Below are 57671 nucleotides of genomic sequence, written 5' to 3' on the forward strand. Positions count from 1 at the left end.
ACGCGGGGTGGAGCAGCCTGGTAGCTCGTCGGGCTCATAACCCGAAGGTCGTCAGTTCAAATCTGGCCCCCGCAACCAATCAAATTTGATAAAATATAAGCAGTACGGTGACGCGGGGTGGAGCAGCCTGGTAGCTCGTCGGGCTCATAACCCGAAGGTCGTCGGTTCAAATCCGGCCCCCGCAACCAACACATTAAACACCTTAACAGGTGTTTTTTTGTTTCTGTCGCCCATAAAAAAAGCGCTTTTCAGCGCTTTTTTGTTATCCCCTTCTCGCCAGCGTCGCCCCATCGGCAAAGTAGGCTTTAATCCCTGCCAGAATCGACTCTGCAACTTCCTGCTGGAAGGTCGCCGTTTTGAGTTTGCGCTCTTCCTCAACGTTACTGATAAATGCCGTTTCGACCAGAATAGACGGGATATCCGGCGCTTTTAGTACCGCAAACCCGGCCTGTTCAACCTGGTTCTTGTGCAGATTGTTGATTTTGCCAAGCTTGTTCAATACCGCTTTACCAAACTTCAGGCTGTCGGCGATGGTCAGCGACTGCACCATGTCGAACATGGTGTGGTCGACGTAGCGGTCACCGCTCTTACTGACGCCACCAATGAGATCCGAGGCGTTCTGGGTCTGCGCCAGATATTTCGCGGCGGTACTGGTCGCACCTTTGGTCGAGAGCGCAAACACCGACGAACCGCTGGGTTGTCGACTGGTAAAGGCATCAGCGTGAATAGAGACAAACAGGTCAGCACGCTGCTTCTGCGCTTTCGCCACGCGGACTTTAAGCGGAATGAAAATATCTTCATTTCGTGTCATAAAGACCTTCATGTTGCCCTCTTTCTCAATGAGGGCTCGCAGGCGGCGGGCAATCTGCAGCACCACATCCTTTTCACGCGTCTTGTATTTCCCCACCGCACCGGAGTCTTCTCCGCCGTGGCCTGGATCCAGCATAATGACAATGGGACGATCGCGCCCCGCTTTACCCGGCTGCGGGCCACTTTGTGCAGGTGGCACCTGTTTATCCAGATCGCCCTTGTTGTAATCTTCCAGCAATGCCAGCAGCGGATCCTGAACGTCCTGGGCATTCGCGGGATAGAGATCCATTACCAGACGTTCTTTAAAGCCTGCCACCGGAGCCAGCGCAAAAAGTTGCGGCTTCACATTCTGTTTCAGCTCGAACACCATCCGCACGGTCTTAGGATCAAACTGGCCAACGCGCGCCGACTTAATATACGGATCGTCAGGACGAATCTGCGTCCCAATGCCCTTGAGCACCGAGTTCAAATTAACGTCTTCAATATCCACAACCACACGCTCAGGATTACTCAGGGCAAACTGTTTGTATTTCAGCAGACGGTTAGATTCTACCGTGACGCGAGTGTAGCTGGACGCAGGCCAGATACGTACGGCAACGACCTGACTCACGGCCGCCAGACCCACCTGGCTGACGCTCAAAAGCCACATAGCACCCGCACCTTTCAATAAACGGCGGCGACTGATTGCTGAATTGGATCCCGACATGCTTCTCCCGAGCAAAGAAATCTTTTTTAGAGGTAATACGTAAAACGTCCGAATTGACCGGAAACTTTAGCGAATGACGCATAATCTGTCATCTATAAAAGGGTAAACATTCTTTTTATATTCACGGCATTACTGAGAAAAATCTTCGGCATGGGTAAAAATTACGCTTGCGCACAGCGCAAAAACAGAATAAAAATACACAAATTACGAATAATCATGCAATGAGGGTGTGCCGTGGTGAAGGAGCGTAGAACCGAACTGGTACAGGGATTCCGCCATTCTGTTCCCTATATCAATACCCATCGGGGAAAAACGTTTGTCATTATGCTGGGCGGCGAAGCCATCGAGCATGAAAACTTTTCCAGTATCGTCAATGACATTGGGCTTCTTCATAGCCTCGGCATCCGCCTGGTCGTGGTCTATGGCGCACGACCGCAGATTGATGCCAATCTTGCGGCACATCATCATGAACCGGTGTACCACAAAAATACGCGCGTCACCGACGCTAAAACGCTGGAGCTGGTCAAACAGGCTGCGGGTTTACTTCAGCTTGATATTACCGCCCGCTTGTCGATGAGCCTGAATAATACGCCATTGCAGGGTGCACACATCAATGTGGTCAGCGGCAATTTTATTATCTCCCAGCCGCTGGGCGTTGATGACGGCGTAGATTACTGCCATAGCGGGCGAATTCGTCGCATCGATGAAGATGCCATTCACCGCCAGTTAGATAGCGGCGCGATTGTGCTGATGGGCCCGGTCGCCGTTTCCGTCACCGGTGAGAGTTTTAACCTGACGTCAGAAGAGGTCGCCACGCAGTTGGCTATCAAACTGAAGGCCGAGAAAATGATCGGCTTTTGCTCGTCTCAGGGTGTCACCAACGATGATGGCGATATTATCTCCGAGCTGTTTCCTAACGAAGCCCAGGCTCGCGTTGAGTTGCAGGAAGAGAAAGGCGATTACAGCTCCGGCACGGTGCGCTTCCTGCGTGGGGCAGTGAAGGCCTGTCGCAGTGGCGTACGTCGCTGCCATCTGATCAGTTATCAGGAAGATGGTGCATTGCTGCAGGAACTGTTCTCCCGCGACGGGATCGGTACGCAGATCGTAATGGAAAGCGCCGAGCAGATCCGTCGCGCTACCATTAACGATATCGGCGGGATTCTGGAGCTTATCCGCCCGCTGGAGCAGCAAGGTATTCTGGTGCGCCGCTCGCGCGAGCAGTTGGAAATGGAGATCGACAAATTCACGATTATTCAGCGTGATAACCTGACCATCGCCTGTGCCGCTCTGTACCCTTTCCCGGAAGAGAGAATTGGCGAAATGGCGTGTGTAGCAGTGCATCCGGACTACCGTAGCTCGTCACGCGGGGAAGTGTTGCTGGAACGAATCGCCGCGCAGGCCCGGCAAATGGGGTTGAGCAAGCTGTTTGTGTTAACCACACGCAGCATCCACTGGTTCCAGGAGCGCGGCTTCACGCCGGTGGATATCGACCTGCTGCCGGAAAGCAAGAAAGAGATGTACAACTATCAGCGGCGGTCAAAAGTGCTGATGGCGGATTTGGCATAGGAGTGGTTGCCGGATGCGGCATAACTGCCTTATCCGGCCTACATCGCTGGCACATCTTTTTTAGGCCGGATGGCGCTGACGCTTATCCGGCCTACATCTACATCATGCCGTCATTAAATAATGCTGACAGTCCGCTGCGGCGTTCAGTGCGGGTGGCAATGGCGTGGCTCAATATCCGCTCATCGGCATACAGCGACAGGCGGCGACGCGCGCGGGTAACGGCGGTATAGACCAGCTCGCGGGTAACCACGGGTGAATGCTGGCTGGGTAAAATCAACGCCGCGTGATCAAACTCAGATCCCTGCGATTTGTGCACCGTCATTGCCCAGGTGGTTTCATGTTCAGGCAAGCGGCTGGGCTGCACCGATTTGATAGAACCATCCGGCAACGCAAACCACACCCTCAGGCCCTGTCCACGATCGAGGGCAATGCCGATATCACCGTTAAATAATCCCAGCGAACTGTCATTGCGCGCGATCATCACCGGCCTTCCCTCATACCAGCGGCTATGCGTCGAACGATGAATTTTACGTTTTTGCGCCATCACCTGCTCAATGCGTTCATTCAAACCACTAACGCCAAACGGACCTTCCCGCAGGGCGCATAGCAGTTGATACTCATTGAAGGCCTGAATGACAGCCCCCGGCTCCGCACCCTCGTGCAACAAATCCAGGTAGTGCCCATATCCCGCCAGCGCCTCATCCAGCATCGCGGCATAATCCTCGCTGCTGTGTAGCGTGCGTTTTTCGATGTCGCTAAATCCCTGCTGGAACACCGTTTTTATCGCAGTTTTGTCGCCGCGATTAATCGCCGCAGCCAACTGACCGATTCCGGAATCGCTGCCGAAACGGTAGCTTTTTTGCAGCAGGCACAGACTGTCGCGCAACGCTGCTGCCTGAATTCCCGACCCGGCAGGAATAGCGCTCCCGGTCAGGCGACTGAGCTGGCGGGCGCGTTCCGGGGTAAACCCGTCACCGACGAAAGCACAGATATCCCCCAGCACGGCCCCCGCTTCGACGGAAGCGAGCTGGTCGCGATCGCCCAGAAAAATCACCCGTCCGTGCGGCGGCAGCGCATCGATAAGTCGCGACATCATCGGTAAATCAATCATCGAGGCTTCATCCACCACCAGCACATCCAAATGCAGCGGGTTTCCCGCATGATGACGCAGGCGCTGACTGCCAGGCTGAGCGCCTAATAATCGATGCAGCGTACTGGCGTCATCGGGGATGCGTTTCTTTTGCTCATCGGTTAGCGGTAGCTCTCGTAGCGCCGCTCCCAGTGAGGCGGTCAGGCGCGCAGCCGCTTTTCCCGTTGGCGCCGCCAGTCGAATACGACAGCGCTCACCGTCGGCCATTTGAATCAACGCCGCCAGCAGCCTTGCGACCGTTGTCGTTTTTCCCGTCCCCGGTCCGCCTGAGATCACCGATATCCGGCGGGTGAGCGCAACAGCAGCGGCTACTTTTTGCCAGTTAACCCCCTCCGATGGCGGAAACAGCGCCGCCAGCGTGTGGGTCAGCCGTTGTTCATCCACTTCAATGGCGTGGTTCACTTCACTGAAAAAGCGAGCCACCGTACGTTCGTTGTGCCACATCCGGTTCAGATACAAGCGATCGCCGTACAGCACCAGCGGCGTGGGTTGCTCGCCACGGCTTACCGCACTGGAAGCCAGCAGACATTCCGCCCAGTCTTCTGGCTCGCCCGTTTCAGCGAGCCAGGCGCTTAACAGAGGATGCGCGTCCTCGCTCAGAGATAACCGTGAAAGCGGTAAGCAGACGTGCCCTTCTCCCGCTTCACGACTGAGCAACGCCGCAGCCAGCGCAACGGCAGGGTTGTCACTTCCGGCAACCGCCAGCGCGAACTGAGCATCCAGAGGCCGGAGCTGTTTTTGCTCAACAGCCTCCAGAAATCGTTTCTGGATTGTCATAGCATCGTCTCCTGCACCGCACCGGCAAACATCTCGTCCATCAACGCAATCAACTCTCCGTCAGGTCGGGTCGCGTAAATTCCCTGCTGCGGATTTTCACTGTCAACGCCGCGCAGGAAGAGATAGATAACGCCGCCAAAATGGCGTTCATAATCGTAATCAGCAATGCGATGGCGTAAGTAGCGATGCAGCGCGAGGGTATAAAGTTGGTATTGAAGGTCGTAGCGATGCGCCTGCATGGCAGAGGCCATTGCCTGCTGCGTATAGGCGGAGCTGTCTTCACCCAGCCAGTTCGATTTGTAATCGAGCAGGTAATAACGCCCCTGGTGGCGAAATACCAGGTCAATAAAGCCTTTCAGCATGCCGCGAACCTGCATAAAGTCCAACGCAGGGCACCCCGCCGAGAGCGGATCGTATTGGCGAATTAACGCATCAAGCTGGTTGGCCATCAACGGCTGCGAAATCGGCAGATAAAACTCCATCTCCACCTGTTTTTCACGCGCGGATAGCTGGCTCAAACTCACGCCAGTCTCGTTGAGAGGCGCCTGCAAAATGGCGTCCAGCCATTCGGTCAAAATCGGCGTCCAGTGTGCGTCATAACCGCCCAACGCCAGTTGCTCCTCGACCCAATGCGGATCCACCGGTTGCGTAAAATCGAGGTCTTCAAACAGGCTATGCAAGAACGTACCCGGCGAAGCGCCGCGCGGGAACTGATGCGGTGTAAGTCCTGACTCTTCAATAACCTCGCCGACGCCTGTGGCATCGATATCCAGTCGTGGGATCAGATCCTGCGCGATACCCTGTCCACGCTGTTGCAGACCGGAATAACTGGTCACGCGCCAGCTATCGCCGGGCTTACGCTGCAGTATTTTAGCACTCAGTTCGCTGCTAACGGCCTGCGCAACCTGCCAGGGTTCACCGTCAGGCTGCGCGGGAGTCTGGCAAGCAATATCGTTGCTACAAAGCGCTTCAATCGCGCTACGCAGACCCACGGCATCCATCGGCTCACCTTTTTGCAACAGGCGACCAAGTGCACTCTGATGCACATCGGTATCCCCTTTTTTATCGCCCCGACGTCGCACCAACGGCGCAACGCCAAGGCTGCAATGCCATACCGAACGGGTTAGCGCGACATACAGCAAACGCAGGTCTTCCGCCAGACGCTCTGCTTCGGCTAGCTCAACGCTCTCCTCAGCATCGCTGAGATCCAGCACGGCTTCAAAAGAGCTACGATCGTGGTAGAAAGCCTGATCCTGAACGCGGAAATTGGTAATAAACGGCAGCCAGACCAGCGGATACTCCAGCCCTTTCGATTTATGGATGGTGACGATTTTGACCAGATGCTTGTCGCTTTCCAGCCTGAGCTGCTGGCTGGACGCGTTGCTGTCGGGTTCAAGAATATGCTGGGACAACCAGCGCACCAGCGCATGCTCGCTTTCCAGCTGCGAGCCCGCTTCCTGCAACAGTTCGCTGATATGTAAAATGTCGGTCAGTCGACGTTCGCCTCCCGCCGTCGCCAGCAGGTTCTCTGCAATCTGTCGAGCCGTCATCAGCGCACGTAGCATCGGCATCACGCCGCGTTTATGCCAGATCTGACGATAGCCGTCGAATTCTTCGACCACCGCATCCCAGGCATTCTCGTCGGTATTTAACGCTTCAATATCCTGCGCATTCAGCCCCATCATTGAGGTCGCCAGCGCGCTACGCAACGTGTTCTCACGTTCCGGCGTCATCACCGCCTGCAGCACCCATAGCAACTCCTGCGCTTCCAGTGTTTCAAATACGCTGTCACGGTTGGAGAGGTAGACAGAGGGAATGGCCAGTTGCGTCAGCGCATCACGGACCAGCGCCGCCTCCTGGCGGCTACGCACCAGTACGCTGATGTCCGACGCGCGTACCGGGCTGGATACTTTGCCACTGACCAGTTGCGCAGCGCCAGAATGCCCAGCCTTAAGCCAGTCGCGAATTTGTGTGGCGCACACCTGGGCCATGTAGCTCTGATAATCGCCTACGCCGCAACTTTCTCCTTCCATCAGCCACATACTCATAGCTGGCTGCGTTTCGCCGTGCAAAACAAACCGTAACGCCTGGTTTTTTTCTGCGGATTTTACCGGGCTGAAAGGGATTTCGCGGAACATAAAGGCGTCGTCCATTTGGCTGAAAAGCGTATTCACGCTATTGACCATGCCGGGGGCCGAACGCCAGTTGGTATCAAGCGTATAGTGTGCGCTGACTTCGCTGCGCGCCTTCATATAGGTGAAGATATCCGCGCCGCGAAACGCGTAAATTGCCTGTTTCGGATCACCAATTAGCAGCAGTGCGGTATCCGGCTGATGCTGCCAGATCCGACGAAAAATACGGTACTGCTGCGGATCGGTATCCTGGAATTCATCGATCATGGCGACCGGGAAACGAGTACGAATAGCCGTCGCCAGCGCATCGCCGCTTTCACTGCGCAACGCCGCATCCAGACGGCTGAGCATATCGTCAAAACCCAGCTCGCCGCGGCGACGTTTTTCCTCGGCAACTGCCGAGCGGATCTCCGCCAGCGCCCGGGTGATCACCAGATCGCGGAGAGTTAACGGTTCGCTAAGCAGTTCATCAATAGCGACAAACAGCGGGTGCTGAGGGGTTATCCCGCCCGCTTTGGTTCGCTCTTCCAAAAAACGCTGTGAGAATTTCTCCAGCGCGTCAGGAAGCTGGTAACTTTGTGTTTCTTCCTGCGCCCACGCGCTGATCTTTTCGATCCACTTGCCCTGATTACCGCGATTAAATTTTCGCCGGTCAATTCCGGAGGCCTCAATCAGGCCATCCAGCTCATTAACACAATCACGCCATTGCTGCTTGATCTGGTTAATGCGTGCGAGAATTTGTTCATGCCGGGAGGCTAGCGTTTCGTCATCAGACGGTGGCGCCTTGATAACCGGCGCCTCCCCCTGCAGATAGCGATCGATATCTCTCAGCAGCGCTTGCGGTCCTTTCCACGTTTCAAAAACCACCTGCGCAATGTCGCGGGGCAGCGGGTAGCAGTGCCGACGCCAGAAGTCCGCGCAGGCCTGATAGCGCAGCAGCGATTCATCTTCTATCAGTTGCTGTTCGAACAGCATGCCTGACTCAAAGGCATTGAGACTGAGCATACGCTGACAAAAGCCGTGGATGGTAAACACCGCCGCTTCATCCATCTGTCTTTCAGCCAATAGCAGCCACTGCGCGGCCTGTTTTTTATCGGCAATTTCATCTAACAAACGGGCATATAGCGGGTTGTCGGTGGTTTCACGCAGGCAGGCAATTCGCAGTTCATGAATATTGCTACGAATTCGACCGCGCAACTCTTCGGTAGCCGCCTCGGTGAAGGTGACCACCAGCAGTTCTTCGACGGTAAGAGGACGAGGAAAGGCAGCAGAACCGCCCAGTCCAAGCAGTAAACGTAAATACAGGGCGGCGATGGTAAAGGTTTTACCGGTGCCCGCAGAGGCTTCAATCAGACGCTCGCCCGTCAGGGGCAAGCGCAGTGGATCAAGGGACTCAGCGGCATCATTCATTCTTATCACTCATCAGGGGTAAGGTTTGCTGCAACGCGCTGACGGTCTGCCACACTTTCCAGCCTTCCGGGTGCACATATTCTGCTTTCCCATTCTGACTGCCGGAAACCTGTGACAATATCGCCATGCCTTGCGGCTCAACCACCGCCTGATGGAAGAAGTCGGCAAGTTTTTGCGGCGTCAGCAGTTTAATCTGAGCCACTATTTTATCACGTGAATCGAAGCGCATATTGCCGCGATCAAAATCTTTGCTTAACTGTGAGGCTTCTGCCCCCAGCGTTTGCGGCGCCTGCAGCATTTGCGCAATAATCGCCTGCTGAATTTGCGCGAACTCTTCAGGTTTCATCGCCCGCAGCTTCGCTTCCGCCGTCGGGAAGAACGCTTTATAACGCTCCCAGAGGTAAGACGGCTGCTTATCACTGCTTTGCAGCAGGAACCCCATTCCCCACTGACGGCCAACGCTCATCGGGAAAGCAAATACGGCGTAGCCTAACTGTTCTTCAGTACGCAGCTGATTGTAGAACCACGGCTGAACAATCTGACCTAACATAGCGCTGTAGGCTGAACTGGCGTATTCATCGTATCCGGTTGGCACAAATACCGCGGCCAGCGCTGAATCCGTGCTGCTGCCTGCTTTTTCAAAGATGACGGACTGCTTCTTGTCCACAACCACATCTTTGTTGCGACACCACTGTGATCCGTTCGCACCAAGCTGTTTTTGGATATCCCGCGCCATGCTCGTCGTCTGAGCTTCGCTCATATTGCCAATGACCAGGAATTCAGGTCGCGCACCGGTTTTTAAGGCGTCGCGGTAGGTCATCACCTCTTTCAGGGTGATGGAAGGCAGCAGCTTACGGCGCTCGTCGCGGGAGAAGTATGGCACCTGAGAAAGCATCTGCACCGGCATAATAGCCTGATCGTAAGCTTTACCCTTTTCTGCGGAATCCATCATCTGGGCATACCAGGATTTCGCCTGCGCCAGCTGTTCGTCCGTTGAGGTATAGCTGAAATAGCCGCTCAGCAGCGCCTGAAAAAGCTGCGGCAAACGTTGGGTGTAGCCGTTGGCGTTAAGCATCAACCCATTGTTAGCGTTGGTAGAGAAACCAATTCCACCTACCGATGCCTGGTTACTTAACTGATCGAGCGCAATCCCTGCCAGGTAATCGTTAAGTGCGAATAAGACCTGGTTGCGGGCGCTGTCCATGGCTTTCGGGTTACGCAGGATCACGCTGACGTCAGCCTTCGGCTCGCTGGCAAAATACTGGCTCGGAGCATACACCACACGTAAATCCGGCTCATCAACGATCAGCTCTGGGTGAGCGTATTTTTTATCCGTCTTAATCAGCGTGAAATCATCCGGAATGTAGGGGTTCAACTCCGGTAACGACAGCGCAATGCCCTGCGCTTTTTGCTGCCAGTCGGCAAAGGTTTTGTCGCTGATTTTATCCACCTGGTAAGGCGCATCGACAAAATAAGCGGTTTTATTATGCGGCTCTTTCGCGCTGATATACCAGATACGCGCATTCTGCGGCGTCATCATTGCCAGACGTTGCTCAACGGCTTTCGCATCGTACTGGTCAGCAATATTCACCGCATCCAGCGTATGCTCGACGGGAACGCGGATCATGGTATCAGCCAGCCATTCCACGTAGTCCATATCACGGGTGATGGAGGGATAACGGAAATCGAGATCCAGCACGTGCGCCAGCTCGTCAAAATAGCGTTTATCGACACCTTTCTCGCGTAACAAATTGAGGTAGCTAAAGATTGCCGCGACAACTTCATCGCGGTTCGCCAGCCCCTTGTCGGTTAACGTCGCGGAAATGGCTAATACGCCGCTGTTCCCGTTGACCACCGGATCGGAGTCTGCGCGAATACCTTCAACCAGGCCCTGCTTTTGCAGCCAGTCAGACAACGTGCCCGGGCTACGATTGCCAATCAGGTAGGTCACCAGTTCATCGGTTTTACTGCGGAACTGCGCGCTGTTGTTATCGATACGAAACTCGACGCGCAATACTTTACGCGGCATTGCCGGAACATAGTGGATGATGATGCCCTTTTGCGCATCAGTGACGACCGGGACGGTAATCTCAGGCTTTGCGATATTCCTGTTCGGTACGCGCCCAAAGGTGTCAGCCGCTATCCGCGCCAGCTCTGGCAGCGGTTTATTGCTATAAATCACCGCCTTCATCAGGTTCGCAGAGTAGTACTTTTCATGAAATTTTTGTAATGCTTGCAGCACCGGGTTGCCCGGTTTATCGCTTAATGTCTCAAGATTCCCGCCAGAGAAACGCGAACCTGGGTGCGCCGGGTTGATCGTCTCAGCGCTCACCTGCGCCATACGCATCCCGTCTCGGGTACGCGCCAGCGTCAGCTCGGAGTTAACCGCGTTACGCTCGCGGTCGGCATATTTTTTATCCAGCAATGGATCGGCAATAGCATCCGCCAGGCGATCCACCGCCCCCACCAGCGCGTCGTTTTCGACTTCAAGATAGAAGGCCGTACGATAAGGCGCAGTGCTGGCATTGTGGCTACCGCCGTGCATTTTCAGGAATTCAGCCAGGCTGTCCGGCTGCGGGTATTTTTTCGAGCCCATCAGACACATGTGTTCGAGATAGTGCGCCAGCCCCTGATGATCGTCCGGATCTTCCAGCGAGCCCACGGGGACTACCAGTGCAGAAAGGGATTTCACGGCCTGAGGATCGGATACCAGCAGCACAACCATGCCGTTATCAAGGCGCACGGCCTGATACTGACGGGTGTCTTTATCGCTTTTACGGATGGTTTCAGCTAAAGGCTGCCAACCGGTATCTGCCTGACTTACGGGAACCCAAAGGGCGACGAACAACAGTAATGCGCTGAACCAGGTGCTGCGGGGCATTCACAAACCTCATCATTAACGAATTCACCTGTTCACTACAAACCACGCATAAATACGTGATCTGAACAGGGCAAGACTATGTGCTGAACGAGCCAGCATCTTCTCTTTGTAAGAATCAGTCCGTGACAGAATGCGCATCATAGTGGAAGCCATCGAATTGCGCAATTTTTATACAATCATCATGACTGATTAAAGCGAAAAATCGGTAACAGGTAGCGCTGAGACTGTAAAACAATAGCCTCCTGCGTATCAGCATCCAGTTGACGCCAAAGACGCTGATACCAGATATCATCACCTTCGCCACGTACCATCATGTTGCCTTCATAGGCTTGCAGAAACTTACTGCGCGCTTTTTGCAACGTTGCATCGTCATCTAACATGGCATCATTTGCGGCGTCATAACAGGTTTTTATCCATGCACCACCGCTTTCGGGTAATACCAGCAACGGTGACGACATGCCTTCCCGATACCCCTCAATGAGTTGCGACAGGTACAGCAGCGCCTGTTCTGCATCCAGCGGCGGAAAACGCCATTCTCCGTCTTTACGCAGGAACAATCGGCTCTCTCCCCTACCGCCACTGGCACAATAGACAAGATGTTCCAGCCAAAGTTGCACACCCTGCGCAATGCTTATCAAAGATGGGCGCCAGCGCAACAAACCGTCCTCTTGCACCTGCGGCAGCCAGCCGGTGATTTGCACGCCGTGACAGTTAAGATCGATTTCCATGCTCTGACAGGGCTGACGACAGGCGATAATGCGTTCAGCCAGCGACTGCATTTCCTGACGCTGCGTATCCCACAGAATTTCGCCAAACGGCCCATAGGGTAGCGCGCCCGCCGCACGAAAACGGCGGAACAGTCGTTCAGCATCGTTCTCTTCAACCAGCGTATTAAGCAATTGCTGATTAAGCTGGTAGCGGGTCAACCCTTCAAGAGTGAAAGGTTCCGTATCCGGGATCTCACTCTCTTCAGAGCGGAAGTTGACCCTTAAACGCATCTGGAAAAAGGCGCGTACCGGATGTGCCCAAAATCGCTGCAGCGTTTCCAGCGTTAGCGTTTCTGGCATTTCAAAGGGAAGAGGCTGCACAAAATCCGTGTGCGCTTTTCCTGACAGACTCGCCGCAGGCAGCCATTCCCGGGCATAGCTTTGCTGTTCGCCCGGCAAATAGTTTTGTGCATCAAAGGGCATACGGGTATGCAAACGGGTTATGTGCGCTTTTACCCTTGCCTCGCTTTGATCGCAGGTCAACGATTCATCGCCCGGCAGGTAGTGGCTTTGCCCGATGTAGTCCATCAGTTCTTGCACCAGCACCGACGGGAAGCGCTCGCTGTTATCCTGAATAGAGCGGCCAATGTAGCTGATGTAGAGCGTCTGCTGTGCCGAAATTAATGCTTCGAGGAACAGATAGCGGTCATCATCGCGACGACTGCGATCGCCCCGCATCGGTTTTTGGCTCATTAAATCAAAGCCCAGCGGCGCAAGTTGACGCGGATAAATCCCATCGTTCATACCCAGCAGGCACACCACTTTGAACGGAATGGAGCGCATCGGCATCAGCGTACAAATGTTAACGGGCCCCGCCAGGAAGCGCTGGCTGATGCGTTCCTGGTCAAGGCGCTGGGCTAGCTCATCACGCAACAGAGAGAGCGGTATAGCATCGCCGTACTCGGCCCCTAAACCTTCGGTAATAATGGCCTGCCACTGCTGTTCAATCAGCGTCATTGCCGCTTCGGTGTCCGCGTCCGGTAGGAAGAAATCATTAAGCATTTCCCGACAAACGGGTAGCCACTCTTCCAGCGGTCGTTCCTGTGCTAACCCTCTACGCCAGAGATTAAGCTGCATCAGCAACGAGGCCAGATGCCCTACCAGCTCGGCAATCAGGCCGCTGGACTCATCGTAAGGCAATACCGATTGCCACTCGCCCTGCGAGCTTTCCATCGCGTAGCCGAGCAGCATACGCGTTAAACCAAATTGCCAGGTATGCTGACCTGTAGGTGGAAGTTCCAGTTCACGCACGTTATCGTCGTCAATTCCCCAACGAATCCCGGATTCATTGACCCATAAACGAAGATAGCGCAACCCTTCTTCATCAATGTTGAAACGCGCCGCCAGCACGGGAACATCCAGTAACGCCAGGACATCCTCTGAGACAAAACGGCTATCCGGCAGCGACAGCAGGCTGATAAAGGCCTCTAAGACGGGATGAGACTGGCGTGCCCGACGGTCAGATATCGCATAAGGTAAGTAACGCTCGGCTGGCGCGCTACCAAAGACCGACTGAATGAATGGGCTGTAGCTGTCGATGTCCGCCACCATCACGATAATATCGCGCGGTGTCAGCGTTGGGTCCGCTTCCAGCATGGCCAAAAGCCGGTCATGAAGAATTTCCACCTCGCGCTGTGGGCTATGGCAGACATGGAAAGTCACGCTGGTGTCGTTCAGCTCAAGCCGGCGTTTATTGTCGCTACGGGAATATTCTTCCAGCGTAACGCCCGCCACGGCATGACTTTCAAGTTCCAGAATATCCGATTGAATATTATGCAAAAGGTTGTCAGGCGTAATGTCGACAAACGCATCCAGTTCCTGACTGTTTTCCAGCTCCGAAAGCAAATAAATGTAATCACGCCCCAGCTTGCCCCACGAGGCCAGCATCGGGTTGCCCACATCCTGTTCGCCATCGCTGTTAAATAATCCTTCGGCTTTCTGATTATCACGAAACAGCGGCAGATGCCGTTCTTCAAAGCTGTGCCGACGCTGACGTGCCATCAGCTTCGCCAGCCAGGCCGGATCTTTAATATCCCCCCAGTAGTAGCGACAAGGGTTGGTAAACAGCAGATGAATATCAATGTGCTTACCCAGCGCCTGCAGGGCCTGCAGGTAAACCGGCGGTAGCGCCGAAATACCGCAAATAAAGACCCGAGAAGGCAGTCCCTGTGGGCACTCGGACGCGTTTTCCAACGTCTGAATAAATCGTTGGTATAAATTGGCACGATGCCAGCGCGGTTGGCCCAATTCCGCGGTGTATTCCACCAGCGCTTTCCACAACGGTGCCTGCCAGGCCTGAGACTCGCCGAGTCCCTCAACCAGACGCCCCGCTTCCCATTGGGTCAACCAGTCAGGGCGGTAGACTAAATACTGGTCGAAAAGGTCAGCCGCGCGCGAGGAAAGCTGAAAAAGCTTACGTTTATCAGTGTCGTCCGTCAGATAGTGGCGTAGCAATGCGAAGTCATCGCTATCCAGCAATTGTGGCAACAGCGTCATCAACTTCCAGCTCATGCTCTGTTTGCTGAACGCACTCTCTTTCGGGATATCCGGCAGCACGCGCACAAACATATCCCAGATAAAGCTCGCGGGCAGCGGAAAATCGATATTGGCGGCAATACTAAACTTCTGTGCAAGAGTCATTTGTAGCCACTGCGCCATACCGGTACTTTGAACCAGGATCATCTCAGGTTCAAAGGGGTCGTCCAGCCGCTCGCGCTCAACGATAAATTCCATTAACGCTTCCAGCACATCCAGACGGTTGGAGTGGTAGACCCTTAACATAGCGACTCCTGACTACTGACGATTCGGGCAATGCAGACGCGTCATCTGACCCTGCCTGCCGAGGGGTGAAGAAATTATAACGTTGATGCTGACACATCCCGCTCTCGTTGTCTGCATTCGGTTAACCTGCCAGTTCACAGGCGATGAAAACGGGTACAGCTGGGTTTGCTGCCAGGCGTGGCGCCAGAGTTGCTGATACTGGTTTCTGATGATAAAGCTGTTCATTAGCACCCGCTGGTATCCTGACAACGCGGTCACAATCATTACCATTAGTACCATTGCCAGCATCACTTCCGGCAGACTAAAGCCACGCTCTCTGTTCAGGGGATCTGGCATAACGTCTGCTCCTTTAGCGGACAAAAATCGCTCCAGCCACGCGCCGAGAATTCTATGTTGCCATCAATAACCACCCCCTGACGCCATAACGATATCCCTTCATTGTGGGCAATAAGCAGAACAAAATTATTGGTAAGCAGGCGCAGGCAAACCGCGGCATCCTGCGTGGGATCGCGCCGACACTGTACGGCGGGTTGTAAGCGCCAGGGCTGCGTACGCCCCCATTCCATCGCGGATTGCACTACCGCCTGACGCTGCAGCGCCTGACTTTGTGTGACCACACGCGCAGCAAAACTGGCCTCCTGTCTGCTAACGCCTTGCAGCAGCAGACTACCGAGCACCAGCAGCAACAGGACCATTGCCAGAGAGGATACGCCTCTCTCACGGTTCACAGGTTGAATCCCGTAACGCTGTAGACCGCTTCAACAACTTTTTGTGGTTGGTCATTGCTCACTCCACGCAAACGCAGCGTAAGAAGCGGGGAATATCCGCTGAAATTCAGCCTTTCAACCTGGAATGCCTCAATCTGCATCGTGGCCGGATCGGTCATTTTGTCCCATCCTTTGCCAGTGCAGCCGGTGGCTCCACGCACGGTTTCCAACACCTTGTCCTGTAAACGAAACCCAATAGAATCAGCCTCTTTCACGGGACCGCTTTCCCAAACGCCATTGCTGTTGGCATCCCAGCGGGCAATAACACAGTCTCCCTTAGCCGATATCACCAGTCCCTCTCCGACACAGTTTCCCCGGCAATACCCCGCCCGCTGAAGATGCTTCGCCACGGTGTAGACCCGCTGCCATATTTCATCTTCCAGTACTAACTGGCGCGTGTTACGCAGAATCTCTCGCTGTAGCGCCGGTAAAAATCGTGCTGAGCTAAGCAATAAAATACTGCTAATCGCCATGGCAATGAGCATCTCCAGCAGTGAAAACCCCCGTTCGTTTACTGACATAATCTGGCCTCATCACTCTCGCAAAGCCTAACTCGCCCCCAGCCAGACACCACCACGCGCCATTCCCCAGTCGCATTTTTCAGGCGTATATGTCCGGCCCATGCCGTATTGCGCAGTCCAAAAAAGGCCAGTGAAGGTGTTATCTCTGCCATTTCGACGTCGTCCCTGGGTGGTGTAAAAACCAAAGACGAAACGGGTCGGCACGTGGTTTGCGAAGCCGCAGAGCTGACAAAACACCATGATGTGCCATCCCGAATCATGCTTATCACGTGATCGCGGTTACGCCAGTTAGCATCTTCACGCAGTTGCAGCAGGTAGTCCCGCACCTGGCAGGCGGTCTGCCACAGCCGCTGTTGCTGCTGCCAGCGCTGCCAACCATACAGCCCAGATGCACCAAGCGCCGCGACAATCAGCATCGCAATCAGGGTTTCGAGAAGCGTGTAACCTTGTTGTTTTTTCATGTCGCCAGTATGGCGTGAGGAAAATGAATAACGAGCGGGAAATTCGGTTTCTACGGCGAGCTATGGGGAATATTTAGCGCGTTACAGGCCGTTGCAATATTTCAGGAATCCGCGCCGAAGAACGCGATTTGAGACAAAAAAACCGACGCACATGGGCGTCGGTTGTGACAGCATGAAACAGGTTAGATAGCTACCGGTGCTTTAATACCCGGGTGCGGATCGTAGCCTTCAATTTCGAAGTCTTCGAAGCGATAGTCAAAGATTGATTCAGGCTTACGTTTGATAACCAGTTTCGGCAGCGCGCGCGGTTCACGGCTAAGCTGCAGATGCGTTTGATCCATATGGTTGCTGTACAGGTGCGTGTCGCCGCCGGTCCAGACAAAATCACCCACTTCCAGATCGCACTGCTGCGCCATCATGTGTACCAGCAAAGCGTAGCTGGCAATGTTAAACGGCAGGCCGAGGAACACATCGCACGAACGCTGATACAGCTGGCAGGAGAGCTTGCCATCCGCCACGTAGAACTGGAAGAACGCATGGCACGGTGCCAGCGCCATTTTATCCAGCTCACCGACGTTCCATGCTGAAACGATGATGCGGCGAGAGTCCGGATCATTTTTCAGCTGGTTTAGCACGGTGGTGATCTGGTCGATATGGCGACCATCTGGCGTAGGCCACGCGCGCCATTGTTTGCCGTAAACCGGGCCTAAATTACCGTTTTCATCCGCCCATTCGTCCCAGATTGAGACGTTGTTTTCATGCAGGTAGGCAACGTTAGTATCGCCCTGCAAGAACCACAGCAGCTCATGAATGATCGAGCGTAAATGGCAGCGTTTAGTCGTAACCAGCGGGAACCCTTCCTGCAGATTAAAACGCATCTGATGACCAAAAATGGAAAGCGTTCCGGTTCCGGTACGGTCGTTTTTCTGTGTGCCTTCATCCAGCACTTTTTGCATCAGTTCTAAATACTGTTTCATGGTTCCTCAGGAAACGTGTTGCTGTGGGCTGCGGCGGTACGCCCAAACCATCATAATAATGCCTGCGACAATCATCGGGATAGAGAGGATCTGCCCCATGCTGATGTACTGTACCCAGGTGCCGGTAAACTGCGCATCCGGCTGGCGGAAGAATTCAACAATAATACGAAACGCGCCATAACCAATCAGGAACAGACCGGATACCGAACCCATCGGGCGCGGTTTGCGAATGTACAAGTTCAGAATGATAAACAGCACAACGCCTTCCAACGCCATCTCATAAAGCTGTGAGGCGTGGCGTGGCAGCGAACCGTAGGTATCAAAAATAGACTGCCATTGCGGGTTAGTTTGCAGCAGTATAATATCTTCGGTACGGGAGCCGGGGAACAGCATGGCGTACTTGAAGTTCGGGTCAACGCGTCCCCACAGCTCACCGTTGATAAAGTTGCCCAGACGCCCTGCACCCAAGCCAAACGGAATCAGCGGGGCAATGAAATCAGAAACCTGGAAGAACGAACGCTTAGTGCGTTTGGCGAAGATGATCATCACCAGGATCACACCGATAAGTCCACCGTGGAAGGACATACCGCCGTCCCAGACGCGGAACAGATACAGGGGATTATCGAGGAATAACGGGAAGTTATAGAACAGTACGTAACCAATACGCCCACCGAGGAAAACCCCGAGGAAGCCCGCATACAGTAAGTTTTCTACTTCATTTTTGGTCCAGCCACTGCCCGGACGATTCGCGCGGCGCGTCGCCAGCCACATCGCGAAAATAAACCCCACCAAATACATTAAGCCGTACCAGTGAAGCGCGACGGGTCCGATTGAGAAAATGACCGGATCGAAATCCGGAAAATGCAGATAGCTACTGGTCATCTGTCACCACAAGTTCTTGTTATTTCGCTGAAGTCAGACAGCAATTGATAAGCGCGCCTGCATAATGCAGGCGCTCCAAAGGTGCGAATGATAGCACAAGGGGTTAGAAGCGGATGCCGGGAAGATGTAAAAGATCTGTATAGGTAATCTCTATCCCCCGTAATACCTGATAGCGCTACGCTTATCAGACCTACAATCCCCCGCGAATCAAGCCCCCCATACCACGACGCTCCATGAAGGCCGCTACCTGATGGCGTACTTCTGTTGCCATCTGTGCCTCCAGGCTGCGCTGCGCCAGCGTTTGCGCCTCATCAAAATCGATATGACGCAGCAGATATTTTACGCGAGCGACAGAACGACCGTTCATCGACAAATGACGGAAACCGAGACCGATCAGAATAGCCACACACATCGGATCGCCCGCCATTTCACCACACAGGCGCAAATCGATACCGCTTCTTTCGGCTTCCTGCGCAATCATCGCCAGCGCACGCAACATCCCCGGATGCAGGCTGTCATAAATGCTGGCTACCCGTGTGTTGTTACGATCGACGGCCAGTATGTACTGGGTAAGGTCGTTGGTTCCAACCGAGATAAAGTCTATCCGGTTTGTCAGATGCGGCAGCATGAACACCATCGACGGAACTTCCAGCATGATGCCAATGCGCGGTTTCGGGATCTCGTAACCGATCATCTCCTCCACTTCGCGTCCGGCGCGTTCAATCAAACGTCGCGCTTCGTCCACTTCATCGATGCTGGTTACCATCGGCAGCAAAATGCTCAAGTTTCCGGTTGCCGCATTCGCACGCAGCATAGCGCGAACCTGGATCAAAAAGATCTCCGGCTGATCGAGCGTTATGCGGATCCCTCGCCAGCCAAGGCACGGGTTCTCTTCACTGATCGGCATGTAGGGCAGCTGTTTATCGGCGCCGACATCCAGCGTACGCAGGGTCACCGGCTTGTCGTTAAACATTTGCAGCATACCCTGATACTGCGCAACCTGTTCTTCTTCCGAAGGAAATCCGCTTTGCAGCATGAACGGGATTTCGGTGCGATAGAGGCCAATGCCGTCGATTCGGCTACCCAGCTTTTCTTCATGTTCCGGGCTGAGGCCCGCATTGAGCATCACCTTCACGCGCTCGCCGCTTTTCAGCTGTGCTGGCTGGTTGACATCGTCTTCCGCCAGGCGGCTCAGCTCAATTTCTTCACTGATAAGACGCTGGTATTCCTGGATTAATACCGGTTCCGGATCGACCAGCAGTTCACCGCGATAACCGTCCACCACCAGCGTACGGCGATGCAGCACCGACGGCTGGATATCGGCCCCCATGACGGTAGGGATACCCAGCGCACGCACCATAATTGCCGCATGAGAGTTGGCTGCGCCGTCCCGGACAACCACGCCAACTAACCGGTCCTGAGGAAGCTCCGCCAGCGTGGTTGCTGAAAGTTCATCCGCCACCAGCACAAAGCGTTCCGGCCAGGCATTCGGCCCCTGGATAGAGTCATCAAGGTGGAACAGCAGACGCTGGCCCAGCGCGCGTAAATCTCCGGCCCGCTCTTTGAGGTAGTTATCGCTCAGCGCGGCGAACTGTTCGGCAAACTTTTCAATGATCGTTTTAACCGCCCACTCGGCCACCGAACCGTTATCCACTTCCGCAAACAGCTCGCGGCGCAGACGGGTATCGGAAAGCAAGTGCGAGTAAAGATCAAAGATCGCCGCCGTTTCTTTCTGCGCCCCAGCGGTAAAACGCTTGCTGTAGCGGCGGAATTCGTTCGCCGCCTCTTCCAGCGCACCGGTCAGTCGCTCGCGTTCAAGCACAGGATCCAGCGTTGAAGCCTGGTAGACCTGTTCCATCAACGGCAGCGTCGCATCCTGCCAACCTTCGGCTATTGCCACACCGGGAGCGGCAGGCAGCGCACGGATGCGCGTTTGACGGTACTGGCCGAACAGCGCGTTTAGCTGCGACTGCGAAAGTATGGCCGCCATTTGCGTGGCGAGCGTGACGAGGAAAGACTCTTCACTTTCATCGTACTGACGCAGTTCACGCTGCTGCACCACCAGCACACCTAAAAGCTGGCGACGCTGAATGATCGGTACGCCTAAGAATGCACGAAAACGCTCTTCTTTTACCGAAGGAATGTATTTGAAGCTGGGATGTTTTTGCGCATCGGCGAGGTTGATAGGTTCCGCCAGCCTGCCAACCAGGCCAACGATACCTTCATCAAACGCGAGTGCGACAGTGCGACCACGTGGTTTTTTTAGTCCCCGGGTCGCCATGAGGTAATAACAACGTCGATCGTGATCGGCCAGATAAACCGAACAGACCTCTGTATCCATCGCAAGACAGATGTCGGTAACCAGTATATTCAGCGCTTCGTTCAGACGCGGAGCACTGGCCACCTTTTCGACTATTTCGCGCAGGCGGGTGAGCATAATTTGCGTAGCTTAACCTCTTTTACGTCTGTACGCAGGTGCGCTTTGCGGTTTAGGAGTGCTCTCCTGAAGCGCCATGACAACACTTGCGAATTCTTTCATCACCCTGCGATAGACATCGCGTTTAAATGACACCACCTGTCGAACCGGATACCAGTAACTCACCCAGCGCCAGCCGTCGAACTCAGGTGTACTGCTGGTTTGCATATTGATTTCAGCATCGCTGCTGACCAATTGCAGAAGAAACCATTTTTGTTTCTGGCCGATACAAACCGGCTTTGTGTCCCAACGCACCAAACGTTTCGGTAACTTGTAACGCAACCAGTTACGAGTAGAAGCAAGGATCCGTACATCTTTACGACTGAGACCCACTTCTTCAAAGAGTTCCCGGTACATCGCCTGCTCTGCTGTCTCTCCTGCATTGATCCCACCTTGTGGGAATTGCCAGGAGTGCTGACCAAATCGCCGGGCCCACATGACCTGCCCCTGGCGGTTACAAATTACTATCCCTACATTCGGGCGGTAGCCATCGTCATCAATCACCGGACTACCTCAACATAAACCTTATATACAAACGATTGTTTCACACTCCTGAGGGGCGGTAAACCACTCTGTTAAGGGTGCGATATTCTAATAACAATTGAATAACTCACAGTTAAAGGCCGAGTTATAAACAGAAGAAGGGCAAGCAAGGCGATTTTATTCACCTTTTCTGTGGATATAGTTGTGAAGAAGTACGGAATTACTATGGGAAAACCCAGAACAGTCCGAATAAGACATTCGTCACATATCAAAAATACTCTTATACATTCATAAAGTTAAAACCGATCCACGCAGATAAACACACAGAAATGTGATGTGCATCACGCATACGATCTTCACGCTGATGAAAGATCGACCAGCGTTGGTTTTATCCACAGATTATGCCAATAAGTTAGGCACAATTTGTGTGAAAATTCGATTTTCGTCGCACGTCAAGGCTGTAAATTGAAACAGTAGTGGGGGTTTTTCACAGTTATCCCATCTTTCTGTGGATAACATGGTGTAAGATCCTGTTCATTGTCAGTGACCAGAATTGGAAAACCCGCTTCGCTGTTGCGCAACTCTGCGAACGTAAATCTAAAAACCAATATAAATCATAGAATTGAATAAAGCATGTGGAAAAAGATAAACTCTGTCCACACGGTATAAAATCATTGCTCATTTTTTCACCTAAGGGTTAACCCGATGCCAGAACTCCGTCCGTTACTTTCTCCCCCTGAATCTGAAGCCCAGTTGCTGAGCCAGGCACGGCAGCTTTCGGGCTACGCGTTAGGAGAATTAGCGGCAATGGCGGGAATCGTTACGCCGAAGGATCTTAAGCGCGATAAAGGCTGGATTGGCGTCCTGCTGGAAATCTGGCTCGGTGCAAGCGCGGGCAGTAAACCAGAGCAGGATTTTGCGGCGCTGGGCGTGGAGCTGAAAACGATCCCTGTGGACAGTCTTGGCAGACCGCTGGAAACCACCTTTGTGTGTGTGGCGCCGTTAACCGGCAATACCGGCGTCACCTGGGAAACCAGCCATGTACGGCACAAACTCAAACGTGTTCTGTGGATCCCGGTAGAAGGCGAACGCAGCATCCCTCTGGCTGAGCGCCGCGTCGGCTCTCCCCTGCTGTGGAGCCCGAATGAAGAAGAAGACCGGCAATTGCGTCTGGACTGGGAAGAGTTAATGGACATGATTGTGTTAGGACATGTCGAACGCATCACCGCTCGCCATGGGGAAGTACTGCAACTGCGTCCTAAAGCCGCCAACGCCCGCGCGCTTACCGAGGCCATTGGCGCCAACGGCGAACCCATCCTGACCCTGCCACGCGGCTTTTACCTGAAAAAGAACTTCACCCGCGCATTGCTTGAGCGACATTTCTTGTTCCAGGCGCAATAGGCACCGTCCGGCCTTTCACCCGCCGCGTTACGGGCCTATAATTACCGCTTCTTTTTTTTGGCAGGACTTTGTTCGATGTTATTTGCATGGATAACCGATCCTAACGCCTGGCTTGCGCTCGGTACGCTGACGCTGCTGGAGATCGTTCTTGGGATCGACAATATTATTTTCCTTTCTCTGGTTGTAGCCAAACTCCCGACAGCGCAACGCAATCATGCCCGACGTATTGGGCTGGCGGCGGCGATGATCATGCGTCTGGCACTGCTGGCTTCTATCGCCTGGGTAACGCGGCTGACAAACCCGTTATTCGAGCTGTTTGGCGAGGCGATATCAGCACGCGACCTGATCCTTCTGCTGGGGGGATTGTTCCTGATCTGGAAAGCCAGTAAAGAGATCCACGAATCCATTGAAGGTGAGGAAGAGGGGTTAAAAACCCGCGTATCTTCTTTCCTGGGCGCGATTGTACAGATCATGTTGTTAGACATTATCTTCAGTCTGGATTCCGTGATTACTGCGGTTGGCTTGTCCGATCATCTGTTTATTATGATGGCGGCGGTGGTGATTGCCGTAGGCGTGATGATGTTTGCCGCGCGCCCAATTGGCGAGTTTGTCGATCGCCACCCTTCGGTGAAAATGCTGGCGCTCTCGTTTCTGATTCTGGTCGGTTTTACGCTGATTCTGGAAAGTTTCGACGTCCACGTTCCGAAAGGATATATCTATTTCGCCATGTTCTTCTCTATCGCGGTAGAGACCCTGAACCTGTGGCGTAATAAAAAAAATCCGCTCTGATGAAATCCATCGCTCCCCGCAAGGGGAGCGAATGCCGGCCACACCTACCCCTTCTCACAGTTTAAGATTTTACTGCTTTCACCATGCACAACTTCGCGTTATTACTAAACTATTGTCAGACGCAGGCCATGTGAGGATAAGCAGATGAAAAAATGGGCAGTTTTGATTTCCGCCGTAGGACTGGCTTTTGCCGTTTCCGGATGCAGCAGCGATTATGTAATGGCAACAAAAGATGGTCGAATGATCCTGACCGATGGAAAACCAGAAATTGACGATGATACCGGTCTGGTGAGCTATCACGACCAGCAGGGCAATGCGATGCAGATTAACCGCGATGATGTGTCTCAAATCATTGAACGCTGATGGTTGAGGTCAGCAGCGCGCTGGCCTTAACAATTTTACTTCCCTTTTTCGCTTCCCTCAGCCATTTTTATAATCCTTATGTCGTGATTATAAAAAGGAAACGGCTATGCAATATCACCGTATACCCCACAGCTCGCTGGAAGTCAGTACACTGGGGCTGGGCACAATGACGTTTGGTGAACAAAACAGCGAAGCCGACGCACATGCACAGCTCAATTATGCCGTAGCACAGGGCATTAATTTGATCGACGTTGCCGAGATGTATCCGGTACCGCCGCGTCCTGAAACCCAGGGTCTCACCGAAACCTACGTAGGTAACTGGCTCGCCAAACACGGCAGCCGCGAAAAGCTGATCGTTGCTTCTAAGGTCAGCGGACCATCACGTAACAACGACAGCGGCATTCGACCGAATCAGGCGCTGGACCGTAAAAATATCCGTGAAGCGCTGCACGACAGCCTGAAAAGACTGAAAACTGATTATCTGGATCTGTATCAGGTTCACTGGCCGCAGCGCCCGACTAACTGTTTTGGTAAGTTAGGCTACAGCTGGACAGACTCCGCGCCGGTCGTTTCCCTTCTCGATACGCTGGACGCACTGGCCGAGTTTCAGCGCGCTGGGAAAATTCGCTACATCGGCGTTTCTAATGAAACCGCGTTTGGCGTGATGCGCTATCTACACCTGGCGGACAAACACGATCTGCCACGCATCGCCACCATCCAGAACCCCTACAGCCTGCTGAACCGCAGCTTTGAGGTTGGACTGGCTGAAGTGAGCCAGTATGAAGGCGTTGAGCTGCTGGCCTACTCTTGCCTGGGCTTCGGTACGTTAACCGGGAAATACCTGAACGGCGCGAAACCTGCCGGTGCACGCAATACGTTGTTTAGCCGTTTCACGCGCTACAGCAGCGAGCAGACGCAGAAAGCCGTTGCGGCCTATGTGGATATCGCGAAACGCCATAATCTGGATCCTGCGCAAATGGCGCTGGCATTCGTGCGTCGTCAGCCGTTTGTCGCCAGCACTTTGCTGGGCGCCACGACGATGGAGCAGCTAAAAACCAACGTTGAAAGTCTGCATCTGGAGTTGAGCGAAGAAGTACTGGCGGAGATTGAAGCGGTGCATCAGGTGTATACCTATCCTGCACCGTAACAGTTAGCGCCTGATGGCGCTACGCTTATCAGGCCTACAAAGTGAACGCCCTGTAGGCCGGATAAGGCAACGCCGCCATCCGGCACATTCATAGCATACTTATCTCGCACCGTGACGATTAGCGCCTGATGGCGCTACGCTTATCAGGCCTACAAAGTGAGCATCCTGTAGGCCGGATAAGGCAACGCCGCCATCCGGCACATTCATAGCATACTTATCTCGCACCGTGACGATTAGCGCCTGATGGCGCTACGCTTATCAGGCCTACAAAGTGAACATCCTGTAGGCCGGATAAGGCAACGCCGCCATCCGGCACATTCATAGCATGCTCATCTCGAACCGTGACGGTTAGCGCCTGATGGCGCTACGCTTATCAGGCCTACAAAGTGAGCATCCTGTAGGCCGGATAAGGCAACGCCGCCATCCGGCATCAGCATACAACAGACTAATGGCGGCGCTGCCAAATCCACAGCGCCGCAATCGCCAGCGCAAACAGCGCACCAAATCCAATACCAATCGCAACAGCCGGGATCCCCACCAGCACCGCCAGTGAGTAAATACCGAGCATCAACAGCATCGCGCTGTTTTCGCCCAGGTTTTGCACCGCTATCGCATTACCCGCGCCGACGCTTTTCTTACCCCGTTCCTGCAGCAACGCATTCAGCGGTACCACAAAGAAGCCACCCGACACGCCGATAAGCATCAGCAATGCGTAAGCCGGAAGCAGCGAATGTTGAAGAGAGAAAATCAGCACCACTACGCCAATCAGGATCCCCGCAGGCATACAGCGCGACACGGTTTCCAGCGTTACGAGCTTCGCTGCCGCACCCGCACCGACCACAATCCCGATTGCTACCATGGCATTGAGGTAGGTCGGTGTGGCGTTATCGGTGATGCCGAGCGCCACCGGGACCCACAGCACCAGCAGAAAACGCAGCGTAACGCCCGCGCCCCAAAAAAGGCTGGTTCCCACCAGCGAGAAACGCGTCTCGCCATTACGCCACAACGATGAAGCAGCACAGAAGAAACTGCGCGTCATTTTCCCCAGATGCCAGGACTGGCCAGGACGAGCCGCGGCCAGTTTCGGGATATACAGGTTAGCCACCACCGCGCCAGCATAGGCCAGGGCACAGGCAGAAAGCGCGGCAATCACGTGCCAGTCGGCCAGAACGCCGCCGGCGACAGAACCGAGCAAAATCGCGGCAATGGTGGAGGCTTCCATCAGGCCGTTAGCCTTCACCAGTTTGTCGCCGGTAGTCAGTTCACCGAGAATGCCGTACTTGGCCGGTGAATATGCCGCCGCGCCGATCCCCACCAGCGTATACCCAAGAAACGGATTAATGCCGAAGCAAATACTCGCCGCGCCCAGCAGTTTCAGAGCGTTCGCGAACATCATCACTCTGCCTTTGGCAAAGCTATCCGCCACCTGTCCCACAAAGGGAGCAAACAGAATGTAAGCGCCCACAAACACCATTTGCAGGATTGGCTGACTCCAGTCCGGATAGAATTGTTCTTTCAGCAACGCCAGCGTAGCAAACAGCAACGCATTATCGCCAAACGCCGACAGAAACTGCGCGGCGATAACGGACATCATCCCTTTGGACCAGATTGAAGTGTTAGTGTGCACTGACTCACTCATGTTGTTTTTCCGGCTCATCGACCCAGCTTTTCAGCGTAACAAAATCCGGCTTACCGCTGCCGAGTAAGGGGAGTTGCTTCAGATGGCGAATATCACGCGGTACGGCGAGTTCAGGTACACCGTGCGCCCGCGCATACTGCTGTAGTTTTTCACGTGTCAGTTCGCTGTCGGTAGTGAACAGCACCAGCGCCTCACCTTTGCTGGCATCACTCTTGATCGCCGTGGCGTGCATTTTGTCTGCGGATACCGCCAATGCCAGTTGCTCAACCATTTCCAGCGAAACCATCTCTCCGGCAATTTTAGCGAAACGCTTAGCGCGCCCCTGAATCTGTACAAAGCCGTTTTCATCAAAGCGCACGATGTCTCCGGTGTCATACCAGCCGCGCTCAATCTCACCTTGCGCATTCTCTGCTGTCGGCACTTCCAGCACGCCAGGTTTTTCGACGCGCAAATAGCCGCTCATAATATTAGGACCTTTCAGCTGTAAACGCCCACCGTCCTCAATTCCCGGAACGGCCAACAGTCGAGCATCCATACCAGGCAAGATGCGCCCTACCGTTCCCGATTTTGCCGCCATTGGTACGTTAATCGACACAACCGGCGCACATTCCGTCACGCCATAGCCTTCAAGAACGCGCAGGCCAAATTTCTCCTGCCACAGCTGCTTTGTGCTGTCCTGAAGTTTTTCCGCTCCCGCCACCACATAGCGCAGGCGGTGGAAATCGTACGGATGCGCAAAACGCGCATAGTTGCCGAGGAACGTTGAAGTACCAAACAACACGGTGCAGTTCCGGTCGTATACCAGCTCTGGCACAATGCGGTAATGCAGCGGGCTGGGATAAAGAAACACTTCTGCGCCAGTCAGTAGCGGCGTGAATAATCCCACCGTCAGGCCAAAGGAGTGGAACAGCGGCAGCGCCGACATAAAACGGTCATCGGCGGTGAAATCGGCAATCGTTTTGATCTGCTCAACGTTCGCCAGAATGCTTTTATGACTGTGAACCACACCTTTCGGATGGCCTTCTGAGCCAGAAGTAAAGAGGATCACCGCAGCGTCTTCCGGCTGCTGCTTCACCTGCGCCAGATGCGGTGCCAGCAGATGTGAGAAAATCCACAGCTTATCGCTGAAGGTCACATCAGCTTTTAAGTCTTCCAGATAAACCCAACGCACCTGGGTGAGCTGTTCCGGTAAATGCCAGAGTTTGCCTTTATCGAGAAACTGTCGGGATGTGAAGATCGTTTTAATTTCAGACGCAGTAATGGCGCTGGTTAATCCTTTCACGCCCGCGGTGTAGTTCATCATGGCCGGAATGCGTCGACGCGCAATGGCGCCAAAAATAACCGCCGCGCTGATCCCCGCGTTTGGCAGCATCAGGCCGATTTTTTCACCTTCGACGCTGTATTTTTCCAGAATACGGGCCACAAAGAGCGTCTTCGTCAGCAGTTTACGGTAGCTGTCCGGGGTAAAGTTAACATCTTCAATGCAGTTTTTGCCTGCGCCAAAACGGTATTTCGCCGCCAGCAGCGACTCGTATAGCGTTTCACGCGGACGAACCGCCATGCGTGCTTCCATCATAATTTGATGCAGCATCTCTCCGGCAATTTTGCGGCGATCGCGAGCACGCGGTGCTTCCGGCATCGGCAGTTGTGTCGGCGGTAGGATATGTAAGCGGATGCGCGGGAAGAATCGCTGTTTAACCAAACCTTTCAGGCGGCTAAAGCGGGAAAGCTCCGCGCCTTCAATGCGCACAGGAACGACCGTCGCCCCCGACTTTGCGGCGACAAACCCCGCGCCGTCATAAATTTTCATTAACGAACCGGACGTCGAAATACGTCCTTCCGGGAAAATAACCACCGGACGGCCCTGTTCGACCAGACGAACCAGATGTTTAATCGACATCGGTTTGGTCGGATCTAACGGTACGAAATCAATCAGCGGAGTTAGCCAGCGCATATACCATTGCTGGCTGATCGAGGTGTAAACAGCGAAGACGGGACGAATCGGTAAAAAGAGCGCCAACAGGATGCCGTCTATAAATGAGACATGGTTGGGAGTGATTAGAACGCGTTCTCCCTGTAGCGCGCTGACATCGCCCGTGACGCGAACGCGGAAAAGCACGCGAAACAGATTACGAAAAAAGCCAAATAGCATCTCAACTCCCTGTGCCATTAATTATATAAACATCAATGGTGGGAGAGTATACGAGTTGGGGAATGGGCGCGACAGGTAACTGGTAAATACAATCCGAAAAAAAACCTGCGCATCCGCGCAGGTTGGTGCAAGAGACAGGTACGAAGTGCGTACCGAATAATCTCACCAATCAATACCTCTGGGATCTTGATTGTGGTCGTCAGCAGCCAGATACGCCAGTGCGAAAACGCAAAGGAATGAACCCAAATGCAACGAGTTGTGTAAATTATCGGTTACTGTTACAGATAGGCTGAAGGTAAAAAAAAACCTGCGCATCTGCGCAGGCTGGTGTAATTCTAGTGATCAACCCGAAAGTTGATTTCACCTATCAATACCTCTGGGATCTCAACTCTAGCAATCTGCTCAGTTCCCTCACCAGCGAACAATCGCAACAGCACATCGCAAAGTGTAAGCAAAAATTAGCATTTTCTATTTTCTGTCTTACTTCGCTCGTGTGCGCTCACATTTGCGACGTTCTGACGGGCAATCTGCTTGAACAGCCAGCCATTTTCCGTAACACTGACGGAATGTAAGCGTTTACCCACAACAGGTACTATCATGGCGACCATAAAGGATGTAGCCCGACTAGCTGGTGTATCAGTCGCCACCGTTTCTCGAGTGATTAATGATTCCCCTAAAGCCAGCGAAGCATCGCGCCTGGCCGTAACGAGTGCAATGGAATCACTCAGCTACCACCCCAACGCCAATGCGCGTGCGCTGGCACAACAATCCACTGAAACCATCGGTCTGGTGGTAGGTGATGTGTCCGATCCATTTTTTGGGGCAATGGTTAAAGCTGTCGAGCAGGTGGCGTATAACACCGGTAATTTTTTACTGATTGGTAACGGCTACCATAACGAACAGAAGGAACGACAGGCGATTGAACAGCTCATTCGCCACCGCTGCGCAGCCCTTGTTGTCCACGCAAAAATTATCCCGGATGCTGAGCTGGCATCACTCATGAAGCAAATCCCCGGCATGGTATTGATTAACCGAATTCTGCCGGGATTCGAACAACGCTGCGTTGCCCTTGATGACCGTTTCGGCGCATGGCTCGCAACCCGACACCTCATTCAGCAGGGCCATACACGCATTGGCTATCTGTGCTCCAATCACACGATTTCAGATGCGGAAGATCGTCTGCAAGGCTATTACGACGCGCTGGCAGAGAGCAATATTCCTGTCAGCGATCGACTGGTAACGTTTGGTGAACCGGATGAAAGTGGCGGTGAGCAGGCCATGACCGAGTTACTTGGCCGTGGCAAAAACTTCACTGCGGTAGCCTGCTACAACGACTCAATGGCGGCTGGTGCCATGGGCGTATTGAATGATAACGGCATTGATGTGCCGGGAGAAATCTCGCTGATTGGTTTTGATGATGTGCTGGTTTCCCGCTACGTGCGCCCGCGTCTGACCACGGTGCGCTACCCGATCGTGACGATGGCAACCCAGGCTGCCGAACTGGCGCTCGCGCTGGCGGAGAAGCGTCCCGTGCCTGAAATTACCCACGTTTTTAACCCAACTCTGGTGCGTCGCCATTCCGTTTCGACGCTGACAGAGCCGGGGAATTCATCGTCAAACGAATAACCAGGATAGCGTTATGACTACGATGTTGGACGTTTCACGACACGCAGGCGTCTCAAAAGCGACCGTTTCGCGCGTACTGAATGGCACGGGTCAGGTAAAAGAGAGCACGCGCCAGAAAGTGTTTAAGGCCATGCAGGCACTTGATTATCGGCCTAATTTTTTAGCGCGCTCTTTGGCAAACCGCACCAGCAACAGCATTGGTCTGGTAGTTTCCACATTTGATGGATTCTACTTTGGCCGCCTGCTGCAACAGGCTTCACGCCAGACGGAATCTCACGGCAAGCAGTTGATCGTCACCGACGGACACGACACACCAGAGCGTGAGCAGGAAGCCGTGCAAATGCTGGCGGACAGGCAGTGCGACGCCATTATTCTCTATACACGCTATATGAGTGAAAAGGCGATTATGTCGTTGATGAACAGCATTGCTATGCCCTTGCTGGTCATCAACCGTGATGTCAGCCAGGCCCGCGATCGCGCAATTTTCTTTGAACAGGAAGACGCGGCCTATCAGGCGGTCAATTACCTGATCTCCCAGGGCCATAGCGATATTGCTTGTATCACTGTGCCTGGTCATACGCCTACCGGTAAATCCCGCCTGATGGGGTATCGTAAGGCGCTGGAAAAAAACGGTATTCCCTGGGATCCCGATAAGGTCAAATACGGCGACTCCACGATGACGCGAGGCTATGAGGCCTGCCGTGAACTGCTGGAGGAAGGGGTAAAATTTAGCGCCCTGTTCGCCTGTAACGATGACATGGCATTAGGCGCATCAAAAGCGTTACATCAGGCCGGGCTGAGGATCCCAACGGACGTCTCACTGTTTGGTTTTGATGATGCGCCCAGCGCCAAATGGCTGGAGCCGGGGCTGTCTACCGTTTATCTACCGATTGATACCATGATAACCACGGCAATCGACCAGGCTATTCGGCTGGCCAACGGCGAGAGCGTCGAGCCAATCCCACCGTTTACCGGCAAACTGGTACTACGTGACTCAGTAACGCTCGGGCCATACTTTAAGTAATCAAATGCCGGATGGCGGCGCAGTTAATCTTGTAGGCCGGATAAGCGTAGCGCCATCCGGCATTTCACAACGCTGTAATCAGATTAATTCCAGCGCTAACAGCTCATCAATGGTCTGGCGACGGCGAATTAGCCGCGCCACGCCGTTATCAAACAAAACCTCCGGCAGCAGCGGACGGCTATTGTAGTTTGACGACATTGACGCGCCGTACGCCCCGGTATCATGCAGCACCAGATAATCGCCCGGCACCACCGCAGGCAACAGACGGGTTTCCACATTTCCGCCTTCCTGCTGGGTAAACACGTCACCAGATTCGCACAGCGGCCCGGCTACCACGGTTTCCCGTTGTGGGGTGTGTTCCAGAGAGCGACCATCCCCTGCCAGCGCGGAGATATGGTGATAACTACCGTACATGGCCGGGCGCATTAGATCGTTGAAGCCCGCATCGATCAGCACAAAGTGGCGGCTACCCATCTCTTTTACGCTACGCACCTGCGCCACTAACACACCGGCTTCCGCGACCAGAAAACGACCCGGCTCTATCTCAAGCGCGATCGGGTGACCCAGGTGTTTAGCAATCTGTTCACGCGCAGCGTTCCACAATCCAAAGTAGTGATCGGTATCGATCGCCTCTTCGCCTTCGCGATACGGGATTGATAAACCGCCACCCGCGGAGATCGCCTCCAGATCCTGGCCAAATTCAACCACCTGGCGCACCATCGCACCGCACACCTGCTCCAGATGCGCATAGTCCACGCCGGAGCCGATATGCATATGAATCCCCACCAGCTTCAGCTTATAGCGCTGAATCACCTCCAGCGCCGCGGGAAGATCGCTATACCAGATCCCGTGCTTGCTGTTTTCGCCGCCGGTATTGGTTTTCTGACTGTGCCCATGCCCAAAGCCAGGGTTTACGCGTAGCCACACGCGATGGCCCGGCGAGACCTGGCCCAGTTGTTCCAGCATATCCACCGACCCGGCATTTACCGGAATGCGCAATTCATGCACCCGCGCGAGCGTCGCTTCATCAATCATATCGGCGGTAAAGACGATTTCATCTTTCCCCGGTACGAAGCCTGCCGCCAACGCACGTTCAATTTCGCCAAGCGAGACGGAATCAACCTTCACGCCCAGCTCGCGCATCAGGCGCAAAATATGAATATTCGAACATGCCTTTTGGGCGAAACGCACCACGTCAAACTGACTCAATTTGGCAATCTGCCCGCGGATAATCTGCGCATCATAGACCCACACCGGGCAGCCGAATTCGGCAGGCAGGCGCAGCAGGTTGTCGGCGGTCAGGTCAGTGTCAGTACTATTGAGTGGGCGTGGCATGGTGTGCTCCGGTATTGGCTTTTTTATGATTACGCCACAGCCCGAAAAGAATAAAAAATATCGTTTTATCGTGAGTCTATGCAAAAATGATATGGATTGATTCATTCGAGGATTGCCCATGCCCGCCGTTAACCTGCGACACATCGAAATTTTTCACGCCATCATGACGGCAGGCAATCTGACAGAAGCCGCGCGCATGCTACATACCTCGCAGCCCACCGTCAGCCGGGAACTGGCCCGATTCGAGAAAGTGCTGGGATTAACGCTGTTTGAACGTACGCGTGGCCGACTGCACCCAACCGTGCAAGGGTTACGTCTGTTTGAAGAGGTGCAACGTTCGTGGTATGGCCTGGACAGAATTGTGAGCGCCGCCGAAAGTCTGCGCGAGTTTCGCCAGGGCGAATTGTCGATTGTTTGCCTGCCGGTATTCTCACAGTCTTTTTTACCGCCGCTGCTGCAGCCATTCCTCGCACGCTATCCACAGGTCAATATTCAGATAGTGCCGCAGGAGTCACCGCTGCTGGAAGAGTGGCTGTCGGCGCAGCGCCACGATCTGGGGTTAACGGAAACGCTGCATACGCCTGCCGGAACGAAACGCACCGAATTGCTGGCGCTGGATGAAGTGTGCGTGCTGCCGCAGGGCCATCCGCTGACTAAGAAAGCGGTGTTAACGCCGCAGGATTTTCAGGGAGAAAACTACATCAGCCTGTCGCGCACCGACAGCTACCGTCAGCTACTGGATACCCTGTTTAATGAGCACCAGGTGAAGCGCCGCATGGTGATTGAAACCCATAGCGCCGCTTCAATTTGTGCAATGGTGCGGGCGGGCGTTGGGATCTCGGTGGTGAACCCACTGACCGCGCTGGATTACGCCAGCAGCGGAGTCGTTATCCGCCGCTTCAGTATTTCGGTACCCTTTACAGTCAGCCTGATTCACCCGCTTCATCGCCCCGCCTCGGCGCTGGTTGATGCTTTTACGGCGCATCTGCAGGCCCATCTACCGAGGCTTATTGACCCGCTGGAGGCTATTTTGCATCCGCAGCCGAAAGCATAAACGCCACCGCATCTTGCGCATGGATTGCCGCAGTGTCGAAAACCGGTAGTGGGCTTAGCTCGGTGGGAACCAGCAGACCAATCTCGGTACAGCCAAAGATCACCCCTTGCGCCCCCTGTTTCGCCAGTTGGTCGATGACGCCCAGGTAATAATCGCGGGAAGCCTCGCTGAATTCACCGAGACACAGCTCATCGAAAATAATCTGGTTTATTTTCTGACGATCATCAGCTTCAGGGATCAACGTGCTAATGCCGAATTCAGTCTGTAAACGCCCGCGGTAAAAATCCTGCTCCATGGTGTAACGCGTACCCAGTAGCGCCACGTTGTTCATCTGCTGCTTTTGTATCGCCCGCCCCGTCGCGTCAGCAATATGCAGAAACGGCACATCACAGGCGCTTTCAATCGCCTCAGCAACTTTGTGCATGGTGTTGGTACACAGCACAATTCCTTGCGCCCCGGCTTGCTGTAGCCCTGTGGCGGCCTGCGCGAGGATCTCACCGGCTCGCTGCCAGTCACCGCTTGACTGACAGGCTTCAATCTCGTGAAAATCCACGCTGTGCAACAGAATCTGTGCCGAATGCAGACCACCCAGACGCTGTTTTATGCCTTCATTAATGAGTCGATAATAAGGAATGGTAGATTCCCAGCTCATACCGCCTAACAGACCGATCGTTTTCATCATTTCCCCTGACTCGTTGTTGTCTCTCCAGTGAACCAAAGATGTGATCAACTTTCCACATCTGTTGGCGTGCATTTCTTTTTTTAATTTTCTGATATAGCTTTAATGAAACATTGTTTTAATTAATTACAGGAAGGCCGGATGTTTATTTTTCATAAAGAGACCACGCTTGACGATCTGGGCAATGGCGTTACCCGGCGCATTCTTGCTCACGGCGGTAACATGATGGCGGTTGAGGTGAACTTCGAGCAAGGCGCAATCGGCCCGATGCACAATCATCCGCATGAGCAGCTGACTTACGTGTTGTCCGGTGAGTTTGAATTTACCATCGGCGAAGAGAAACATATCGTTAGGGCAGGCGATACTCTGTATAAACAGCCCAACATTATGCATGGCTGCGTCTGCTTAAAACCGGGAACGCTGCTGGATACCTTTACCCCAATTCGCGAAGATTTTCTGCACGGGTAAGGTGCTAAATAAAAAAGCCGGGTCGCGTTGACGCTTTCCCGGCCTGTAAGAGACTCCACTCGCAGGCCGGACAAGGCTGAAGCGCCATCCGGCATGCTTGTCTGACTTACACCCCAATATCTCTTAACTTCTCGCCCGCCATCAGCTTACGTTCGATATGCTCCAGCGTGACGTTTTTGGTTTCTGGAATCAGCCAGAACGTAATACCGATAAACACAACGTTCAGCGCGGTATAAAGCCAGAACGTACCGGCGGCGCCAATGCTGTCGAGCAGCGTCAGGAACGTTGCGCCAATGATCATGTTCGACACCCAGTTGGTGGTGGTGGAGCAGGTAATACCAAAATCACGGCATTTCAGTGGCTGAATTTCCGAACACAGGATCCACACCACCGGTGCGGCGCTCATCGCATAGCCTGCAATACACATCATCGTCATGCCAACTGACAGCCAGGATAGCCCACTGGAAGCCGTGCCGTTATCAAACTGCATCAGACAATAACCAAGCACCAGCGTCCCTATAGCCATTACGCTGAAACCAATTTTCAGCGCCGGTTTACGTCCTGCTTTGTCGACCGTGAAGACGGAAATAAAGGTGGCGAACATAAACGTTAAGCCAACTACCAGCGTGGCAATCATCTGCTGCTCTGTGGTGGTAAAACCCGCCATTTTAAAAATGCGCGGCGCGTAATACATGATGATGTTCATTCCGGTGAACTGCTGCATCGCCTGCAGTAACATTCCGAGGAAAACCGCACGACGCACGTTACGGTTAATTTTAAACAGCGCCCAACCACCTTGCTTCAGCTTCAGGCTTTCACGGATTTCGTTCAGCTCATCGCGGGCTTTTTCTGACGTATCGCGCAACATGCGCAGTACTTCTTCAGCTTCGATGTGGCGACCTTTCTCCGCCAGCCAGCGCGGGCTGTTGGGCAAGAAAACAACCAGAATAATCAGCAATACAGCCGGAAGCGCCAGCACGCCCAGCATAGCGCGCCAGTTACCGCTGTAGCTGAACGCGGTATCGGACAAAAAGGCCAAAACGATGCCCAGCGTCACCATCAGCTGATACATACTGATCATCTTGCCACGCACATTTTCGCTGGCCATTTCAGAGAGATAAAGCGGTGCGGTGTAAGACGCGATCCCCACCGCTACGCCCAGCACCACGCGGGCAAAAATGAGCATTTCTACGCTGGAGGCAAACGCCGAGCCCAGAGATCCGACGACGAAAAGGATCGCGCCCGCCATCAGGCTGTATTTGCGCCCCAGGCGGAATGACAACCAACCGTTAAACAGCGCACCAATTGCCGCACCCAGCATCATGCTGCTTACCACCCACTCCTGCAGGCGGCTGGTCAACACAAAGTGATCGGTGATAAAAGGCAACGCGCCAGCAATCACGCCAATATCCAAGCCGAATAACAACCCTGCGACAGCCGCAGAGATAGAAACAAACATATTCATACGTCGCGTATCGCGCACTGGGCGCGGCGCTAAAGCAGCATCATTATTTATTGAGACCATTTTTTCCTGCCAGATACAGAGTAACCATGCCATTGAAAGTAAGGGATCCCTTGCAGGAAGCGTCAGGCGGGAAACGGCAAAAACATGGATTAAATAGCTACACCACATGGTTATGTGATGGATATTCCAATTTTAAAATTTACCGACAATCACTCAATTAAATTTAATTTGTTGATATTAAAGGATATTAAAAACAATAAATTTATACGTATGAAATTTAATATGGAATAATTTATAACCACAATATGGATTTTATTAATCCGAATATAAAAAAACCCTGCCAGAAGGCAGGGTTTAACGGTTCTGGAAAGTGAATTAACGTGCCAGCCAGCCGCCATCTACTGCAACGGTATAGCCGTTGATATAGTCAGATGCGCTGGACGCCAGGAACACGACAGGCCCCATCAGGTCGCTCGGTAAACCCCAACGCCCCGCCGGGATACGATCGAGGATCTCTGCGCTACGCTGCTCATCAGCACGCAGCTGTTGGGTGTTATTCGTCGCCATGTAACCTGGTGCAATCGCGTTGACGTTGATGTTATGTTTTGCCCACTCGTTCGCCATCAGACGGGTAACACCCATTACGCCGCTTTTAGATGCGGTGTAAGACGGCACGCGGATCCCGCCCTGGAAGGAAAGCATAGAGGCGATATTGATAATTTTGCCGCCGTTACCCTGAGCGATAAAGTGCTTCGCCGCGGCCTGAGACATAAAGAACACGCTCTTAATATTCAGGTTCATCACGTCATCCCAGTCTTTTTCGCTGAAGTCGATCGCATCGTCACGACGGATAAGACCCGCGTTGTTGACCAGAATATCGATATGGCCGAATTCTGCCACTGCGCGCTCCAGCAGCGCCGGAATACCATCGATTTGACGCAGATCGGCGGTCAGGCTTAAAAAACGGCGGCCCAGTGCGGTCACGCGTTCGATGGTTTCTGTCGGTTCAACAATATTGATACCGACGATATCGCAGCCCGCTTCAGCCAGGCCCAGCGCCATACCCTGACCCAAACCTGTGTCACAACCGGTCACAACGGCGACTTTACCTTCAAGAGAGAATGCATTCAAAATCATTGTAAATCCTTAATTTTTTATAATGCCCGCCGCAGCAGGCACGGCTGTCGCCCGTAACTAGCGCAGATCTTTTACTGCAACATGGTCCATATCATCAAAGACCTGGTTTTCGCCGACCATGCCCCAAATGAACGTATAAGCTTTTGTGCCGACACCGGAGTGAATAGACCAGCTTGGAGAAATCACCGCCTGCTCGTTGTGCATCACAATATGACGCGTTTCCTGAGGCTGACCCATCATGTGGAAGACGCAGGTGTCTTCTTCCATATTGAAGTAGAAATAGACTTCCATACGACGTTCATGGGTATGACACGGCATGGTGTTCCACAGGTTACCCGGTGCCAGTTCAGTCAGACCCATGCTCAACTGGCAGGTTTCCAGAACATCCGGCACAAAGTATTTGTTGATGGTACGACGGTTACTGGTGAGGTTATCGCCCAGCGTCACTGGCGCAACGTCTGCAGGCGTGACTTTCTTAGTTGGGTAAGTCGTGTGTGCCGGCGCGCAGTTGTAGTAAAACTTCGCCGGTTTCGCCGTATCAATACTGGCGAATACCACTTCTTTTGCCCCTTTTCCGACGTACAGCGCGTCGCGATGACCAATTTCATAGCACTGGCCGTCAACGGTAATCGTGCCCGGGCCGCCGATATTGATCACACCCAGCTCACGACGTTCGAGGAAATAGGTTACGCCCAGCTGTTTGCCGACTTCGCCACCCACAGAGACGGTTTTGGCCACTGGCATAATGCCGCCAACAATGATGCGGTCGATGTGGCTGTAGACCATGGTGTATTCATCTGCGACAAACACTTCTTCGACCAAAAACTCATTACGCAGCCCCTGAGTGTCCAGGGTTTTCGCATGCGCACTATGGATACTTTGTCTTACGTCCACATTTACCTCCAGTGATAAATTGACCGTGAATGCTTAAACGAATAGCAAAACGCTGTTCCGTTTTATCTTATGCGCTCATGATATCCCTCCCTGAATGTGTTTTCAATTATAACTAAAACGATGTTTCACTTTTTCCGCATCTTATTATCAAAAGTGTAAGTGCGATCACGCTAGCGCATATAAATCGCAAAAATGGTTTCAATAAAATCATTTAAAACAATTAGATAGATAAAAACACAAAAGAGTAGATCATTAGTGGCAGGGATAAGATATTGAAAATACAGCCAGGCTCATACGTCATTCACACACCTTTTCTAACAAAGTGCGCTATCAATCACATGAAATGAAACAACGTTTTGATATGTTGGCAGGGTTTAGAGTGTATGTTTCTGTAACTGGCCTTGCCCTCCTGTTGGAGGGCTTTTTTATAGAGGAAGAGATAACACGGCAGAAAACTGTTCGAGAAGAAAAATATATACCCTAAATAATTCGAGTTGCAGGACAAAACTTCCCGGCCGTTTTGAACAGCGCTTGCGCTGGCCCCGAAGGGGTGAGGCCGTAAGGCCGAATCACGCGGCGACGCAGCGAATTCCCCGGAGCGTACATAAGTACGTGACTGGGGTGAGCGAGTAAAGCCAACGCACATGCAGCTTGAAGTATGACGGGGATTAGTCTCGTTCGATAGCGAGCGCCACCCCCTGACCACCACCAATACACAGTGTTGCCAGGCCCTTGTGCGCCCGACGTTTCACCATTTCATGTACCAGCGAAACCAGAATACGACAGCCAGATGCGCCAATCGGATGGCCGAGCGCAATGGCCCCGCCGTTCACATTCACCCGCCGTTCATCCCACTCCAGCATTTTCCCAACGGATAATGCCTGCGCGGCGAAGGCTTCATTAGCTTCGATAAGATCAACATCAGCCAGTTGCCAGCCCACACGCTCAAGGCAGCGGCGTGTTGCATACACTGGCGCAATCCCCATGAGCGCAGGGTCGACTCCGACGCTGGCAAAGGCGCGAATACGGGCCAACACAGGTAAGTTAAGTTCCTGCGCCTTGGCCTCGCTCATCATCATCACCGCAGCGGCACCGTCGTTGATGGATGACGCGTTACCCGCCGTTACCGAACCGAGTCTGTCAAAGGTAGGATCCAGACGCGCCAGCCCCTCGGCGCTGGCATCGGTACGCGGTTGTTCGTCGGTGTCCACCACGAACGATTGCCCATTACGCTGTGTTACCACCGGCACGATTTCATCTTTAAAGCGTCCGGCATCAATTGCCATCCGCGCTTTGTGCTGCGAGTGCAGCGCGTAGGCATCCTGCAATTCGCGGCTGATTCCGTATTCTCGCGCCAGGTTTTCTGCGGTAACGCCCATGTGATAATCGTTGAAGGCATCCCACAGACCGTCATGTACCAGGCTGTCGACCAGTTGGCTGTTCCCCAGCTGTGCGCCAGTGCGGCTATCGGTAAGGACATGCGGTGCACGGCTCATATTCTCTTGCCCGCCCGCAATCACAATGTCGGCTTCGCCACACTGGATAGCCTGGGTCGCCAGATGCAGCGCTTTCAGACCCGAGCCACAGACATCGTTAATGGTGATGGCGGAAACGGTATTGGGTAGCCCACCATTGATGGCAGACTGACGCGCAGGGTTCTGCCCGGCACCTGCGGTAAGCACCTGTCCGAGGATCACTTCATCCACAGCGTGAACGTCCATGCCCGTGCGTTCCAGTAACGCCTTGACCACCATGCTGCCTAACTCAACGGCAGAGTGGCGCGCCAGCGTCCCCTGGAAGCAGCCAATCGGTGTCCTTAATGCCCCGACGATCACAACCTCTTTCATCACTACCTCAGCGCAAAATAACACCGCAATAGTAGATGATTGTTAAAAATAGTTATCAAGGTTGTTTAAAAACGGTGATTTTTATCACAAAGGAAATTCGTATTACTTATTGGTCATCTGAACGCCACTCTGCTGTAAATGGTCACGCAGCCAACTTCCTGCCACACCAGGCGGTGATTTCTTATTCCACAACAGATCGATAGAGATAGCCTTTGGCCAGCCAGGCATCTTTAATTGCACCAGTGGTTTTTCTGCCGCAAACTCCTCCACCAGCGCACAAGGGAGCGCGCACCAGCCGAATCCCTGAACAGCCATACTTAGCAATAACAGATAGTTAGGAGCAGACCAGACGGGGCCGCGCGCCACGTTGGTGCCGCTTTCCAGATAGGTATTCAAACGCAGCTCGCGCCAGGTGTGTAGCTGCTCCCACTGCAGTTTTTCTTGAGCCGCGAGCGGATGCGACGCTGCAACGTATAATCCCATCCAGGTTTGCATCGGCAGACGCGTAACGCCCATGTCGGTCGGGTAATCTTCCCGCGCCTCGATCAACCCCACCTGAGCACGTCCTTTTTGCAGCAGATCGATCACGTCTTCATCTTCACCAATCAGGCATTCAAACTCGGTATGGGGAAACTTGCGATCAAACTGCACCATCAACTCTTCCAGCACATCCGGATGCAGCGTGTCAGACAGCACAAAGGTCAGACGCGCCTCAGTTTCACCCGACAGCGAGATCGCCGCCTCATCGAGACGTTCGCTGGCCGTCAGAATAGCCTGCACATAGCCCAACACCCGCTTACCTTCCTCGGTCAGCGTTGGCTGGCGAGATGAGCGGTCAAACAGCACAAAACCAAGATCGGCTTCCAGATGCGCAATGGCCGTACTGATAGTGGACTGGCTTTTACGCAGCCGCCGGGCCGCCGCAGAAAATGAACCGCAGGAAACGGTCTCCACAAATGCCGTTAATGCTTCAGGAGAATAACGCATGAACTATCTACTTTATCGATGGATACTATCTTTTAGATATCACATAAAACGATAAAATTGCCACCATTCCGTTATCCGGGCATCAAAGAAGGTTTTAGGTTATGCAACACGATACTGTCCAACGCCGCTCGTTAGTGGAGCGTATTTTTCATGCCGTCTGCTTTGAAGGCATTGCCACCGCGATCCTCGCACCGACCACCGCATGGTTGATGCAGCGCTCGGTGCTGGAAATGGGCGGACTGACCATTCTTCTCGCCACCACAGCGATGATCTGGAATATCATTTATAACGCCCTGTTTGACCGTTTGTGGCCGTCACACCTGGTAAAACGTACGGCGAAAGTGCGAGCATTTCACGCCTTAGGCTTCGAGAGCGGTTTTATTGTGATCGGGGTGAGCATCGTGGCGTATGTGCTGAACGTCAGCCTGGTTCAGGCATTCACGCTGGAAATAGGTTTCTTCCTGTTCTTCCTGCCGTACACCATGTTCTATAACTGGGCTTATGACACGTTACGCGAGCGCGTTATGAAGCGCCGCCAGCAGCGCGTTACTGCCTGATAATTAAAATAATAGTCGGAATCTTCTCGGTTCCGGCTATTGTCCCATTCACTCGCCCGCTTGTTCACACCTCCCCCAGTCCCTGCCATTTGTGGTAAATTGCGCTTCTTTTTGTTTATTTTATAGTTGATACGTTCAAATAATGTCGAAATTTTGGTCAAAAGAAGAGACTCTCTGGAGCTTCGCACTATATGGGACTGCCGTCGGCGCAGGAACCCTATTCCTACCCATACAGCTGGGTTCTGCAGGCGCGGTGGTATTGTTTATCACCGCACTCGTCGCCTGGCCTTTAACCTACTGGCCGCACAAGGCGCTGTGTCAGTTTATCCTGTCCTCAAAAACGTCGGCTGGTGAAGGGATCACTGGCGCGGTTACCCACTACTACGGCAAGAAGATTGGCAGCCTGATCACCACCCTCTATTTTATTGCCTTCTTTGTGGTGGTGCTGATCTACGCCGTAGCGATAACCAATTCACTCACTGAACAGCTGGCAAAACATATCACTATCGATCTGCGGATCCGCATGTTGGTCAGCCTTGGCGTGGTGCTGGTGCTGAACCTGATTTTTCTGATGGGCCGGCAAGCCACTATTCGGGTCATGGGATTTTTGGTGTTCCCGCTCATCGCGTACTTTTTGTTCCTTTCGCTCTACCTGACCGCAAGCTGGCAGCCAACGCTACTCACCGGCCAGATGTCTTTCGATCAGCACACGCTTCATCAGGTTTGGATATCTATTCCCGTGATGGTTTTCGCTTTTAGCCATACGCCAATTATCTCTACGTTCGCCATCGACAGACGAGAGAAATACGGCGAGCAGGCCATGGGTAAATGCAAAAAAATCATGAAGGTAGCCTACGTCATCATCTGCCTGAGCGTACTGTTTTTCGTCTTCAGCTGCTTGCTTTCGATTCCGACAAACTATATCGAAGACGCGAAAAATGAAGGCGTGACGATTCTTTCCGCGCTGTCGATGATGCCAAACGCACCGGCATGGCTGTCGATTTCCGGGATCATCGTTGCCGTTGTCGCGATGTCAAAATCGTTCCTCGGCACCTACTTTGGCGTGATTGAAGGGGCAACGGAGGTAGTAAAAACGTCGTTGCATCAGGTGGGTGTGAAGAAAAGCCGGGCCTTTAACCGCGCTCTGTCCATCATGCTGGTCTCGGCTATCACGTTTATCATCTGCTGCATTAATCCTAATGCTATTTCAATGATTTACGCGATAAGCGGCCCGCTGATTGCCATGATTTTGTTTATCATGCCGACATTGTCTACCTATCTGATCCCGGCGCTGAAGCCATACCGTTCAGTGGGTAATCTGATCACCCTGATTGTCGGTCTGCTGTGCGTATCTGTGATGTTTTTTGGCTAGAACGTGTTGTTTAACGGCTCATTCCAGTAAGCGGATGAGCCGTTAAACTGACTTATTTGATGTACGAATCCAGCACTTTCAGGACCACATCCAAATCCTCTTCGCGCTTAATTTCATCGCCCTGATGCACAATGTGCTCGGTCAGATGACCTTTAATCACTTCACGCATTAATCCGTTTACTGCCCCGCGGATCGCCGCTATTTGCTGCAATACTGCCGCGCATTCATGCGGTTCATCCAGCATGGTTTTCAACGCCGCTACCTGCCCCTGAATCTTGCTGGTTCGGGCTTTCAGCTTTTGTTTGTCGCGGATCGTATGTGACATAACTTTACCTTTTTAACGTCTGGCTGTAGGGACAATACCATCGACATTCTACTGGGGGGTAGTATTTGATACTGGGGGGGGAGTAGAATTAGGCGAAATTAAACAACTAAGAATCATTCTCATGGGTGAGTTTTCTACGCTTCTTCAGCAAGGTAACGCCTGGTTTTTCATTCCCAGCGCGATTCTATTGGGTGTGTTACACGGCCTGGAGCCGGGGCATTCCAAGACGATGATGGCGGCCTTTATTATTGCCATTAAGGGGACCATCAAACAGGCGGTGATGCTGGGGCTGGCAGCAACGCTGTCGCATACCGCCGTGGTATGGCTGATTGCGCTCGGTGGGATGTATATCAGCAAAGCGTTTACTGCCCAGGCCGTTGAGCCTTGGCTGCAGTTTGTCTCGGCGATTATTATTCTCGGGACCGCATTCTGGATGTTCTGGCGAACCTGGCAGGGAGAGCAGAACTGGCTGGCCCAGACGCATCACGACCACAATCACGAGCATCACCACCACCATGATCATGATGACCATCATCATGACCACGATGACGATCATCACCATCATCACGAACACGAGCATAATCACGACCATGCCGCACTGGCAGGATTCACCGAAGGCTCGAAAGAGTATCAGGATGCCCACGAACGGGCGCATGCCACCGATATTCAGCGCCGCTTTGCGGGCAAAGAGGTCACCAACGGCCAAATATTACTGTTCGGTCTGACCGGCGGGCTTATCCCGTGCCCAGCCGCCATTACGGTGCTGCTGATTTGCATCCAGCTCAAAGCCTTCACGCTGGGCGCGACCATGGTGCTGTGCTTCAGCCTCGGGCTGGCGCTGACGCTGGTAACGGTGGGCGTGGGAGCGGCAATCAGCGTGCAGCAGGCGGCCAAACGCTGGAGCGGATTTAACACGATGGCACGCAAAGCTCCCTATTTTTCCAGTGTGCTCATTGCGATGGTCGGCTTATATATGGGGATTCACGGCTATATGGGGATCGTCGGTTAACACTAAGAGAGCGCAGCAGCGCTTGCCGCTGCGCGTAAAACCAGGCTAGCTTGCGACATTCCCCCACACCAGTTGCCCTTTATGGAAGGTCGCGGTGCGTGGGGAAATTCGCGCGACCGCTTCCGCCGAACAGGAGGCATCCACCAGCACAAAGCTGGCTTCATCCTGCGCTTTCGGCCAGACGCGCTCGCCTTTATCGTTAAGCGGCAACACATCGCCGGTGGCGAGGAATAACGCCCGCGACAGGTTGAGTTCGTTGGGGCGAATATAGAGCTGCGCGTACAGATTTGCCTTTTCCAGCATGTCGCCCAGCCCATACGGCGACCAGTGATCAATTACGCTGTCGGTTCCGGTAATCACTTCCACGCCTTTATCGCGCAACTGCTTGAGCGGCATGTGCAAGGTACCGATCGGCACCGTCGAGGCAATGGTAATCTGCTGTGCCGCCATGCGGCCCGCCAGCGCATCCACCTGCTGTTCGTTCAACGTTGCCAGCGCAAACGCGTGGCTGATGGTCAGTTTGCCCTTTAACTGCGGCGTTTTCTCCACCGTCTCCACCATGTAATTCACTGCCGCCACGCCCGCCGGGCTGGTTTCATGCAAATGGATATCCACGCCTTTATCGTAATCCAGCGCAATCTGGAACATGGTGTCGAGGGATTTTTCCATCGCTCCATCGACGCTGGTGGGGTCCAGACCGCCGACATAATGCGCTCCCGCCTGCATCGCTTCGCGCATCAGCGGTTCAGATTTTGATAACAGCAGGCCATGCTGCGGAAACGCCACGATTTCACAGGCAAAACCCGGTTGGCGACGCGCCAGTACCGCCTGCAGGTTTTCGAGATTTTTCAGCCCGGAAACCGGTTCTATGTTGCAGTGGCTGCGCGCGATCGAGGTGCCTTTTGACTGCAGTAGATCGATCAGCTTTTCCGCACGCTCCTGCGTATAAGGCTGGAGTTCAGGCAGCAGCTTTTGTTCCAGGCGGATCATATCCTGAATAGTGGTGCCAGCCGGACGGTTCAGCGAACGCCAGGGACCGCCGTAAAAGGTTTTATCCAGATGGATGTGCATGTCGCGCATGGCGGGCAGCATCAGCTTTCCACCCGCATCATAGTGAGGCAGCGTCGCATCCGGATGCTGCTTATTCTCGCGCAGCGCAACGATTTTTCCGTCTTTGATTTCAACGGTTTGCAGCGCGGTACGGGTGTGCACCACCACCGAGTTTTCGTAATCAAAGCCCGCTTCCAGCAGGACGTTATCCAGGTAATAGTGTTTATCGTTAATCGTCATTGTGCTCTTCGACCCGCAGGTGTTCCCGACAGGATTAGCAGCATACGCGACCGGAGCGACCGCGCCAAACAGCGCGGCAGCGGTCACCATTTTTCCGCTCTGGCTTAAAAATTCACGGCGGCTGTTACTTTCCTTCATTCACGTCTCCTCTCAGGAATGGACAATATGGGTGCCCGTTTCGCCGCGCAGTGCGGCAGGCAGGCATTCCGGCGTGGTGATGATTACTCGTTTACCGCCACGCTCCAGAAACGCCAGGCTGGCAACGATCTTGGGTAACATGCTGCCAGGCGGGAAATGACCCTCCTGCATGTAACGGGTCATCGTTGCAACATCCACCGTATCCAGCGCCTGCTGGTTGGGTTTGCCAAAATGAATACAGACCTGCTCGACGCCGGTGGTGATAACCAAAATGTCGGCGCGGATCTCCTGCGCCAGTAGCGCCGTGGAGAGATCTTTATCAATCACCGCGTCCACGCTCTGGTAATCCCCTTGATCGCTACGCACCACCGGGATCCCGCCGCCACCCGCGCCAATAACCACAAAGCCTTGCTGGGTCAGCGTTTTGATCGCCTCCGCCTCGACAATGCGCTTCGGTTGTGGAGAGGCGACTACCCGACGGTAGCCGCGCCCCGAATCCTCAACAAAGCGCCAGCCCGGATTGACCCGCTGCAGTTCATCACGCTGCACTTCGCTAAAGAACGCTCCAATGGGCTTGGTCGGATTAGCGAAGCCCGGATCGTTTTTGTCGACCTCCACCTGCGTGACCACCGTAACTGCCCTCTGCTCACCGCGCCGCGCCAGACGGTTATTCAGCGCCTGTTGGATCAGGTAACCGATACCGCCCTGCGTATCGGCAACGCAGTTTGCCAGCGGGGTAAGCGGCAGCCCTTCACGCTCGTGCGCGATTTCCGCACGCCGCAGATCCAGCCCTACCTGTGGCCCGTTACCGTGCGTCAGCACAATGTTGTAGTCCGATGCCAGCATCTCCAGCACCGTATCCGCTACCGCTTTCACCGCTTCAGCCTGGTGTTCAATCGACTGGCTGGCGTTATCTTTGATAATGCTGTTGCCGCCAATGGCAACGACCACAAGTTCTTTCATAGTGTTATCTTCCGCTTGCAGGCAATTCAGGTCGTTTTCGTTGGTTCCTGCTCAGGCGCAGTCACCGCTTCACGGCTATCAAGAACATGCTTGAGGACAAACATGCCACTCATCATCAGGTAGGCCACAACAAACATCATCGAGCTGCCTTCCGCAAAGCCAACCGCCGGGGAGTGGATCACGCCAAACAGCGATAACAGCGCGCCAAAGGCTGCGGCAATCGCCCCGCGTAACGGCTTGTTCATAATGGCGAAGATAGCGACGCAGCCCCACAGCATGCTGGCCAGCGGTGCGCCGCTTCCCAGATGCACCAGTCCGTCGTAATAGACACCTTTGCTGTGCAGCAAGTCACTACCCAGTTTCCCCGCGGATGTTCCGGCGGCACCCATCACGCTGTTGACGATGGTCAATGCCCAGTTGGCGATCCACGGGAACAGACAGATGAAGATAACGGGAACCTCGACTTTGGGCGTTTCTCGCACCACCTGGTTGGCGGTCACCACGCCGATAAACACCAGAATCGGCACTATCGCGGTCATCGGAATAATGGCGAGCATAAACGCGCCCAGCCCAAACAGCGGCACCAGGAACATGGTGATGCCTGATGCGAGGGTATAGCCGATGCTGGCGCCCATCGCTTTCCAGCCCGCATGCCCAACATATACGGTCACCGGGAACGGGTTACCCAGCATGCAGCCGAGCATGGAGGCAAAGCCGTTCGCCATCATGACCTTACGGGTGTTGTACTCATCGCCCGCCGCGTGCGCACTTTCAATGTTCTCAAGGTCAAAAATATAGTTCGCCAGGCCCAAAGGAACTGCAGAAGCCAGATACGGCAGTGCGTGCGGTAAACCTTGCAAGAAGCTGTCGACATGAATTTCCGGCGGGTTGAAGCCAAAGGAAGACATCGACGCTTTAATGGCTTCCGGGCTTTGTAAACCGGAGATCCACGCCAGGGCCGTACCGGCAATCAGCAGCAGCAAACCGGTAGGAATACGGGCAAAAATCGGCTTCTTACCGAACCAGTTAATGAAGATCAGCAACAGGACGATGAAAGAAACCGTCGGCGCTTCGAATGCCTGCAGCATCGGGTTCATCGCCAGCAGCAACAGCCCCAGGCCGGACAGACAAGAAAGCAGTACCGTACGCGGGATCATCTTGCGGATGGTCTCGCCCAGGAAGGAGCCGCCGACCAGGATCAACGCTTCGACAAAGCACCACACCAGGGCTATCTGGATAGCGAAGTTGGCATCTTTGGTTTGCTGATAAACCGGCATCAGCACCAGGAAGGTCACGGTGAAGATTGACGGTGCACTCGGTCCGGACGGCAGCGCCGTTACGTCGTTACGCCCGGTGTGCTTTGCCATCTGCAGGCCAAACCAGGCGTAGCAGACGCTGGCCACCAGCACCGCCAGACCAAAGGCAGGCGCAATACGACCGTAGACAATTTCGGTAGGGATCCCGACGACAAAAATGAGCAGCCCCATCATTGTCAGCAGGTTAGTCAGGTTGTTGGTCATCAGCCCAAAGTAAGCCGCCCAGTCACCACGTTTCCATTCTAGTTTTATGCTGTTCATGGAATATCCTTAACAGGTTAAGCATCATTTGCGATCGCGGAGATCGCCCAGCCCTGCAGGTAAGCAACGTTTTTCGCTTCGCTACTGTGGGGCTAACCGCGTTAGCCCCGGTTATTGTTATTGGCAGTAGCGGTCGCGCCAGTTGAGGATCGCCTTTTCAAAACAGGCGAACGGCGGGTGAACTATTCCGGCGCCGATCATGCCGATCCCCGCGTCTTTGTGCGCAATAGCGGTGTTGATCACCGGCAGAATGCCGGTGCTGCCTACGCGCGTAATATCAATAGCGGTCGGTACGCCCATAAAACCAAGCAGCGGAATGGTGACGTTGGGGTTTTCGCCGAGAGTGATTTCTCGCATCTGGCGAGAGAAATCAACGGCCTCTTCGACCGTACCGCCCACCAGCGCTACGATGGCCGGTGCCGTCGCCATCGCGAAACCGCCAATGCCGTAGGTTTCGGTGATCGCGCTATCGCCGATATCACGTCCGGAATCTTCCGGCTTATAGCCCGCAAACATCGGCCCAATCACCTGCTGCGCCGGACCGGTAAACCACTGGCCCGGTAAGCCACTAATGCGCAGACCGAACTCAACGCCATTGCGCGCCATCGTCGTCACCACGGTGCTGTATTCAATACCGTGTGCAGCGTCCATTGCGGCTTTACACATCGCCATCCAGGTCGGTCCGGAGAAGTAATCACTACTGAGGACGAACTCGAACACCTCACGTTGCTGCTCAACCGGATAGCCGGTCTGAATAATCCACGGCGTCAGCGCCTGAATCAGCAGCGCCGTCCCGGCGTTGTTGCGGTTATGGCACTCATCACCCATGTGCAATGCCTGCGCCAGCATCAGGCGCAGATCGATTTCGCCCGCCAGTTTCATAGCGTCGCGCAGCATCGGTCCCAGCACATCGCGCATCCAGTTCAAACGATCGATAACGCTCTGATCGTTCGCGCCCATGCGCAGGATCTTCGCCATCTGCTCGCTCATATTGGTATATGCGCGGTTGCCATAGGTTTTGTTCTCGACGATGTGCATAAACATCGATGCCGACGTCACGCCCGCCATCGAGCCGACACAGTCATGCTCGTGGCACGGAGAGAAGATGATTTCACCCGAGGCGGCCAGTTCCGCGGCTTCATCCAGATCTTTCGCCAGCCCTTCAAAGACCAGCGCCCCGGTTACCGCCCCCTTCATTGCGCCGCACATTTTTTCCCAGCGGATTGGCGGCCCGGCGTGCAGGATGGTGTTACGGGTCATGCCCGGCACGACGTTGATCGCCTGGTCATAGCCAATCAGCACCGGATGCGACTGGATAATGCGTTCCAGCGCCTGCTGGTTAGCGGCCGCGATTTTGTCTGCCAGCGGTGAATCGGCAATGTCGTCCAGTGCCGCTACCACCTGCATGTTGCCCTGGCCCGGCGGCGTCCAGTCGAGCTGGGTCACCGGTACGTTCTGCTTTTTCAGGTCATCGCTGAACATCGCGATGCCAACGTTAATCACGTTCAGCGGCTGGTTAAACAGTGTCTGGCTCATCAGGCTTCCTCCCCTTTACAGATAAATTCACGCGCCAGCAATCCGGTGTTGGTGCTACTGCTCGCCCAGATAACCCCGGCGTCGGTCAGCATCTGACACTGTTTTTCCAGCGACGGCGTATCAAGATCGGTTCCCAGCACATAGCCGAGGATCTCAAGCGGACGACCGTCTGCGGCGGCGATCGCTTTGGCTTCAACGATCGCATCGAGCATCACGCCAACCGGATCTTCATGCGATCCAAATCCAAGGACGAAGTCCATCACGATCACGCCAACTTCAGGATCGCGTGCTTCCTGCAACAGACGACTAATGCGGTTGGTGGGATCGATCATTGGGTGCGGTTTGCCATTGGTAAAATCGTCATCACCGAAATCGAGGAAGGTATGCGCCACGCTGCGGTTGAGATCTTTCAGGCGGAATGCCGGATCCGGATGAATGTTGCTGTAAACTTCGGCATGTTTTTCCATGGCAGCAAACATCGCCTCATCGCACAACGTGCCGCCACAGAACAAGCCACGGATGTACTTTTGCTGTGGGGTCAGACGGGCGCGAACCTCTTCAATCAGCGGCCAGTTGAGCGGATGCAGATCCAGACTCTCTTTTTTCACGCCGGTCAGCAGTACCGCTTTCAACGCCGCCTCTTTAGTACCGCGGGCAAACTGCAGGCCTTTTTCATCCGCAGGCGCGGCTTCACGTCCGAGGAAACACACCACCACGGGCTTATGACAGGCGCGCGCACGTTCCAGCACCTTGCGCGCCACCGCTGGCGCAGGCGGTTTGGAGATAAGTGCGATGATCTCAGTTTGCGGATCGGCCTCCAGCATGCCAATCGCGTCAAGCATCATCAGGCCGCCAATCTTTTCGCTAAGATCGCGTCCACCTGTGCCAATCAACTGGGAAATTCCGCCGCCAAATTCGTGAATGCGTACGCTCAGCTCCTGGCTGCCGGTACCGGAGGCACCAATAATTCCGATGTTGCCGCGACGCACCGCGTTGCCAAAACACAGCGCCGCGCCGTTAATGATGGCGGTTCCGCAATCTGGCCCCATCATCAACAGTCCTTTTTCATGCGCCAGCTGCTTAAGCGCCAGCTCGTCCTCAAGAGAGACGTTGTCAGAGAAGAGCATCACATTGAGGTTATTTTGCAGCGCCTGGCGCGCTTCACGCGCGGCAAACAGGCCATTGACCGAGATCACCGCCAGATTGCTCTCAGGAACATGCTTCTTCGCGCTGGCAAGCGTGGCATAGCGCGCTTCATGCTGGCCACCCTGCTCTTTATGCGTAAACAGATCGTCAATCGCCATCAGCGTTTGGTCGTTCGCCGCCTCGCTGGCGCCTTTAATGACAATCATCAGATCGCCACTTTTCGCCTCTTCCAGCTCAGGCGTCAGCAGGCCGAGATTCTTCAGTACGCCCTTATTCATCTCTGTCGCCATAGCCACAAACGCCTGCTCAACGCCATCGAGCTTATTTGCGCGCGTGGAGATAGACATCAGTGAGACAGAATCAAAATACGTGTTCTTTTTAACAACTATCCTGATCGACATAATTCCCTCCGGACCTGTGGCTCAGGGCGCAGGCATCCGCCATGCCATACAGCATGTCGCAGCCAGAACTTGAACCGATATTTTTAATGTCAGTAATATATTGCGTAGAAACGAGTTGTTGCTCAGTAATAAATTGGTTCAGCAGCCATCCGATGCTTTCCCGATAACGCTGATTAAATGCTTCCTCTAGCGTTATTTTGCTAAGTAGCGTTGTATTATTTCCTGCACGTTGCAATGCCGCTAAAAAATCATCTCTATATTTCCTCAGCGGATGTCCGGGAATAAATAAAATGGTGCTTAAACCTACTAAATAATCATCCGATGAGGGCGTCAGCCCTATTCCCAAACCAATTAAATGGCCGACCGCCGTAGTAATATTTTCTCCTGTACGCAACGCCGTCAGTAATGTTTGTCGGCGGTTGAGTAATTGACGGGTGATTTCCTGATAAAACGGATTGTCACCCTGGTACAGAAATAATGTGTCGTCGCTTCTTAGCTGTTGGCGGATAACCTCTTCCCAGTGCTGCCAGCCGACTGCGGCAAGGCTTGCTGCATCAGATGTCCACCGTGGTATTCGCCACAGCTGGCAACCGGCGGTTTCTATCCATTTATCATTGCCAACAACTATTCCCGACCCGCTAAAATTGACCCGCTCACCGGGGTGAAACAGGTCTTCACAATGCGTCAGCGCCAACCGACAGCTGTTAGGTGCGTTATCACAATCTTCACTCAGTAACGTCAGCAGCCGCTGCTGTTCGGGTATCAACAGGTTTACCGCGTGGGAAAAAACCTGTTCAACCCGTCCCGTTCCCCGGAAAGTGAGAAACGCGCTGTCTGCGGTTAGCGCCCGTACGCATCGCCGTGATGGCGTAGCGATAATGGCGCTCCTGTGTCAGGCTCCGGCCGCAATCAGCAGCTCGGCAATTTCGTGGTACCCTTTCTCTCGCGCCAGTTCCAGCGGGGTTTTACCGTATTTATCCGTCATGTGCGGGTTTGCGCCATGGTCGAGCAGCAGCTTAACGATCTCCTGCTGCTTCGCACCGCCGTCATTTAGCACGATGGCTTCCAGGAGCGGCGTCCAGCCAACAAAATTAGTATGGTTGACATTGATATCGGTACGCAGCAGTAGTTCGCGCACGATCTCGACATGACCTTTTTCGCTGGCAGGTGTAATACCAACGCCGCCAAAACGGCTCAGGCAATTGAGGTCGGGGTCAGCCGGTAATACCGTACGCAACAGCGTTAAATCATTAGTCAGGCAGCTAATCAGGAAGGGATTAAAACAAGTTTGATCTTGTTTATTAATATCGGCACCCGCAGCAATCAATAAAGAAACACAGTCATAATGTTTATTCAGGCTGGCAATAATAATGGCAGTACGCCCCTGGCGGTTGGTGGCGTTAATATCCACATTTTTTGCCAGACAGGATTTTAATCCATCGGCATTGCCCTGCTCTGCCGCCAGCAGAAATTCAGTAATGAGTTCTTTCTCTGACATAATCGCTCTCCTGCAGTTTTTTAGACTTTTTAAATATCCGATAACCTGAGAATAGCAATAGAGTGCAGAGAATAACATCCGCTTAAATTTCATTCATCGTTAGCGCATCGATTATTGAATCAATTTTAACAATGAGAGCAAAACGTGCTGTAGTGCAATCTTTCCCTTATGGCTGGGGCCCTTTTAGCCACTAATCAGTAGTCCGGAAAATCAGGCGGTATGCTGCACGGATAGCGGCCTGCAATTAAAATACAGAAGTGTGATTGCCTTCAAATCAAATGTAAAACTAGTGTTAAATTCTGTTCAAAACTGATTGCTCTGTATAAGGATTACAAATACATTCAACAATCATCGTGTTGCGGATGCGCATTGTCGCCGGAGGGGAGAAAGATGAATTCAATATTTACCGAGGAAAACCTACTGGCATTTACGATGGCTGCCCGCTATAGCAGTTTCAGCAAGGCAGCGGAGGAGCTTGGCTTAACCACATCGGCAATTAGTTACACCATTAAGCGCATGGAAATGGGTCTCGACGTGGTGCTGTTTACCCGCAGTACTCGCAGCATTGAGCTGACCGAGTCCGGACGCTATCTGTTTCGCAAGGCGACCGACCTGCTCAACGATTTCCACGCCATCAAGCGCAGCATTGATACCATCGCTCAGGGAATTGAGGCTCGGGTGCGCATCTGCATTAACCAGCTGTTGTATACCCCTCAACATACGGCGAGGCTGCTGCAGGTACTCAAGAAACAGTTTCCAACCTGCCAGATAACCGTCACTACAGAGGTGTATAACGGCGTCTGGGATTCGATCATCAATAACCTGGCCAATATCGCGATTGGCGCGCCCGATACATTACTGGACGGCGGCGGAATTGATTACACCGAGATCGGCGCGATCCGTTGGTCGTTCGCGATTGCCCCGGATCATCCGCTGGCGTTTATGCCTGAACCCATCTCTGAGAGCCAACTGCGCCTGTACCCGAACATCATGGTGGAAGACACCGCACACACCATCAACAAAAAAGTCGGTTGGCTGTTACACGGTCAAGAGTCGATTCTGGTTCCCGATTTTAATACCAAGTGCCAGTGCCAGATCCTGGGGGAGGGCATCGGTTTTCTGCCAGACTATATGGTGCGCGAGGCGATGGAAAAGTCGTTGCTGGTGACACGGCAGATCCACAACCCACGTCAGGATTCACGAATGCTGTTGGCAACCCAGCATTCGGCAACCGGTCGTGTCACTCAGTGGATTAAAAAAGAGTTTGGCCCGCAAGGGATACTGACGGGGATTTATCAGGATTTACTGCATCGGGCGTGATGCACCGGATGGCTGTTATACCTTCCAGTGCATATAAGATAATCAGGCGCGGATATCGTCGTACTCGCGGGTTTTATCAAATTCATGTTTGGCAAACGGGCACAGCGGAATCACTTTGCGGTTTTCAGCGCGCATCTTCTCTACCACTTTCGCCACCAGCAGTTTGCCGACGCCCTGACCTTTCAGACTGGGGTCAACATCGGTATGTTCAATGATACTCAGATGCTCGCCCGTCGGCACAAAGACAATCTCGGCAACCTGATTGCCTTCGGCATCGTTGACATAAAATTTGTTGTGGCCTGCAAGAATTTCCATGCTTCCCTCACTCATTTTTGGCGATATTTCAGAGCACCGCTCGGACAGGTATCGATGACCTTGATGACCGTGGCAACGTCCACTTCATCCGGAATAATCCACGGTTTACGTTTCAGGTTAAACAGCTTCGCGCTTCCCCGCACGCAATTGCCCGAATGCTGACACATCGCCGTGTTGAAGTAGACGTCAATCTTCTCGCCGGTATAGGCCCGGTAACCTGCATCCAGTAGTTCCTTATCCACGATATTGCCTCGCATTTTTTTATTGTCTGTTTTAATCATAGACCTATGCGAGGCTGAAGGAAGCGGCTGAAATCAGAAATATCATTCAGGCTTTTTCTGTATCGACGGCTGCGGCTCTGGCGGCAAATACTCCAACATCGCAGGCGTCGGCGGCGGGAGGCGGTTATCGGCAATATCCCTGTCCACATCGATATGACTGATTTCGCCATTCTCATGATGGTGGACCGTCAGCACCCTCGCCTTGTTCAGTTCCGTAACCAGCTCCCGGGTAATACGCAAACTTTCTGCCAGCTCATGGTCTTCAAGCCCGGGTCTGCGACTGCGGCGTTCGACCCGAAAACGAAACTGGTTGTACTTCGCCCAGCCAATCAGCACCAGGCCGTTGACCAGGGCGACAAGGATATAAAACGTGACCGTATCCAGCGTGGTGAAAAAGGGTCGCACCCCCATATACGGTGAATGCGCCAGGGCTGTGATCAGCCCTTTATAGATTAAATAGATAAATCCAACCCATGCGATGGCCGTCAACAACACATCGATGATGCGCGGCAGCAAACGCCGCTCCGTGAAGATCAGTGGCTGGTTCATGATTCGATCCTCCCAATACCGCGGTCAGGACTCACCCAACGCGCTCTGCCACGTTTGCGTTTGAGCATCACTTTCGGGAATGACACCAGCGTGGTGAACAGGCTTAGCATCCAGTACACCACCGGGAACCAGATAATCCAGAACAATGAAGCGCCAATATTTTTTTCATAGCGTCGTTCAATCATCAGGCTCACCGCAAACTGCAGCAAGCACACCACGCCGAGGATAAGCCCGGTAAAGGCCGGTGGGAACAGATGCTGTACATACAGCGAGTCCGGCATCGGGATCATCAGTCCTAAAAGGAACAGCACGATACTGATCGCATAGGCAAATGCCCAGGCGGTAGAAAAACAGAACTCAAGAAACAGCGGCCACATGCGGCGGAACTCCCACGACCACAGACGACGCATGTTAACGATAAACACCTCTGCACCACCCTGCGCCCAGCGCAAACGCTGCTTCCACAGCCCTCTTAAGGTTTCAGGCATCAGGATCCAGCAAAGTGCGCGCGGCTCAAAGAATACCGACCAGTGGCGCAATTGCAGCTTCCAGCTGATATCGATATCTTCGGTGATCATGTCCGGGCTCCAGTAACCGACCTCGGCCAGCGCGCGACGACGAAACGCCGCAACCACACCTGAGACACTAAAGATCTGCCCATAGACTCGCTGAGTACGCTTAATCAAGCCGATAATGGAAGTGAACTCACCAACCTGCACACGACCGATTAACGTAGAGCGGGTTCGAATTCGCGGGTTCCCCGTCACCGCACCAACGCGCGGGAACTGGATCAGCGGAGCTACCATATAAGCGACGGCATCGCGTTCCAGTAACGCATCGCCATCAATACACACCAGATAATCGCTGCGCGCCGCGGCCGCACCGGTCTTGAGCGCCAGCGCTTTGCCCTGGTTTTCAGCCAGATGAATCACCCGCAGGCTGGGGTATTCCACTGCCAGTTGTTCCAGCACGTCGTGAGTGTCATCCGTCGAACCATCGTTGATGGCGATCACTTCGATATTCTTATATCGCTGGGCCAGTGCTGCCTCAATGGTTTCACGCGCATTGATCCCTTCGTTAAAACAGGGGATCAGAATGGAAACCAGTGGATTCCCCTGCAATGTCGGTGGTGGCGTGTCATCTCCCCATTTCCAGTGACGTTCACGGTAAAACCAGAAATAGACTCCGCCGCTTATCCATAAGCCAGACATGAACAATGGCCAGAAGAAGACGAAGTTCAACATCACTTCACCTGTAAAGATGACAGCCACACCAAACGGCAGGCTGAACATCAGGCAAAGTATCAGGAAAGCAATAATGCGATCGGTCATTTTTGCGGATACCAGTATGAGGAGAACGTCGAGCGAATCTCTGACATCTCAGGTTTGTCGCTGATGAAATCATCCGGGTAATAGCCGTAGTTACCTGCACCGCTTAATTTCAGCTGGCGCATCCATTCGGCTATTTGTTTTCCGCTGATTTCAGCCTGATCCCCGGATTTACGCCAGTCTCGTGCCTGCAGTTCAAACACGGTTTTATCCAGCGCCCCAGGGGTTTGTGCAACGGCATTCACCAGTCGGTCAAGCCATGCGTTGGCATCATTGGCCGGGATCTGTTCCATGAATGGCATCGCCATCGGCGCCGTCCAGTCATAGGTATTGAGGAAATCATTCAGGTTTTGTGCAAACCAGGCTTCACTCTCAGGCTCCAGTACCGGCATGGCGTAAATATTGCGCGCAGTTTGCACCTGTGGACCGCGAATATTACGCACCGTCCGGGTCAGTTGTTTGGTGAAGTCAATCAGCATCTTACTTTTCAGGCGAGTCCAGCGCTCGAACGC

At 53.6% G+C, this 57671-nt stretch carries 48 protein-coding genes and 2 tRNA genes (1 of these 50 only partly in view); 15 read left to right on the top strand and 35 right to left on the bottom strand.

Translation table 11 applies throughout. The features are described 5' to 3' along the window. Window position 1: 1 nt before the first annotated feature. Window positions 2-78: transfer RNA gene (locus OGY04_RS15685), tRNA-Met, on the top strand. Window positions 79-111: 33 nt separating this feature from the next. After that, a tRNA-Met gene (locus OGY04_RS15690) sits at window positions 112-188 on the top strand. Between the two features lie 74 nt (window positions 189-262). On the opposite strand, the gene amiC is transcribed toward OGY04_RS15690, so the two are convergent. Then, window positions 263-1516 (bottom strand): N-acetylmuramoyl-L-alanine amidase AmiC, encoded by a 1254-nt coding sequence (gene amiC, locus OGY04_RS15695; RefSeq protein WP_003034016.1) that lies wholly within the window; start codon window positions 1514-1516, stop codon window positions 263-265. A gap of 234 nt (window positions 1517-1750) precedes the next feature. Here amiC and argA point away from each other — a divergent pair, with 234 nt between their 5' ends. Next, window positions 1751-3082 (top strand): amino-acid N-acetyltransferase, encoded by a 1332-nt coding sequence (argA, locus tag OGY04_RS15700; protein WP_003034012.1) that lies wholly within the window; start codon window positions 1751-1753, stop codon window positions 3080-3082. Between the two features lie 97 nt (window positions 3083-3179). Here argA and recD read toward each other — a convergent pair whose 3' ends face one another. The 12 genes from recD to rppH form a co-directional block, all read right to left on the bottom strand. Beyond that, window positions 3180-5009, bottom strand: coding sequence for an exodeoxyribonuclease V subunit alpha (recD, locus tag OGY04_RS15705; RefSeq protein WP_286585592.1), 1830 nt, complete (start codon window positions 5007-5009; stop codon window positions 3180-3182). After that, the gene (gene recB / locus OGY04_RS15710) at window positions 5006-8551 is read right to left on the bottom strand and encodes an exodeoxyribonuclease V subunit beta (protein ID WP_286585594.1); all 3546 of its coding nucleotides are present in this window, start codon (window positions 8549-8551) and stop codon (window positions 5006-5008) included. The genes recD and recB overlap by 4 nt, the downstream gene beginning before the upstream one ends. Next, window positions 8544-11432, bottom strand: coding sequence for a pitrilysin (ptrA, locus tag OGY04_RS15715; protein WP_100271953.1), 2889 nt, complete (start codon window positions 11430-11432; stop codon window positions 8544-8546). Before ptrA ends, recB begins: the two co-directional genes overlap by 8 nt. A 179-nt stretch (window positions 11433-11611) precedes the next feature. Beyond that, entirely contained in the window at window positions 11612-14980 is a 3369-nt protein-coding gene (gene recC, locus OGY04_RS15720) for an exodeoxyribonuclease V subunit gamma (RefSeq protein ID WP_286585596.1), read from the bottom strand. Window positions 14981-14992: 12 nt separating this feature from the next. Continuing rightward, entirely contained in the window at window positions 14993-15316 is a 324-nt protein-coding gene (locus tag OGY04_RS15725) for a prepilin-type N-terminal cleavage/methylation domain-containing protein (RefSeq protein WP_286585598.1), read from the bottom strand. Next, the gene (locus OGY04_RS15730; protein WP_286585600.1) at window positions 15301-15708 is read right to left on the bottom strand and encodes a DUF2509 family protein; all 408 of its coding nucleotides are present in this window, start codon (window positions 15706-15708) and stop codon (window positions 15301-15303) included. The genes OGY04_RS15725 and OGY04_RS15730 overlap by 16 nt, the downstream gene beginning before the upstream one ends. Then, window positions 15705-16268, bottom strand: coding sequence for a prepilin peptidase-dependent protein (locus tag OGY04_RS15735; RefSeq protein WP_111465052.1), 564 nt, complete (start codon window positions 16266-16268; stop codon window positions 15705-15707). Before OGY04_RS15735 ends, OGY04_RS15730 begins: the two co-directional genes overlap by 4 nt. Next, a complete protein-coding gene (locus OGY04_RS15740) occupies window positions 16259-16729 on the bottom strand; it encodes a prepilin peptidase-dependent protein (RefSeq protein WP_286585602.1) in 471 nt (156 codons plus the stop codon). Before OGY04_RS15740 ends, OGY04_RS15735 begins: the two co-directional genes overlap by 10 nt. Before the next feature lie 182 nt (window positions 16730-16911). After that, the gene (thyA, locus tag OGY04_RS15745; protein ID WP_003033990.1) at window positions 16912-17706 is read right to left on the bottom strand and encodes a thymidylate synthase; all 795 of its coding nucleotides are present in this window, start codon (window positions 17704-17706) and stop codon (window positions 16912-16914) included. A gap of 6 nt (window positions 17707-17712) precedes the next feature. Next, window positions 17713-18588, bottom strand: coding sequence for a prolipoprotein diacylglyceryl transferase (gene lgt / locus OGY04_RS15750; protein WP_286585603.1), 876 nt, complete (start codon window positions 18586-18588; stop codon window positions 17713-17715). A gap of 190 nt (window positions 18589-18778) precedes the next feature. After that, window positions 18779-21025 (bottom strand): phosphoenolpyruvate--protein phosphotransferase, encoded by a 2247-nt coding sequence (ptsP, locus tag OGY04_RS15755; RefSeq protein ID WP_003825604.1) that lies wholly within the window; start codon window positions 21023-21025, stop codon window positions 18779-18781. Window positions 21026-21037: 12 nt separating this feature from the next. Further along, entirely contained in the window at window positions 21038-21568 is a 531-nt protein-coding gene (gene rppH, locus OGY04_RS15760) for an RNA pyrophosphohydrolase (RefSeq protein WP_003825602.1), read from the bottom strand. 684 nt (window positions 21569-22252) lie between these two features. Between rppH and mutH the strand changes: the two genes are divergently transcribed. From mutH to OGY04_RS15780, 4 genes are all read left to right on the top strand, one after another. Next, window positions 22253-22948 carry a DNA mismatch repair endonuclease MutH gene (gene mutH / locus OGY04_RS15765; protein WP_003033965.1) on the top strand — a complete coding sequence of 232 codons (696 nt, stop codon included), beginning with the start codon at window positions 22253-22255 and terminating at the stop codon, window positions 22946-22948. A gap of 75 nt (window positions 22949-23023) precedes the next feature. Continuing rightward, window positions 23024-23737, top strand: a complete 714-nt coding sequence (locus OGY04_RS15770) for a TerC family protein (protein WP_003033961.1) — start codon at window positions 23024-23026, stop codon at window positions 23735-23737. A gap of 144 nt (window positions 23738-23881) precedes the next feature. Beyond that, entirely contained in the window at window positions 23882-24100 is a 219-nt protein-coding gene (gene ygdR, locus OGY04_RS15775; protein ID WP_000758660.1) for a lipoprotein YgdR, read from the top strand. 106 nt (window positions 24101-24206) lie between these two features. Beyond that, window positions 24207-25247, top strand: a complete 1041-nt coding sequence (locus tag OGY04_RS15780; RefSeq protein ID WP_286585606.1) for an NADP(H)-dependent aldo-keto reductase — start codon at window positions 24207-24209, stop codon at window positions 25245-25247. 445 nt (window positions 25248-25692) lie between these two features. Here OGY04_RS15780 and lplT read toward each other — a convergent pair whose 3' ends face one another. Beyond that, window positions 25693-26886, bottom strand: coding sequence for a lysophospholipid transporter LplT (lplT, locus tag OGY04_RS15785; RefSeq protein WP_008785713.1), 1194 nt, complete (start codon window positions 26884-26886; stop codon window positions 25693-25695). After that, the gene (gene aas, locus OGY04_RS15790; RefSeq protein ID WP_003825593.1) at window positions 26879-29038 is read right to left on the bottom strand and encodes a bifunctional acyl-ACP--phospholipid O-acyltransferase/long-chain-fatty-acid--ACP ligase; all 2160 of its coding nucleotides are present in this window, start codon (window positions 29036-29038) and stop codon (window positions 26879-26881) included. Before aas ends, lplT begins: the two co-directional genes overlap by 8 nt. A gap of 597 nt (window positions 29039-29635) precedes the next feature. Between aas and galR the strand changes: the two genes are divergently transcribed. Next, on the top strand, window positions 29636-30664 hold the full coding sequence (galR, locus tag OGY04_RS15795; RefSeq protein ID WP_048215625.1) for an HTH-type transcriptional regulator GalR: 1029 nt from the start codon (window positions 29636-29638) through the stop codon (window positions 30662-30664). Between the two features lie 13 nt (window positions 30665-30677). Further along, entirely contained in the window at window positions 30678-31688 is a 1011-nt protein-coding gene (locus tag OGY04_RS15800) for a LacI family DNA-binding transcriptional regulator (protein WP_008785715.1), read from the top strand. 78 nt (window positions 31689-31766) lie between these two features. Here the strand turns inward: OGY04_RS15800 and lysA are convergent, their stop codons facing one another. Beyond that, complete coding sequence (gene lysA, locus OGY04_RS15805) at window positions 31767-33023, bottom strand: diaminopimelate decarboxylase (protein ID WP_286585608.1); 1257 nt, start codon at window positions 33021-33023, stop codon at window positions 31767-31769. Between the two features lie 118 nt (window positions 33024-33141). On the opposite strand from lysA, the gene OGY04_RS15810 reads away from it, so the two are divergent. After that, the gene (locus tag OGY04_RS15810) at window positions 33142-34077 is read left to right on the top strand and encodes a LysR family transcriptional regulator (protein WP_008785717.1); all 936 of its coding nucleotides are present in this window, start codon (window positions 33142-33144) and stop codon (window positions 34075-34077) included. Here OGY04_RS15810 and OGY04_RS15815 read toward each other — a convergent pair. Next, window positions 34049-34756 carry an aspartate/glutamate racemase gene (locus OGY04_RS15815; protein WP_286585655.1) on the bottom strand — a complete coding sequence of 236 codons (708 nt, stop codon included), beginning with the start codon at window positions 34754-34756 and terminating at the stop codon, window positions 34049-34051. The genes OGY04_RS15810 and OGY04_RS15815 overlap by 29 nt on opposite strands. A gap of 141 nt (window positions 34757-34897) precedes the next feature. On the opposite strand from OGY04_RS15815, the gene OGY04_RS15820 reads away from it, so the two are divergent. Further along, window positions 34898-35224: a cupin domain-containing protein gene (locus tag OGY04_RS15820; RefSeq protein WP_003825583.1), complete on the top strand. Its 327-nt coding sequence runs from the start codon at window positions 34898-34900 to the stop codon at window positions 35222-35224. A 106-nt stretch (window positions 35225-35330) separates the two neighbouring features. Here OGY04_RS15820 and araE read toward each other — a convergent pair whose 3' ends face one another. From araE to OGY04_RS15845, 5 genes are all read right to left on the bottom strand, one after another. After that, the gene (araE, locus tag OGY04_RS15825) at window positions 35331-36749 is read right to left on the bottom strand and encodes an arabinose-proton symporter AraE (protein ID WP_286585656.1); all 1419 of its coding nucleotides are present in this window, start codon (window positions 36747-36749) and stop codon (window positions 35331-35333) included. 315 nt (window positions 36750-37064) lie between these two features. Beyond that, window positions 37065-37826 (bottom strand): 2-dehydro-3-deoxy-D-gluconate 5-dehydrogenase KduD, encoded by a 762-nt coding sequence (gene kduD, locus OGY04_RS15830; RefSeq protein WP_003033923.1) that lies wholly within the window; start codon window positions 37824-37826, stop codon window positions 37065-37067. A gap of 57 nt (window positions 37827-37883) precedes the next feature. After that, on the bottom strand, window positions 37884-38720 hold the full coding sequence (kduI, locus tag OGY04_RS15835) for a 5-dehydro-4-deoxy-D-glucuronate isomerase (RefSeq protein WP_008785720.1): 837 nt from the start codon (window positions 38718-38720) through the stop codon (window positions 37884-37886). Window positions 38721-39388: 668 nt separating this feature from the next. After that, entirely contained in the window at window positions 39389-40567 is a 1179-nt protein-coding gene (locus OGY04_RS15840; RefSeq protein ID WP_286585609.1) for an acetyl-CoA C-acetyltransferase, read from the bottom strand. Window positions 40568-40669: 102 nt separating this feature from the next. Then, window positions 40670-41554, bottom strand: a complete 885-nt coding sequence (locus tag OGY04_RS15845) for a LysR family transcriptional regulator (protein ID WP_286585611.1) — start codon at window positions 41552-41554, stop codon at window positions 40670-40672. A 101-nt stretch (window positions 41555-41655) separates the two neighbouring features. Between OGY04_RS15845 and OGY04_RS15850 the strand changes: the two genes are divergently transcribed. After that, on the top strand, window positions 41656-42111 hold the full coding sequence (locus OGY04_RS15850) for a multidrug/biocide efflux PACE transporter (protein WP_008785723.1): 456 nt from the start codon (window positions 41656-41658) through the stop codon (window positions 42109-42111). Between the two features lie 142 nt (window positions 42112-42253). Continuing rightward, a complete protein-coding gene (locus tag OGY04_RS15855; protein WP_234693019.1) occupies window positions 42254-43483 on the top strand; it encodes an amino acid permease in 1230 nt (409 codons plus the stop codon). A 52-nt stretch (window positions 43484-43535) separates the two neighbouring features. Here the strand turns inward: OGY04_RS15855 and rcnR are convergent, their stop codons facing one another. Beyond that, the gene (gene rcnR, locus OGY04_RS15860; protein WP_003825567.1) at window positions 43536-43808 is read right to left on the bottom strand and encodes a Ni(II)/Co(II)-binding transcriptional repressor RcnR; all 273 of its coding nucleotides are present in this window, start codon (window positions 43806-43808) and stop codon (window positions 43536-43538) included. Window positions 43809-43929: 121 nt separating this feature from the next. Here rcnR and OGY04_RS15865 point away from each other — a divergent pair, with 121 nt between their 5' ends. Continuing rightward, entirely contained in the window at window positions 43930-44817 is an 888-nt protein-coding gene (locus OGY04_RS15865; protein WP_167820641.1) for a nickel/cobalt efflux protein RcnA, read from the top strand. A 45-nt stretch (window positions 44818-44862) separates the two neighbouring features. Here the strand turns inward: OGY04_RS15865 and OGY04_RS15870 are convergent, their stop codons facing one another. The 7 genes from OGY04_RS15870 to OGY04_RS15900 all read right to left on the bottom strand — a co-directional run bounded on the left by OGY04_RS15870 (window position 44863) and on the right by OGY04_RS15900 (window position 53366). Continuing rightward, complete coding sequence (locus OGY04_RS15870; protein ID WP_286585614.1) at window positions 44863-46245, bottom strand: amidohydrolase family protein; 1383 nt, start codon at window positions 46243-46245, stop codon at window positions 44863-44865. A 12-nt stretch (window positions 46246-46257) separates the two neighbouring features. After that, window positions 46258-47208: a carbamate kinase family protein gene (locus OGY04_RS15875; protein ID WP_008785727.1), complete on the bottom strand. Its 951-nt coding sequence runs from the start codon at window positions 47206-47208 to the stop codon at window positions 46258-46260. Window positions 47209-47234: 26 nt separating this feature from the next. Continuing rightward, window positions 47235-48785, bottom strand: a complete 1551-nt coding sequence (locus OGY04_RS15880) for a hypothetical protein (RefSeq protein ID WP_003825560.1) — start codon at window positions 48783-48785, stop codon at window positions 47235-47237. A gap of 117 nt (window positions 48786-48902) precedes the next feature. Beyond that, window positions 48903-50321 carry a YlbE family protein gene (locus OGY04_RS15885; RefSeq protein ID WP_008785728.1) on the bottom strand — a complete coding sequence of 473 codons (1419 nt, stop codon included), beginning with the start codon at window positions 50319-50321 and terminating at the stop codon, window positions 48903-48905. Beyond that, window positions 50321-51868, bottom strand: coding sequence for an acyl-CoA synthetase FdrA (fdrA, locus tag OGY04_RS15890; RefSeq protein WP_252429481.1), 1548 nt, complete (start codon window positions 51866-51868; stop codon window positions 50321-50323). Before fdrA ends, OGY04_RS15885 begins: the two co-directional genes overlap by 1 nt. Further along, entirely contained in the window at window positions 51846-52745 is a 900-nt protein-coding gene (locus tag OGY04_RS15895; protein WP_502872419.1) for an oxamate carbamoyltransferase subunit AllH family protein, read from the bottom strand. Before OGY04_RS15895 ends, fdrA begins: the two co-directional genes overlap by 23 nt. A gap of 15 nt (window positions 52746-52760) precedes the next feature. Further along, window positions 52761-53366 (bottom strand): ankyrin repeat domain-containing protein, encoded by a 606-nt coding sequence (locus OGY04_RS15900; protein WP_008785731.1) that lies wholly within the window; start codon window positions 53364-53366, stop codon window positions 52761-52763. Window positions 53367-53756: 390 nt separating this feature from the next. On the opposite strand from OGY04_RS15900, the gene OGY04_RS15905 reads away from it, so the two are divergent. Further along, window positions 53757-54686 (top strand): LysR substrate-binding domain-containing protein, encoded by a 930-nt coding sequence (locus OGY04_RS15905; RefSeq protein ID WP_003825551.1) that lies wholly within the window; start codon window positions 53757-53759, stop codon window positions 54684-54686. A gap of 42 nt (window positions 54687-54728) precedes the next feature. On the opposite strand, the gene OGY04_RS15910 is transcribed toward OGY04_RS15905, so the two are convergent. The 5 genes from OGY04_RS15910 to pgaB form a co-directional block, all read right to left on the bottom strand. After that, a complete protein-coding gene (locus OGY04_RS15910; protein ID WP_016157396.1) occupies window positions 54729-55001 on the bottom strand; it encodes a GNAT family N-acetyltransferase in 273 nt (90 codons plus the stop codon). 11 nt (window positions 55002-55012) lie between these two features. Then, on the bottom strand, window positions 55013-55243 hold the full coding sequence (gene yjdI / locus OGY04_RS15915; RefSeq protein ID WP_003825544.1) for a 4Fe-4S mono-cluster protein YjdI: 231 nt from the start codon (window positions 55241-55243) through the stop codon (window positions 55013-55015). Between the two features lie 81 nt (window positions 55244-55324). After that, window positions 55325-55831: a poly-beta-1,6-N-acetyl-D-glucosamine biosynthesis protein PgaD gene (pgaD, locus tag OGY04_RS15920; protein ID WP_003825542.1), complete on the bottom strand. Its 507-nt coding sequence runs from the start codon at window positions 55829-55831 to the stop codon at window positions 55325-55327. Next, window positions 55828-57162 (bottom strand): poly-beta-1,6-N-acetyl-D-glucosamine synthase, encoded by a 1335-nt coding sequence (pgaC, locus tag OGY04_RS15925; protein WP_048236716.1) that lies wholly within the window; start codon window positions 57160-57162, stop codon window positions 55828-55830. Before pgaC ends, pgaD begins: the two co-directional genes overlap by 4 nt. Beyond that, window positions 57159-57671, bottom strand: the final stretch of a protein-coding gene (gene pgaB / locus OGY04_RS15930; protein ID WP_286585617.1) for a poly-beta-1,6-N-acetyl-D-glucosamine N-deacetylase PgaB. It continues 1509 nt past the right edge of the window; 513 of the gene's 2022 nt are visible here — the last part of the coding sequence; its start codon lies off the right edge, out of view — the gene reads right to left on this strand; it ends in the stop codon at window positions 57159-57161. The genes pgaC and pgaB overlap by 4 nt, the downstream gene beginning before the upstream one ends.

This window comes from Citrobacter sp. Cpo091 (genome assembly GCF_030332645.1).
Classification (GTDB): Bacteria; Pseudomonadota; Gammaproteobacteria; order Enterobacterales; family Enterobacteriaceae; genus Citrobacter; species Citrobacter portucalensis.

Coding starts and splice junctions, on each gene's coding strand:
- amiC (WP_003034016.1), bottom strand. CDS start 1,516: ATGTCGGGATCCAATTCAGCAATCAGTCGCCGCCGTTTATTGAAAGGT.
- recD (WP_286585592.1), bottom strand. CDS start 5,009: ATGACAATCCAGAAACGATTTCTGGAGGCTGTTGAGCAAAAACAGCTC.
- recB (WP_286585594.1), bottom strand. CDS start 8,551: ATGAATGATGCCGCTGAGTCCCTTGATCCACTGCGCTTGCCCCTGACG.
- ptrA (WP_100271953.1), bottom strand. CDS start 11,432: ATGCCCCGCAGCACCTGGTTCAGCGCATTACTGTTGTTCGTCGCCCTT.
- recC (WP_286585596.1), bottom strand. CDS start 14,980: ATGTTAAGGGTCTACCACTCCAACCGTCTGGATGTGCTGGAAGCGTTA.
- OGY04_RS15725 (WP_286585598.1), bottom strand. CDS start 15,316: ATGCCAGATCCCCTGAACAGAGAGCGTGGCTTTAGTCTGCCGGAAGTG.
- OGY04_RS15735 (WP_111465052.1), bottom strand. CDS start 16,268: ATGTCAGTAAACGAACGGGGGTTTTCACTGCTGGAGATGCTCATTGCC.
- OGY04_RS15740 (WP_286585602.1), bottom strand. CDS start 16,729: ATGAAAAAACAACAAGGTTACACGCTTCTCGAAACCCTGATTGCGATG.
- thyA (WP_003033990.1), bottom strand. CDS start 17,706: ATGAAACAGTATTTAGAACTGATGCAAAAAGTGCTGGATGAAGGCACA.
- lgt (WP_286585603.1), bottom strand. CDS start 18,588: ATGACCAGTAGCTATCTGCATTTTCCGGATTTCGATCCGGTCATTTTC.
- ptsP (WP_003825604.1), bottom strand. CDS start 21,025: ATGCTCACCCGCCTGCGCGAAATAGTCGAAAAGGTGGCCAGTGCTCCG.
- mutH (WP_003033965.1), top strand. CDS start 22,253: ATGCCAGAACTCCGTCCGTTACTTTCTCCCCCTGAATCTGAAGCCCAG.
- OGY04_RS15770 (WP_003033961.1), top strand. CDS start 23,024: ATGTTATTTGCATGGATAACCGATCCTAACGCCTGGCTTGCGCTCGGT.
- ygdR (WP_000758660.1), top strand. CDS start 23,882: ATGAAAAAATGGGCAGTTTTGATTTCCGCCGTAGGACTGGCTTTTGCC.
- OGY04_RS15780 (WP_286585606.1), top strand. CDS start 24,207: ATGCAATATCACCGTATACCCCACAGCTCGCTGGAAGTCAGTACACTG.
- lplT (WP_008785713.1), bottom strand. CDS start 26,886: ATGAGTGAGTCAGTGCACACTAACACTTCAATCTGGTCCAAAGGGATG.
- aas (WP_003825593.1), bottom strand. CDS start 29,038: ATGCTATTTGGCTTTTTTCGTAATCTGTTTCGCGTGCTTTTCCGCGTT.
- galR (WP_048215625.1), top strand. CDS start 29,636: ATGGCGACCATAAAGGATGTAGCCCGACTAGCTGGTGTATCAGTCGCC.
- OGY04_RS15800 (WP_008785715.1), top strand. CDS start 30,678: ATGACTACGATGTTGGACGTTTCACGACACGCAGGCGTCTCAAAAGCG.
- lysA (WP_286585608.1), bottom strand. CDS start 33,023: ATGCCACGCCCACTCAATAGTACTGACACTGACCTGACCGCCGACAAC.
- OGY04_RS15810 (WP_008785717.1), top strand. CDS start 33,142: ATGCCCGCCGTTAACCTGCGACACATCGAAATTTTTCACGCCATCATG.
- OGY04_RS15815 (WP_286585655.1), bottom strand. CDS start 34,756: ATGAAAACGATCGGTCTGTTAGGCGGTATGAGCTGGGAATCTACCATT.
- OGY04_RS15820 (WP_003825583.1), top strand. CDS start 34,898: ATGTTTATTTTTCATAAAGAGACCACGCTTGACGATCTGGGCAATGGC.
- araE (WP_286585656.1), bottom strand. CDS start 36,749: ATGGTCTCAATAAATAATGATGCTGCTTTAGCGCCGCGCCCAGTGCGC.
- kduD (WP_003033923.1), bottom strand. CDS start 37,826: ATGATTTTGAATGCATTCTCTCTTGAAGGTAAAGTCGCCGTTGTGACC.
- OGY04_RS15840 (WP_286585609.1), bottom strand. CDS start 40,567: ATGAAAGAGGTTGTGATCGTCGGGGCATTAAGGACACCGATTGGCTGC.
- OGY04_RS15845 (WP_286585611.1), bottom strand. CDS start 41,554: ATGCGTTATTCTCCTGAAGCATTAACGGCATTTGTGGAGACCGTTTCC.
- OGY04_RS15850 (WP_008785723.1), top strand. CDS start 41,656: ATGCAACACGATACTGTCCAACGCCGCTCGTTAGTGGAGCGTATTTTT.
- OGY04_RS15855 (WP_234693019.1), top strand. CDS start 42,254: ATGTCGAAATTTTGGTCAAAAGAAGAGACTCTCTGGAGCTTCGCACTA.
- rcnR (WP_003825567.1), bottom strand. CDS start 43,808: ATGTCACATACGATCCGCGACAAACAAAAGCTGAAAGCCCGAACCAGC.
- OGY04_RS15865 (WP_167820641.1), top strand. CDS start 43,930: ATGGGTGAGTTTTCTACGCTTCTTCAGCAAGGTAACGCCTGGTTTTTC.
- OGY04_RS15870 (WP_286585614.1), bottom strand. CDS start 46,245: ATGAAGGAAAGTAACAGCCGCCGTGAATTTTTAAGCCAGAGCGGAAAA.
- OGY04_RS15875 (WP_008785727.1), bottom strand. CDS start 47,208: ATGAAAGAACTTGTGGTCGTTGCCATTGGCGGCAACAGCATTATCAAA.
- OGY04_RS15880 (WP_003825560.1), bottom strand. CDS start 48,785: ATGAACAGCATAAAACTAGAATGGAAACGTGGTGACTGGGCGGCTTAC.
- OGY04_RS15885 (WP_008785728.1), bottom strand. CDS start 50,321: ATGAGCCAGACACTGTTTAACCAGCCGCTGAACGTGATTAACGTTGGC.
- fdrA (WP_252429481.1), bottom strand. CDS start 51,868: ATGTCGATCAGGATAGTTGTTAAAAAGAACACGTATTTTGATTCTGTC.
- OGY04_RS15900 (WP_008785731.1), bottom strand. CDS start 53,366: ATGTCAGAGAAAGAACTCATTACTGAATTTCTGCTGGCGGCAGAGCAG.
- OGY04_RS15905 (WP_003825551.1), top strand. CDS start 53,757: ATGAATTCAATATTTACCGAGGAAAACCTACTGGCATTTACGATGGCT.
- OGY04_RS15910 (WP_016157396.1), bottom strand. CDS start 55,001: ATGGAAATTCTTGCAGGCCACAACAAATTTTATGTCAACGATGCCGAA.
- pgaD (WP_003825542.1), bottom strand. CDS start 55,831: ATGAACCAGCCACTGATCTTCACGGAGCGGCGTTTGCTGCCGCGCATC.
- pgaC (WP_048236716.1), bottom strand. CDS start 57,162: ATGACCGATCGCATTATTGCTTTCCTGATACTTTGCCTGATGTTCAGC.